Annotated in this window: 52 protein-coding genes and 3 pseudogenes (2 of these 55 running past the window's edge); 39 read left to right on the plus strand and 16 right to left on the minus strand. The window is 72.6% G+C overall.

Annotated features, from left to right (window positions below; all coding sequences use genetic code 11):
• The 3 genes from ACGH7X_RS11005 to ACGH7X_RS11015 all read right to left on the minus strand — a co-directional run.
• Positions 1 to 686, minus strand: partial view of a sensor histidine kinase gene (locus ACGH7X_RS11005; protein ID WP_399884150.1) — the 5' portion only. The gene continues 544 nt to the left of window position 1, outside the view; 686 of the gene's 1230 nt are visible here — the first part of the coding sequence; the start codon lies at positions 684 to 686; its stop codon lies off the left edge, out of view.
• 127 nt (positions 687 to 813) lie between these two features.
• Entirely contained in the window at positions 814 to 1098 is a 285-nt protein-coding gene (locus tag ACGH7X_RS11010; RefSeq protein WP_399884152.1) for a hypothetical protein, read from the minus strand.
• Between the two features lie 21 nt (positions 1099 to 1119).
• Positions 1120 to 1917, minus strand: a complete 798-nt coding sequence (locus tag ACGH7X_RS11015; RefSeq protein WP_399884154.1) for a PspA/IM30 family protein — start codon at positions 1915 to 1917, stop codon at positions 1120 to 1122.
• A 271-nt stretch (positions 1918 to 2188) separates the two neighbouring features.
• Here ACGH7X_RS11015 and ACGH7X_RS11020 point away from each other — a divergent pair, with 271 nt between their 5' ends.
• The 3 genes from ACGH7X_RS11020 to ACGH7X_RS11030 all read left to right on the plus strand — a co-directional run bounded on the left by ACGH7X_RS11020 (position 2189) and on the right by ACGH7X_RS11030 (position 4765).
• Positions 2189 to 2827 (plus strand): DUF3043 domain-containing protein, encoded by a 639-nt coding sequence (locus ACGH7X_RS11020; protein ID WP_399896930.1) that lies wholly within the window; start codon positions 2189 to 2191, stop codon positions 2825 to 2827.
• An 83-nt stretch (positions 2828 to 2910) separates the two neighbouring features.
• On the plus strand, positions 2911 to 3612 hold the full coding sequence (locus ACGH7X_RS11025) for a class I SAM-dependent methyltransferase (protein ID WP_399884156.1): 702 nt from the start codon (positions 2911 to 2913) through the stop codon (positions 3610 to 3612).
• Positions 3613 to 3682: 70 nt separating this feature from the next.
• Positions 3683 to 4765 (plus strand): S1C family serine protease, encoded by a 1083-nt coding sequence (locus ACGH7X_RS11030; RefSeq protein WP_399884158.1) that lies wholly within the window; start codon positions 3683 to 3685, stop codon positions 4763 to 4765.
• Between the two features lie 43 nt (positions 4766 to 4808).
• Here the strand turns inward: ACGH7X_RS11030 and ACGH7X_RS11035 are convergent, their stop codons facing one another.
• Entirely contained in the window at positions 4809 to 5045 is a 237-nt protein-coding gene (locus ACGH7X_RS11035) for a hypothetical protein (protein WP_399884160.1), read from the minus strand.
• A 185-nt stretch (positions 5046 to 5230) separates the two neighbouring features.
• Between ACGH7X_RS11035 and ACGH7X_RS11040 the strand changes: the two genes are divergently transcribed.
• On the plus strand, positions 5231 to 6430 hold the full coding sequence (locus ACGH7X_RS11040) for a bifunctional adenosylcobinamide kinase/adenosylcobinamide-phosphate guanylyltransferase (RefSeq protein WP_399884162.1): 1200 nt from the start codon (positions 5231 to 5233) through the stop codon (positions 6428 to 6430).
• Here ACGH7X_RS11040 and ACGH7X_RS11045 read toward each other — a convergent pair.
• The gene (locus tag ACGH7X_RS11045) at positions 6419 to 7153 is read right to left on the minus strand and encodes a class I SAM-dependent methyltransferase (protein ID WP_399884164.1); all 735 of its coding nucleotides are present in this window, start codon (positions 7151 to 7153) and stop codon (positions 6419 to 6421) included. The genes ACGH7X_RS11040 and ACGH7X_RS11045 overlap by 12 nt on opposite strands.
• Before the next feature lie 172 nt (positions 7154 to 7325).
• Between ACGH7X_RS11045 and cobT the strand changes: the two genes are divergently transcribed.
• Entirely contained in the window at positions 7326 to 8399 is a 1074-nt protein-coding gene (cobT, locus tag ACGH7X_RS11050; protein ID WP_399884166.1) for a nicotinate-nucleotide--dimethylbenzimidazole phosphoribosyltransferase, read from the plus strand.
• 298 nt (positions 8400 to 8697) lie between these two features.
• Here cobT and ACGH7X_RS11055 read toward each other — a convergent pair whose 3' ends face one another.
• A complete protein-coding gene (locus ACGH7X_RS11055; RefSeq protein ID WP_399884168.1) occupies positions 8698 to 9450 on the minus strand; it encodes a hypothetical protein in 753 nt (250 codons plus the stop codon).
• A gap of 140 nt (positions 9451 to 9590) precedes the next feature.
• Here ACGH7X_RS11055 and ACGH7X_RS11060 point away from each other — a divergent pair, with 140 nt between their 5' ends.
• On the plus strand, positions 9591 to 10373 hold the full coding sequence (locus ACGH7X_RS11060) for an adenosylcobinamide-GDP ribazoletransferase (RefSeq protein WP_399884170.1): 783 nt from the start codon (positions 9591 to 9593) through the stop codon (positions 10371 to 10373).
• 20 nt (positions 10374 to 10393) lie between these two features.
• Here ACGH7X_RS11060 and ACGH7X_RS11065 read toward each other — a convergent pair whose 3' ends face one another.
• Positions 10394 to 11182, minus strand: a complete 789-nt coding sequence (locus ACGH7X_RS11065; RefSeq protein ID WP_399884172.1) for an endo alpha-1,4 polygalactosaminidase — start codon at positions 11180 to 11182, stop codon at positions 10394 to 10396.
• Positions 11183 to 11432: 250 nt separating this feature from the next.
• Between ACGH7X_RS11065 and ACGH7X_RS11070 the strand changes: the two genes are divergently transcribed.
• From ACGH7X_RS11070 to ACGH7X_RS11100, 7 genes are all read left to right on the plus strand, one after another.
• Positions 11433 to 12980 carry a leucyl aminopeptidase gene (locus ACGH7X_RS11070; RefSeq protein ID WP_399884174.1) on the plus strand — a complete coding sequence of 516 codons (1548 nt, stop codon included), beginning with the start codon at positions 11433 to 11435 and terminating at the stop codon, positions 12978 to 12980.
• 368 nt (positions 12981 to 13348) lie between these two features.
• Positions 13349 to 14737 carry a dihydrolipoyl dehydrogenase gene (gene lpdA, locus ACGH7X_RS11075; protein WP_399884176.1) on the plus strand — a complete coding sequence of 463 codons (1389 nt, stop codon included), beginning with the start codon at positions 13349 to 13351 and terminating at the stop codon, positions 14735 to 14737.
• Positions 14738 to 14800: 63 nt separating this feature from the next.
• Positions 14801 to 16582, plus strand: a complete 1782-nt coding sequence (gene sucB / locus ACGH7X_RS11080) for a 2-oxoglutarate dehydrogenase, E2 component, dihydrolipoamide succinyltransferase (protein WP_399884178.1) — start codon at positions 14801 to 14803, stop codon at positions 16580 to 16582.
• A gap of 210 nt (positions 16583 to 16792) precedes the next feature.
• Positions 16793 to 17416 (plus strand): GntR family transcriptional regulator, encoded by a 624-nt coding sequence (locus tag ACGH7X_RS11085; protein ID WP_399884180.1) that lies wholly within the window; start codon positions 16793 to 16795, stop codon positions 17414 to 17416.
• Between the two features lie 378 nt (positions 17417 to 17794).
• Complete coding sequence (gene aceE, locus ACGH7X_RS11090; protein ID WP_399884182.1) at positions 17795 to 20497, plus strand: pyruvate dehydrogenase (acetyl-transferring), homodimeric type; 2703 nt, start codon at positions 17795 to 17797, stop codon at positions 20495 to 20497.
• Between the two features lie 76 nt (positions 20498 to 20573).
• Positions 20574 to 21575: a helix-turn-helix transcriptional regulator gene (locus tag ACGH7X_RS11095; RefSeq protein WP_399884184.1), complete on the plus strand. Its 1002-nt coding sequence runs from the start codon at positions 20574 to 20576 to the stop codon at positions 21573 to 21575.
• A 70-nt stretch (positions 21576 to 21645) separates the two neighbouring features.
• A complete protein-coding gene (locus tag ACGH7X_RS11100) occupies positions 21646 to 22167 on the plus strand; it encodes a DUF4240 domain-containing protein (protein WP_399884186.1) in 522 nt (173 codons plus the stop codon).
• A 34-nt stretch (positions 22168 to 22201) separates the two neighbouring features.
• Here ACGH7X_RS11100 and ACGH7X_RS11105 read toward each other — a convergent pair whose 3' ends face one another.
• Positions 22202 to 22951 (minus strand): peptidoglycan recognition protein, encoded by a 750-nt coding sequence (locus tag ACGH7X_RS11105; protein WP_399896933.1) that lies wholly within the window; start codon positions 22949 to 22951, stop codon positions 22202 to 22204.
• 281 nt (positions 22952 to 23232) lie between these two features.
• On the opposite strand from ACGH7X_RS11105, the gene ACGH7X_RS11110 reads away from it, so the two are divergent.
• Positions 23233 to 24417 (plus strand): MarP family serine protease, encoded by a 1185-nt coding sequence (locus tag ACGH7X_RS11110; RefSeq protein ID WP_399884188.1) that lies wholly within the window; start codon positions 23233 to 23235, stop codon positions 24415 to 24417.
• A 16-nt stretch (positions 24418 to 24433) separates the two neighbouring features.
• On the opposite strand, the gene ACGH7X_RS11115 is transcribed toward ACGH7X_RS11110, so the two are convergent.
• Positions 24434 to 24922, minus strand: a complete 489-nt coding sequence (locus ACGH7X_RS11115; protein ID WP_399884190.1) for a GNAT family N-acetyltransferase — start codon at positions 24920 to 24922, stop codon at positions 24434 to 24436.
• A gap of 72 nt (positions 24923 to 24994) precedes the next feature.
• On the opposite strand from ACGH7X_RS11115, the gene ACGH7X_RS11120 reads away from it, so the two are divergent.
• On the plus strand, positions 24995 to 25897 hold the full coding sequence (locus ACGH7X_RS11120; RefSeq protein WP_399884192.1) for a TIGR01777 family oxidoreductase: 903 nt from the start codon (positions 24995 to 24997) through the stop codon (positions 25895 to 25897).
• A 302-nt stretch (positions 25898 to 26199) separates the two neighbouring features.
• Positions 26200 to 27603 carry an NAD(P)/FAD-dependent oxidoreductase gene (locus tag ACGH7X_RS11125; protein ID WP_399884194.1) on the plus strand — a complete coding sequence of 468 codons (1404 nt, stop codon included), beginning with the start codon at positions 26200 to 26202 and terminating at the stop codon, positions 27601 to 27603.
• 18 nt (positions 27604 to 27621) lie between these two features.
• Here the strand turns inward: ACGH7X_RS11125 and ACGH7X_RS11130 are convergent, their stop codons facing one another.
• Positions 27622 to 29091 carry a regulator gene (locus ACGH7X_RS11130; RefSeq protein ID WP_399884196.1) on the minus strand — a complete coding sequence of 490 codons (1470 nt, stop codon included), beginning with the start codon at positions 29089 to 29091 and terminating at the stop codon, positions 27622 to 27624.
• A gap of 236 nt (positions 29092 to 29327) precedes the next feature.
• Between ACGH7X_RS11130 and lipB the strand changes: the two genes are divergently transcribed.
• The 4 genes from lipB to ACGH7X_RS11150 all read left to right on the plus strand — a co-directional run bounded on the left by lipB (position 29328) and on the right by ACGH7X_RS11150 (position 32498).
• On the plus strand, positions 29328 to 30125 hold the full coding sequence (gene lipB / locus ACGH7X_RS11135; protein WP_399884198.1) for a lipoyl(octanoyl) transferase LipB: 798 nt from the start codon (positions 29328 to 29330) through the stop codon (positions 30123 to 30125).
• A gap of 175 nt (positions 30126 to 30300) precedes the next feature.
• Positions 30301 to 31254: a lipoyl synthase gene (gene lipA, locus ACGH7X_RS11140; RefSeq protein ID WP_399884200.1), complete on the plus strand. Its 954-nt coding sequence runs from the start codon at positions 30301 to 30303 to the stop codon at positions 31252 to 31254.
• A gap of 232 nt (positions 31255 to 31486) precedes the next feature.
• Positions 31487 to 31702, plus strand: coding sequence for a hypothetical protein (locus ACGH7X_RS11145; protein ID WP_399884202.1), 216 nt, complete (start codon positions 31487 to 31489; stop codon positions 31700 to 31702).
• A 91-nt stretch (positions 31703 to 31793) separates the two neighbouring features.
• Complete coding sequence (locus ACGH7X_RS11150; protein WP_399884204.1) at positions 31794 to 32498, plus strand: DUF4191 domain-containing protein; 705 nt, start codon at positions 31794 to 31796, stop codon at positions 32496 to 32498.
• Between the two features lie 98 nt (positions 32499 to 32596).
• On the opposite strand, the gene ACGH7X_RS11155 is transcribed toward ACGH7X_RS11150, so the two are convergent.
• Complete coding sequence (locus tag ACGH7X_RS11155; protein ID WP_399884206.1) at positions 32597 to 33064, minus strand: RDD family protein; 468 nt, start codon at positions 33062 to 33064, stop codon at positions 32597 to 32599.
• Between the two features lie 220 nt (positions 33065 to 33284).
• On the opposite strand from ACGH7X_RS11155, the gene glnA reads away from it, so the two are divergent.
• From glnA to ACGH7X_RS11175, 4 genes are all read left to right on the plus strand, one after another.
• Positions 33285 to 34694: a type I glutamate--ammonia ligase gene (gene glnA / locus ACGH7X_RS11160; RefSeq protein WP_399884208.1), complete on the plus strand. Its 1410-nt coding sequence runs from the start codon at positions 33285 to 33287 to the stop codon at positions 34692 to 34694.
• 154 nt (positions 34695 to 34848) lie between these two features.
• Complete coding sequence (locus tag ACGH7X_RS11165; RefSeq protein ID WP_399884210.1) at positions 34849 to 35109, plus strand: hypothetical protein; 261 nt, start codon at positions 34849 to 34851, stop codon at positions 35107 to 35109.
• A gap of 59 nt (positions 35110 to 35168) precedes the next feature.
• The gene (htpX, locus tag ACGH7X_RS11170; RefSeq protein ID WP_399896936.1) at positions 35169 to 36080 is read left to right on the plus strand and encodes a zinc metalloprotease HtpX; all 912 of its coding nucleotides are present in this window, start codon (positions 35169 to 35171) and stop codon (positions 36078 to 36080) included.
• Between the two features lie 17 nt (positions 36081 to 36097).
• The gene (locus tag ACGH7X_RS11175; RefSeq protein ID WP_399884212.1) at positions 36098 to 36676 is read left to right on the plus strand and encodes a hypothetical protein; all 579 of its coding nucleotides are present in this window, start codon (positions 36098 to 36100) and stop codon (positions 36674 to 36676) included.
• A gap of 77 nt (positions 36677 to 36753) precedes the next feature.
• On the opposite strand, the gene ACGH7X_RS11180 is transcribed toward ACGH7X_RS11175, so the two are convergent.
• Positions 36754 to 37068: a hypothetical protein gene (locus ACGH7X_RS11180; RefSeq protein ID WP_003976610.1), complete on the minus strand. Its 315-nt coding sequence runs from the start codon at positions 37066 to 37068 to the stop codon at positions 36754 to 36756.
• A 175-nt stretch (positions 37069 to 37243) separates the two neighbouring features.
• Between ACGH7X_RS11180 and ACGH7X_RS11185 the strand changes: the two genes are divergently transcribed.
• Together ACGH7X_RS11185 and ACGH7X_RS11190 are read left to right on the plus strand one after the other, a co-directional pair.
• The gene (locus ACGH7X_RS11185) at positions 37244 to 37603 is read left to right on the plus strand and encodes an arsenate reductase family protein (protein ID WP_399884214.1); all 360 of its coding nucleotides are present in this window, start codon (positions 37244 to 37246) and stop codon (positions 37601 to 37603) included.
• A gap of 137 nt (positions 37604 to 37740) precedes the next feature.
• Positions 37741 to 38424 carry a hypothetical protein gene (locus tag ACGH7X_RS11190; RefSeq protein WP_399884216.1) on the plus strand — a complete coding sequence of 228 codons (684 nt, stop codon included), beginning with the start codon at positions 37741 to 37743 and terminating at the stop codon, positions 38422 to 38424.
• A 3-nt stretch (positions 38425 to 38427) separates the two neighbouring features.
• On the opposite strand, the pseudogene ACGH7X_RS11195 reads toward ACGH7X_RS11190, so the two are convergent.
• Positions 38428 to 39264, minus strand: a pseudogene (locus tag ACGH7X_RS11195) (alpha/beta fold hydrolase).
• Positions 39265 to 39380: 116 nt separating this feature from the next.
• On the opposite strand from ACGH7X_RS11195, the pseudogene ACGH7X_RS11200 reads away from it, so the two are divergent.
• The 9 genes and pseudogenes from ACGH7X_RS11200 (at position 39381) to ACGH7X_RS11240 (ending at position 49086) form a co-directional block, all read left to right on the plus strand.
• Positions 39381 to 39780 (plus strand): annotated as a pseudogene (locus tag ACGH7X_RS11200) (MarR family winged helix-turn-helix transcriptional regulator).
• A 135-nt stretch (positions 39781 to 39915) separates the two neighbouring features.
• Positions 39916 to 40947: a glutamine synthetase gene (gene glnII, locus ACGH7X_RS11205; RefSeq protein ID WP_399884218.1), complete on the plus strand. Its 1032-nt coding sequence runs from the start codon at positions 39916 to 39918 to the stop codon at positions 40945 to 40947.
• Between the two features lie 128 nt (positions 40948 to 41075).
• Positions 41076 to 42005 carry a DUF6891 domain-containing protein gene (locus tag ACGH7X_RS11210; protein WP_399884220.1) on the plus strand — a complete coding sequence of 310 codons (930 nt, stop codon included), beginning with the start codon at positions 41076 to 41078 and terminating at the stop codon, positions 42003 to 42005.
• Positions 42006 to 42338: 333 nt separating this feature from the next.
• Positions 42339 to 42950, plus strand: coding sequence for a winged helix-turn-helix domain-containing protein (locus tag ACGH7X_RS11215; RefSeq protein ID WP_399884222.1), 612 nt, complete (start codon positions 42339 to 42341; stop codon positions 42948 to 42950).
• 70 nt (positions 42951 to 43020) lie between these two features.
• Positions 43021 to 44037: an SDR family oxidoreductase gene (locus ACGH7X_RS11220; protein ID WP_399884224.1), complete on the plus strand. Its 1017-nt coding sequence runs from the start codon at positions 43021 to 43023 to the stop codon at positions 44035 to 44037.
• Positions 44038 to 44265: 228 nt separating this feature from the next.
• Positions 44266 to 45220: pseudogene (locus ACGH7X_RS11225) on the plus strand (IS200/IS605 family accessory protein TnpB-related protein); the annotation flags it as partial.
• A gap of 97 nt (positions 45221 to 45317) precedes the next feature.
• Complete coding sequence (locus ACGH7X_RS11230) at positions 45318 to 46595, plus strand: sensor histidine kinase (RefSeq protein WP_399884226.1); 1278 nt, start codon at positions 45318 to 45320, stop codon at positions 46593 to 46595.
• Complete coding sequence (locus ACGH7X_RS11235) at positions 46580 to 47233, plus strand: LuxR C-terminal-related transcriptional regulator (RefSeq protein WP_399884228.1); 654 nt, start codon at positions 46580 to 46582, stop codon at positions 47231 to 47233. The genes ACGH7X_RS11230 and ACGH7X_RS11235 overlap by 16 nt, the downstream gene beginning before the upstream one ends.
• Before the next feature lie 293 nt (positions 47234 to 47526).
• Entirely contained in the window at positions 47527 to 49086 is a 1560-nt protein-coding gene (locus tag ACGH7X_RS11240; protein ID WP_399884230.1) for a DUF1996 domain-containing protein, read from the plus strand.
• Positions 49087 to 49172: 86 nt separating this feature from the next.
• Here the strand turns inward: ACGH7X_RS11240 and ACGH7X_RS11245 are convergent, their stop codons facing one another.
• Positions 49173 to 49637 (minus strand): hypothetical protein, encoded by a 465-nt coding sequence (locus ACGH7X_RS11245; protein ID WP_399884232.1) that lies wholly within the window; start codon positions 49635 to 49637, stop codon positions 49173 to 49175.
• 135 nt (positions 49638 to 49772) lie between these two features.
• Between ACGH7X_RS11245 and ACGH7X_RS11250 the strand changes: the two genes are divergently transcribed.
• From ACGH7X_RS11250 to ACGH7X_RS11265, 4 genes are all read left to right on the plus strand, one after another.
• Positions 49773 to 50282, plus strand: a complete 510-nt coding sequence (locus tag ACGH7X_RS11250) for a tetratricopeptide repeat protein (protein ID WP_399884234.1) — start codon at positions 49773 to 49775, stop codon at positions 50280 to 50282.
• Positions 50283 to 50396: 114 nt separating this feature from the next.
• Positions 50397 to 52325, plus strand: a complete 1929-nt coding sequence (locus tag ACGH7X_RS11255) for a hypothetical protein (RefSeq protein ID WP_399884237.1) — start codon at positions 50397 to 50399, stop codon at positions 52323 to 52325.
• A 122-nt stretch (positions 52326 to 52447) separates the two neighbouring features.
• A complete protein-coding gene (locus tag ACGH7X_RS11260; protein WP_399884239.1) occupies positions 52448 to 53140 on the plus strand; it encodes a TetR/AcrR family transcriptional regulator in 693 nt (230 codons plus the stop codon).
• The gene (locus ACGH7X_RS11265) at positions 53137 to 53553 is read left to right on the plus strand and encodes a hypothetical protein (RefSeq protein WP_399884241.1); all 417 of its coding nucleotides are present in this window, start codon (positions 53137 to 53139) and stop codon (positions 53551 to 53553) included. Before ACGH7X_RS11260 ends, ACGH7X_RS11265 begins: the two co-directional genes overlap by 4 nt.
• A gap of 3 nt (positions 53554 to 53556) precedes the next feature.
• Here the strand turns inward: ACGH7X_RS11265 and ACGH7X_RS11270 are convergent, their stop codons facing one another.
• The gene (locus ACGH7X_RS11270; protein WP_399884243.1) at positions 53557 to 53916 is read right to left on the minus strand and encodes a 5-carboxymethyl-2-hydroxymuconate Delta-isomerase; all 360 of its coding nucleotides are present in this window, start codon (positions 53914 to 53916) and stop codon (positions 53557 to 53559) included.
• A 55-nt stretch (positions 53917 to 53971) separates the two neighbouring features.
• Positions 53972 to 55538, minus strand: partial view of a pullulanase-type alpha-1,6-glucosidase gene (pulA, locus tag ACGH7X_RS11275; RefSeq protein WP_399884245.1) — the end only. It continues 3851 nt past the right edge of the window; only the last 1567 of its 5418 coding nucleotides appear in the window; its start codon lies off the right edge, out of view — the gene reads right to left on this strand; the stop codon is at positions 53972 to 53974.

Raw genomic sequence — 55538 nt, forward strand, 5'->3', positions numbered from 1 at the left:
TCGGGCCGCTTGTCCATGACGTGTGAGGCGACCCCGGCCTGGACGTTGACCAGGGCGATGTGGTGGGCGACCACGTCGTGCAGGTCCCGGGCGATGCGCAGCCGCTCCTCGGCGACCCGGCGGCGGGCCTCCTCCTCCCGGGTGCGCTCGGCCTTCTCGGCCCGGTCGCGGATGGCCTGCACGAAGGCGCGGCGGCTGCGGACGGCGTCCCCGGCGGTGGCGCCGATGCCGGTCCAGGCGAAGACGGCGAGGTTCTCCTGCGCGTACCAGGGCAGCGGGCCGGCCAGCATGGCGGCGCCGGTGAGCAGGGTCATGGTGAGCAGGCCGACCCGCCAGGTGGTGGGGCGGTCGGTGGTGGCGGCGACGGTGAAGAGGGCGATGACCGCGGACATCACGACGGGGGCGCGGGGCTCGCCGGTGATGCTCTCGACGACGGAGACGCAGCCGGTGACCCCGAGGACCACCAGGGGGGCGCGGCGGCGGAAGGCGAGCGCGGCGGCGCCCACGGTCATGAGGGCCAGGCTGAGCGCGTCGGGGGTGCGCAGGCCCCAGCTGACGCCCTCCGGACCGTGCGGGTCCACGAAGGAGCCGGCGACCATGCACACGAGGACGGCGGCGGCGAGGGCCGTGTCCAGGGCGGAGGGGTGGGCGCCGAGGGTGCAGCGGGCGCGGGCGAGGGTGCTCACGGCTGTTTACGGTAGCTGGAGTGGGCGTGTCTTATGACTGGGCCCGCATTCAGTGGGCGTTGGCTGGGGGCACCCCCGGACGGGCTGAAGGATTCACTCACCGTTCGGGAGTGGAAGACACCGGGACTCACGCACTCCCCGGGATGAGGCCGTCGTCGCTCAGCAGCTCCTGGACCTCCTCCAGGGTGGCGTCCGGGGAGGGGAGGATGAGGTCGGAGGGCTCCAGGGTGTCGTCCGGGAGGGGTTCGCCCAGTTCTCGGACCTTGGCCAGGAGGGCCTGGAGGGTCGCGCGGAAGCCGGGGCCGTCGCCGTTCTCCATCTCGGCCAGGAGTTCGTCGTCCAGCTTGTTCAGCTCCGTGAGCCGGCCGTCGGCCAGCGTCAGCTGTCCCTCCCCCATGATCCGTACGATCATGTCGGCCCTCCTAGGCGTGGGCTACTGCTTGTCGAAGCGCGGGGTGTCCTGCGGCTGCTGCTGGGACTGCGGCTGGCCCTGACCCTGATCCTGGCCGCCCTCGATGGCCTGGCGGTCGGAGGTGCTGCCTCCGGCCAGCTCGGCCTTCATGCGCTGCAGTTCCAGCTCTACATCCGTACCACCGGAGAGCCGGTCCAGCTCGGCCTGGATGTCGTCCTTGTGCATGCCGGACTGGTCGTCGAGGGCGCCCGAGGCGAGCAGCTCGTCGATGGCACCGGCCCGGGCCTGGAGCTGGGCGGTCTTGTCCTCGGCCCGCTGGATGGCCAGGCCGACGTCGCCCATCTCCTCGGAGATGCCGGAGAACGCCTCGCCGATGCGGGTCTGCGCCTGGGCCGCCGTGTAGGTGGCCTTGATGGTCTCCTTCTTCGTGCGGAAGGCGTCCACCTTGGCCTGGAGGCGCTGGGCCGCAAGGGTGAGTTTCTCCTCCTCGCCCTGGAGCGTGGCGTGCTGCGTCTCCAGGTCGGTGACCTGTTGCTGGAGCGCGGCGCGCCGGGAGAGCGCCTCGCGGGCCAGGTCCTCGCGGCCCAGCGCCAGCGCCTTGCGGCCCTGGTCCTCCAGCTTGCCCGACTGGGACTGGAGCTGGTTGAGCTGAAGCTCGAGGCGCTTGCGGCTGGTCGCCACGTCGGCGACGCCGCGGCGCACTTTCTGCAAGAGCTCCAACTGTTTCTGATACGAGTAATCGAGGGTCTCGCGCGGGTCCTCGGCCCGGTCAAGGGCCTTATTGGCCTTCGCGCGGAAGATCATCCCCATACGCTTCATGACACCGCTCATGGGCTTCGCGCGCCCCCTTCTGACCGACTCCAGCTCCAGCGACTGCAACAGAACCCACAGTACGGGCCCTGCATCCATTACCGCACTGTTCGGGGACGGATGCGCTCATCCCCAAGGACGACTGCGTACGTTCCCGGTCCGGCGCAGGGAGTAGGTGCTCCCCGGGGTTGTCCGAAAAGTCCCGGTGTCCGGGGCTGTACGCAACATCACCTCTGTCCACTTACAGACGACCGGCGTTGCCGGATCGTTCCCCACCGGGCTGGGGTCCACACCCCCGCACCCCGTACCCTTGGGTTTTGTGTTCCGTAGCCGTGCCAAGGATGAGAAGGCCCAGAGCGCCGTCAGAGCGCCGGTGACCGACTCCAAGCAGCCCCGTGACCCGCAGGCCCCCAAGGGAAGGCCGACGCCCAAGCGCAGTGCGGCCCAGTCCCAGCGCCGCAGCGTCGCCAATACGCCCGTGACGCGCAAGGACGCCGCCAAGCGCCAGCGCGAGGAGCGCCGGACCGCGATGGCGCGGCAGCGCGAGGCGCTGGCGAAGGGCGACGAGCGGTACCTGCCGGCCCGTGACAAGGGTCCGGTGCGCAAGTTCGCGCGCGATTTCATCGACTCCCGGTTCAACATCGCGGAGTACTTCCTGCCGATGGCCGTGATCATCCTCGTGCTGAGCATGATCCGGGTGGCCTCGCTGCAGAACGTCGCGCTGCTGCTGTGGCTGGTCGTGATCGTGCTGATCGTGCTGGACTCGGTCGTCACCGGTTTCCGGCTGAAGAAGCGCCTCGCCGAGCGCTTCCCGGACGAGCGCAGGCGTGGCGCGGTCGCCTACGCGCTGATGCGTTCGCTCCAGATGCGCCGGCTCCGGCTGCCCAAGCCGCAGGTCAAGCGCGGGGAGCGGCCCTGAGCACGACGCCGTTCGCCGGGCGCGCGGCCGAGACCTGGCTGGACAAGCTGGGTGGTCTGCGTGACGTCGTACGGCAGGAGATGGTGGCCCGGCAGTTGGACGAGCAGATAGCCGGGCGCTTCCCCGTGGGCAAGCGGCTGCGGGTGCTCGACGTCGGCATGGGCCAGGGCACCCAGGCGCTGCGGCTCGCACGGGCCGGGCACCAGGTGACCGGCGTGGAGCGGGACGCCACGATGATCGCCGCGGCGCGTGCCGCCCTGGCCGGCCACCCCGAGGGCATCCGCGAGCGGATGCGGATCGTCGAGGGCGACGGCCGGGACACCGGCGTGCACTTCCTTCCGGGCAGCTTCGACGTGGTGCTGTGCCACGGCGTGCTCATGTACGTGGAGGAGCCCGATCCGCTGCTCGCGGGACTGGCCCGGATGCTCGCACCGGGCGGGCTGCTCTCGCTCCTGGTGCGCAACGGCGACGCGCTCGCCATGCGCCCCGGCCTGCACGGCGACTGGGCCGGCACCCTGGGTGCCTTCGACACCACCGCCTATCGCAACCGCCTCGGTCTCGACGTCCGCGCGGACCGCCTCGCGACGCTGACGGCGAAGCTCGCGAGCATCGGCGCCCCGCTGCACACCTGGTACGGCGTACGGGTCTTCACGGACACGGCGCCCGACGGCGCCCCCGCCCCGGACGACCTCGAGACCCTGCTGGCCGCCGAGGAGCGCGCGGGCCGGACGGACCCCTACCGCGCGATCGCGGCCCTGCTGCATCTGTGCGGGGTGCGGGGCTAGGACCCGGCTCCGGCGCCCGTTCGGGTGTTCACCGGGGGCCGGGGGCACGGTGCGCGGCGAGACTCGGGGCATGGACGATTCCCGTATCGGTGTGTCCCGGCTGCTCGGTCCGGTGACGGTGCTGGCCTGCTTCCTGCTGCTCGTCACCGGCTGCTCGGGCGCCGGTTCCGACCGGGGCTCCGGGGGCGCGCGGGAGGGCGACACGGCGCAGGCGGCGGCGCCGCGCGCGGCCAACGACCTGCAAGCGGACTACGAGCGGGTGATCAAGGACGTACTGCCGTCGGTCGTGCAGATCCAGGCGGGCGACTCGCTGGGGTCCGGGGTCGTGTACGACGACAAGGGGCACGTCGTCACCAACGCGCACGTCGTCGGGGACGACAAGTCCTTCCGGGTGACGACCGCCCGCAACGAGGGCGCCATGGCCGCGAAGCTCGTCTCCTCCTATCCGGAGCAGGACCTGGCCGTCATCAAGCTGGACAAGGTGCCCGACGGCATGAAGGCGGCCCGCTTCGCGGACTCGGCGAAGGTCGAGGTCGGGCAGATCGTGCTGGCGATGGGCTCGCCGCTCGGCCTGTCCTCCAGCGTGACGCAGGGCATCGTGTCGGCGACCGGACGGACCGTCACCGAGGGCAGCGAGGGAGGCGGTACGGGCGCCACCATCGCCAACATGGTGCAGACGTCCGCGGCCATCAACCCCGGCAACAGCGGCGGCGCCCTGGTGAACCTCGACGGGCAGGTCGTCGGCATCCCGACGCTGGCGGCGACCGACCCGGGCCTCGGCGACAGCGCGGCGCCCGGCATCGGCTTCGCGATCCCGGCGTCGATGGTGACGACGGTGGCCGACCAGATCGTCAAGGACGGCCGGGTCACCGACTCGGGCCGGGCGGCGCTGGGCATCACCGCCCGTACGGTCGTCGACGACGGCTACCGGCCCGCCGGCGTGGCCGTCGTCGAGGTGAGTGACGGCGGGGCCGCCGACGACGCGGGGCTGCGGTCCGGGGACGTCATCGTGAAGCTGGGCGGCACGGACATCACCACCATCACCTCACTGGCCGAGGCGCTGGCGCCGATGCGGCCGGGCGGCCGGACGAAGGTGACGTACACCCGGGGCGGCGACGAGCACACCGCCGAGGTGACGCTGGGCGAGCAGTGACGGGGGCGCAGCCGCCCCCGCCCGCCCCTCGGGCCGTGGCCCCTCAGGCCTCGGCCTCGGCCTCGGTCTCGGTGTCCTCGGCGTGCAGGCTCATCGGGCCGTAGATCTCGGTGGAGTCCTCGAAGAGCCGCACCTGGTCGGTGCCGCCCTCCTTGAGGTCCTTCCAGTACTCCCCGACCCAGGACTCGGCGTCCCCTTGCGTGGTGAACTCCTCGGGCTGCACCGCGGGCTGGACCTCCGTCCCGTCGGCCGTCTCGAACCGCCACGTCCATGCCGCCATGTACGCCTCCAAGATGTGAGCACCTGCAGAGCGGAAGCCGGATCTTGGTCCGGCCTCCGACCGCAGCCTATGCGCTGGGCCGGGTGCGCCGTAGAAGGCCGGGTCGACCGGGTGCGGGGGGCCGTCCGCGCACCGAGGGGGGACTCGGGCGCGCATGTCGCCGGGCGACCGGCGAAAATCGGTGCGTGGACGTGACTCTGCTCGGCACCGGTGCCCCCGCGGGACTCCCCCGCCCCGACTGTTCCTGCGCGGCCTGTGCCGCGGCGCAGGGCGCTCAGGCGCGCGCGGCGACCGCGCTGCTGGTGGACGGGGCGCTGCTGCTCGACCTGACGCCCGGCGCCGCGTTCGCCGCGGCCCGGGCCGGGCGCTCCCTGACCGGTGTGCGGCAGGTGCTGCTCTCCCACCCGCACGACGGCCCGGCCGTGGAGGTGCCGGCCGGGCTGCCGCAGCCGGGGCGGGTGCCGGACGGGCGGGAGCTGGCGCTGCTGACCGGGCACCGGGTGCGGGCGGTGGCGCTGGACGCGCCGGGCACCGGGTACGCCGTGACGGGACCGGACGGCCGGCGGCTGCTGTACGTGCCGCCGGGCGGCGCCCCGGCCGGTCTCGAGGAGCCCGCGGAGCCGTACGACCTGGTCCTCGCGGACGTCGTGGGGCGGCCGGACGGGCTGGCGAAGCTGCGTGCGGTGGGCGCGGCGGGCTCGACGACGGACGTCGTCGCCGTCCACCTGGACCACGACGCGCCGCCGGGCCCGGAACTGGCGCGGCGGCTCGCGGCCGCCGGGGCCCGGGCGGTGCCGGACGGCACGACGCTGACGGTGGGCGCCTACGAGGACGTACCCGACGTACCGCGGCGCACCCTCGTGCTGGGCGGTGCCCGGTCGGGGAAGTCGGTGGAGGCCGAGCGCCGCCTGGAGTCCTTCCCGGACGTGCTCTACGTGGCCACCGGCGGCTCGCGGGGCGGCGACACGGAGTGGGCGGCCCGGGTCTGCGCGCACCGGGAGCGGCGCCCGGGGTCGTGGCGCACCACCGAGACCTGCGACCTGGTGCCGCTGTTGAAGGACGACGGCCCGCCGCTGCTCGTCGACTGCCTGTCGCTGTGGCTGACGGACGTGATGGACGCGGTCGGCGCGTGGGACGACGCGGAGTGGGCCGACGGCGGCGAACGGGCGCTCAGGGACCGGGTGCGGGAGCTGACGGAGGCGGTCCGCGCCACCCGGCGCACGGTCGTGGCGGTGTCGAACGAGGTCGGCTCGGGCATCGTCCCGGCCACCGCGTCCGGCCGCCGCTACCGGGACGAACTCGGGCGGCTGAACGCGGCGTTCGCGAACGAGTGCGAGCAGGTGCTGCTCGTGGTGGCGGGCCAGGCGCTGGTGCTACGGGGCTGACGCCTCCTTGCGCGCGATGACGCGGTGGCCGCGGGCGCCGGTGAGGACGGTGCAGCCCTGGGCCACCAGTTCGGCGCTCAGCCCCACGGGGTGCACGGGCAGCAGGCGGCGCGGGTCGGCCACGTCGACGAGCAGGTGACCGCCGGGCCGCAGCACCCCCAGCGCGGCCCGCAGTTCGGCCCGGGGGTCCGCGACGCGCTCCAGGTACTGGAAGAGGCTGACGACGTCGTAGCGGGCCCGCAGCCGGGCGGCGATGTGCGGGTCCGTCAGGCGGCCGACGTACGCCTCCTCGACGCGCTCGACCGCGCGGGCGCGCAGCACGCGGTGGGTGGGGTCCAGGCCGTCGAACGAGGTGTACGGGAAGTGCGTACGGGCGGTGCGCGGGAAGTCGGCGTCGCCGGTGCCGACGTCCAGCCAGCTCTCGGGCTCGGGACAGCGGCGGAGCATCGCGCGGGCGGCCAGTCCGTGTCTCAGCCGGACGCCGGCGCGGACCACGGGGTGTGCGGGGCCGGGTGTGAGCGGCGGGTTCCGGAAGACGTGGCGGCAGTCCGCACACCGTTCGAGGGCGGACCGGTGGGGTGCGCCCTGCCGCGGCCCGTCACCGCGCGGGCGGGTGCGCAGCCGCCGGGAGCCGCACCAGGGGCAGTCCTCGCGGTACGGCCCGTACGGGGGGACGGGAGGCACCGGAGGGACGGAGGCGGGAGGTGCGGAGGGTGCGGACATGGGCGGCTCCCGACGCGAGGCGAGGACGTACGAGGGACGTACGAGGGGGACGTACGACAATCCAGGCAAAACGTTACGTAGGTGATCACGATCCGGGGCGCAACGACGCCGCCCGGGCGCGCTGCCCACGGGCCCTCCTTCGTGTTCGACCGGGGCCGGTACTGTTCGGCGAATGAGCTCGCTGAATCTCGACGACTTCACCGACCTGATCGAGCGCCCCGACGGCGGGGTACGCCGCGACGCGGAGGCGCGCCGGGAGCGTCAGGTCGTCCCGCCCGGGTCGCTGGGCCGCCTGGACGACCTGGGCGAGTGGCTGGCGGCGGCCCAGTCCGCCGTACCGGTGCGGCCGGTCGAGCGGCCCCGGGTGGTGCTCTTCGCCGGTGACCACAAGGTCGCCGAGCTGGGTGTCTCGGCGCGGCCCGCGGGCGGTGCCGGTGAGCTGGTGCGCGAGGTGCTGGAGGGCGGCCGGCCGGTGTCGGTGCTCGCCAGGCGGCTGGACGTGCCCGTGCGCGTCGTCGACCTGGCCCTGGACTGCGACCCGGAGACCTTGCCGGCCGAGGTCGCGGGGCACCGGGTGCGACGGGCGGGCGGACGCATCGACGTCGAGGACGCGCTGACCCTCGAGGAGGCGGAGGCCGCCTTCCGGGCCGGGATGGCGGTGGCCGACGAGGAGGCCGACTCGGGCACGGATCTGGTGGTGCTCGGCGATGTGAGCGTGGGCGGGACGACGGCGGCGGGCGTCCTGGTCGCGGCGCTGTGCGGGACGGACGCGTCGGTCGTCACCGGGCGGGGCGGGCTGCCGATCGACGACCTGGCCTGGATGCGCAAGTGCGCGGCGATCCGTGACGCGCTGCGGCGTGCGCGGCCGGTGCTCGGCGACCAGTTGCAGCTCCTCGCCACGGTCGGCGGGGCGGACCTCACCGCGATGACGGGCTTTTTGCTGCAGAGCGCGGTGCGGAAGATGCCGGTGATCCTGGACGGCGTCGTGACGGCGGCGTGTGCGCTGGTGGGGCAGCGGGTCGCCTTCCGGGCGCCGGACTGGTGGCTGGCCGCGCACGACAGCGGGGAGCCGGGCCAGGCCAAGGCGCTGGACCGGATGGCCCTGGAGCCGCTGCTGTCCCAGGGCGTGACGGTGGGTGAGGGTGCGGGGGGTCTGCTGGCGCTGCCCCTGGTACAGGCGGCGGCGACGCTGGCAGCGGAGCTGCCGGAGGTCTCCGATGGTGAGGCCGTGCCCGACGCGCAGTGAACCGGCGCCGCCGGCTCGGTCGGCGCGGGTGCCGTCGGTGGTCCGGGGCTTCCCCGGCGCCCCGCGTGGGTGTCGGCGTGGGGGTGGGGACGCGGGACCGGCGCTGGCCGGGTGCCGCCTGCGCCCACCCGTGCCGCCCCAGCGGCACGACTGCCCGCAGCTACGGGAGGGGGAGCGGCCACTGCCCGCAGCTACGGGAGGGAGAGCGGCCACCGCCCGCAGCTATGGGAGGGGGAGCGGCGGCTGCCCGCAGCTAATGGAGGGGGAGCGGCGGCTGCCGGCAGCTGCGCAGGCGGCGTCAGTGTTTGTTTGGGGTGGGGTCTGGGGGGCCTGCGATCCAGTTCTGGACTGTGCGGCGGGGGCCGGACCAGCGGCGGTCGTGGTGGTAGGCGCGCAGGCGGGACCTGGCGCGGGCGCGCGGGCGGCGGGCGTAGAAGCGTCGCGCCCAGGGTGAGCCGGGGCGGGCCAGCCGGATCGCGCCGATCAGCGCGACGAGCGGGACGATCACGCCGAAGATCGCGAGCCGCGCCTTCCCCTTGGCGAGGGCGAGCAGGGAGAACAGGAAGTTCCCCGCGACTGTCGCGATGACGTTCGCGCGGTCCTGCAACTCGTCCTGGGACACGCCGTCGACACCGAAGGGCGTGAACCCGGCGAGGACCAGCCCGACCAGGGCCGCGGTGAGCACCACGACCTCCACGCTCTTGCGCCCCGCCTCGGTCCAGTAGACGTCGTCGAGGTGCAGGATCAGCGCGAACTCGTCCAGGACGAGCCCCGCCCCGATACCGAAGACCACCGCCGCGAACGCGGAACCGAACCCGTGCCGGCCGCCCGCGACCGCGCCGAAGCCGCCGATGACGGTGAGGACGACCCCGGGGACCACGTGGTGGATGTGGACCCCGCCCGCCTTGACGTTTCCGAAGGGGCCCTTGCCCGCCCGGATGAGGCGGGTGATGACCCGGGTGATCACGAACGTCAGCACGAACGCCGTCAGCGCGAGGAGCAGCGGCAGCTTGCCCGGTTCCATGATGTTCCGCTGCCACCAATCTCCCATATGCGCACGTTACGGCGATACGCCGGGCACAGCCTTGCTCGCTTGCGCTGTTCCGGCCGGGGCCCCGAGGTTGTCCCCCGGATGACGCAGCATCCCCGCCCCTCGCCGGCGCCCTCCCGGCCGCCGGGTAGTCTGCGCCGGTGCTCAGGACCCCCTCCCCCGACGGCCTCCGGTTCGCCTTCGGCACCCTCACCGTGTTCCCGGTCGAGGTGACCCGCTGGGACCGGGACGCGGCGCGCGGCGGCATGCTGTGCGCGCCGCTGGCCGGGCTGGCCGTCGGCGTCGCCGCCGCGGGCGTCGGGCTCCTGCTGCTGGTGCTGGGCGCGGGAAGCCTGCTCGCCGCGGTCGCCACCGCCGCCGTACCCGCCGTACTCACCCGTGGACTGCACCTGGACGGGCTGGCGGACACCGCCGACGGCCTGGGCAGCGGCAAGCCCGCCGACGACGCCCTGCGGATCATGAAGCAGTCGGACATCGGCCCGTTCGGCGTACTCGCCCTCGTGTTCACGCTCCTCGCACAGGTGGCCGCCCTGACGCAGGCCTACGACGGCTCCTGGGCGCGGGGCGCGATCGCGGCCGTCGTCTCGGCGACCGCGGCCCGGCTGGCGCTCACTCTCGCCGCCCGCGCCGGGGTGCCCGCCGCCCGCCCGGAGGGGCTGGGCGCGGCGGTCGCCGGGGTCGTTCCGGCGGGCCGTGCGACGGCCGTGGCCACGGCGGTCACGCTGGCCGGCGCGGCGGCGGGCGCGTACCTGGGGCCGTACGACGCACTCCGCACGGCGCTCGCCGTCGTGTGCGCCGTCGCGGTCGCCGAACTGCTGCTGCGGCACTGCGTCCGCCGCTTCGGCGGCGTCACGGGCGACGTCTTCGGCGGGGTCGCGGAGACGGCGGCCACCACGGCTCTCGTGGTGCTCGTCCTCGGCTGAGACCTGAGCGCGGGGTGCGCTCAGCAGGCCTCGCGCCACACCCCCAGTTCGTACTTCTTCAGCATCGAACTCAGCCGCAGCTCACGGGAGTCGGCGCAGAAGCGCTCGGTCGGCAGCTCGTACTCGACGTGGAAGACGGCCTTGTCCGCGTCGATGAACGGCTGGTTGTCGGCGCACTCGCCGTACTGGGCGCACTGCTCGTTGACGGCGAAGTCGAAGTCGTCGACCAGTTCCGGGATCTGGTCCAGGTCGTTCTTCAGACCGACGGCCATGCCGCGGTCGTGGGCGAGGTCCGCGATCAGGCGGTTGTAGCGGAGCTGGTCGTCTGCGGTGAGCGGGAAGCCGGTCTCGTTCTTGTAGCCGTCCATGTTGTCCGGCTCGACCGCGTCGAAGCCCTTGTCCCGGCACATGTCGACGCGCTCGGCCATCAGCGGCTCCAGGACGTCGGTCGCGCGGATGTCGAGCCAGCGCTCGCCCTCCCAGCCGTTGCCCTTCCCCAGCACCGACTCCGGGAACTCCTCCGCGTCGGGGCGGAAGTCCTCCCAGGCGCCGGTGGAGACGTAGCAGATGACCTTGCGGCCGTCCTCGTGCAGAGAGGCGACCGTGGACCCGGGGTGGTCGAAGCCGTCGATGTCGTAGACCGGCACGTCGACGGAGGTGTCCAGTTCGCCGCTGAGCTGCCACTGCCAGGCGGTGCCGGGCCGCGGCCGCCAGTGGTCACGGTCCCCCGACGCCCCTTCGTCGGGGGACGACGTGCAGCCCGCCAGCAGCGGCAGGAGGAGGGCTATGGACAGGACCGGGCGTCTCACGGGGGTGCTCCAGGGTGGGGGCGGCGCGGTGGCGTACCCCAGGAATGATCTCCCATCCCGGCTCACCGGCGGGAAACCGCGGCCCCGCGGGAGGGAGCGGAGGCGGGCGCGAGCGTAGGCTCGTGCCGGGTGTTTGCCTGCCCAGGTAAAGACCGCATCGCAGGAGGGATCTAGGGTCGGTTGTCGGGCCCGGTCGACCCACCCGCATTCGGCCACTCAGGACTTCATACGGAAGCGAGATTTCACCACCGTGACTGCTCTCACTCTCAGCACCGCCGCGGCGCCCGGCCTGCGGGCCGACGCGATCGTGATCGGTGTCGCCAAGGGCGCGGCATCCAGGTCCGGGAACCTGGTCGTCGCACCGGGCGCCGAGGCCGTGGACAAGGCGTACGACGGCCGGCTCGCCGCCGTCCTGGAGACTCTCGGTGCCTCCGGCGCCGAGGGCGAGGTGACGAAGCTCCCCGCTCCGTCCGGCTTCAAGGCACCCGTCGTGGTGGCGGTGGGCCTCGGTGCCGAGCCCGAGAAGGACGCCGGGTTCGACGCCGAGGTGCTCCGCCGGGCCGCGGGCGTGGCCGCCCGCGCCCTGGCCGGCGCCAAGAAGGCCGCCTTCGCCCTCCCGCTCACCGAGGCCGCCGACGCGGGCGTCGTCGGTGAGGGCGTGCTGCTCGGCGCGTACTCCTTCGACGCCTACAAGGAGGCGGGCCAGGCGCAGGGCTCCGCCAAGGCCAAGAACGGCAAGGCCCCGCTGGCCGAGGCCGCGCTGCTCGGCGGCAAGCCCCGCGACAAGGCGTACAAGGCGGCGATCGAGCGTGCCGCGGCCGTCTCCGAGGAGCTGAACCGCGCCCGCGACCTGGTCAACACCCCGCCGAACGACCTCAACCCCGAGGCGTTCGCGGCCGTCGCGCAGGCGGCCGCGAAGGAGCACGGCATCAAGGTGCAGGTGCTGGACGAGAAGGCGCTCACCAAGGGCGGCTACGGCGGCATCCTCGGCGTCGGCGCCGGTTCGGCGGCCGGCCCGCGCCTGGTGAAGCTGTCCTACACCTCGTCCAAGGCGACGAAGTCCCTCGCCTTCGTCGGCAAGGGCATCACCTACGACTCGGGCGGCATCTCGCTGAAGCCGGCCGGGCACAACGAGACGATGAAGTGCGACATGGCCGGTGCCGCCGCCGTGTTCGCCGCCGTCGTGTCCGCCGCGCGCCTGGGCCTCGAGGTCAACGTGACCGGCTGGCTGGCGCTGGCCGAGAACATGCCCTCGGGCTCCGCGACGCGTCCGGGTGACGTGCTGCGCATGTACAGCGGCAAGACGGTGGAGGTGCTCAACACCGACGCCGAGGGCCGGCTCGTGCTCGCCGACGCGCTGTGGGCGGCCTCGCAGGAGAAGCCGGACGCGATCATCGACGTGGCGACGCTGACCGGCGCGATGATGCTGGCGCTGGGCAGCCGCACGTACGGGATCATGGCGAACGACGACGCGTTCCGCTCCGCGGTGCACGAGGCGGCGGAGGAGGCCGGCGAGCCGGCCTGGCCGATGCCGCTGCCGGAGCACCTGCGCAAGGGCATGGACTCGGCGACCGCTGACATCGCCAACATGGGTGAGCGGATGGGCGGCGGTCTGGTGGCCGGTCTCTTCCTGCGCGAGTTCGTCGGCGAGGACATCGCCTGGGCGCACCTGGACATCGCGGGCCCCGCCTTCAACGAGAGCGCCCCGTTCGGGTACACGCCGAAGGGCGGCACGGGTACGGCGGTGCGGACGCTGGTGCGGGTCGCCGAGCTGGCGGCTGCGGGGGATCTGGGCTAGGCCGCCCGGTGGGTCGGGGGTGCGGGTGATCGGCGGCTGCGGGTCCGTTGTGGCTTGTCGCGCCCACGCTGCACAGCCGCTGATCAAACGCAGCCCCGCCCCCCTTGGGTGGGTGTCCTGCCCTCCGCCGAAGGAACCGGGGAAGCCCGTCACAGTTCGGGCGGGGACCCGGTCATAGTGGGAGGGCGGGCTCGAACGTGGGGCGTCTCACACCCCGGCCCCACGTCTCGTTCGCCTCTCACAAGTGCGAAGATGGAGCTCGGCAGGACAGGGCCCACCCAAGGGCCGAGAACAATGAGCGGCCGGACACCCCGCCGCCCGACCGGTCACTGGAGACCGGCGTGGCGCACATGCATGGAGGACGTGACGTGGCGAACGACGCCAGCACCGTTTTCGACCTAGTGATCCTCGGCGGTGGCAGCGGTGGTTACGCCGCGGCCCTGCGCGGGGCGCAGCTGGGCCTGGACGTCGCCCTGATCGAGAAGAACAAGCTCGGCGGCACCTGCCTGCACAACGGCTGCATTCCCACCAAGGCCCTGCTCCACGCGGGCGAGATCGCCGACCAGGCCCGCGAGAGCGAGCAGTTCGGCATCAAGACGTCCTTCGAGGGCGTCGACATGGCGGGCGTGCACAAGTACAAGGACGACGTGATCGCCGGCCTGTACAAGGGCCTGCAGGGTCTGGTCGCCTCCCGCAAGGTGACCTACATCGAGGGTGAGGGCCGACTGTCCTCGCCCACCTCCGTCGACGTGGGCGGCCAGCGCGTCCAGGGCCGCCACGTGCTGCTCGCGACCGGCTCCGTGCCGAAGACGCTGCCGGGCCTGGAGATCGACGGCGACCGGATCATCTCCTCGGACCACGCCCTCAAGCTGGACCGCGTGCCGAAGTCCGCGATCGTGCTGGGCGGCGGCGTCATCGGCGTCGAGTTCGCCTCCGCGTGGAAGTCCTTCGGCACCGACGTCACGGTCATCGAGGGCCTCAAGCACCTCGTCCCGGTCGAGGACGAGAACAGCTCCAAGCTCCTGGAGCGCGCCTTCCGCAAGCGGGGCATCAAGTTCAACCTCGGCACCTTCTTCCAGAAGGCCGAGTACACCCAGGACGGCGTCAAGGTCACCCTCGCCGACGGCAAGGAGTTCGAGGCCGAGGTCCTGCTCGTCGCCATCGGCCGCGGCCCCGTCTCGCAGGGTCTGGGTTACGAGGAGGCCGGGGTCGCCATGGACCGCGGTTTCGTCCTCGTCGACGAGTACATGCGGACCAACGTCCCGACCATCTCCGCCGTCGGTGACCTCGTTCCCACCCTCCAGCTCGCGCACGTCGGCTTCGCCGAGGGCATCCTGGTGGCGGAGCGGCTCGCCGGCCTGAAGACCGTCCCGGTCGACTACGACGGCGTGCCGCGGGTGACGTACTGCCACCCGGAGGTCGCCTCCGTCGGCATCACCGAGGCCAGGGCCAAGGAGATCTACGGCGCGGACAAGGTCGTCGCCCTGAAGTACAACCTCGCGGGCAACGGCAAGAGCAAGATCCTCAAGACCGCGGGCGAGATCAAGCTCGTCCAGGTCAAGGACGGTGCCGTGGTCGGCGTCCACATGGTCGGCGACCGTATGGGCGAGCAGGTCGGCGAGGCGCAGTTGATCTACAACTGGGAGGCGCTGCCCGCCGAGGTCGCGCAGCTCATCCACGCGCACCCGACGCAGAACGAGGCGATGGGCGAGGCCCACCTCGCGCTGGCCGGCAAGCCGCTGCACTCCCACGACTGACCTGCCCCGGTCACTGGGCGCGACGACACAGACTTCCGCAATTCGTAAGGAGCAACCGAAACCATGGCGGTTTCCGTAACCCTTCCGGCGCTCGGCGAGAGCGTCACCGAGGGCACCGTCACCCGTTGGCTGAAGGCCGAGGGTGAGCGCGTCGAGGCCGACGAGCCGTTGCTCGAGGTCTCGACCGACAAGGTCGACACCGAGATCCCGGCCCCGGCCTCCGGCGTGCTGTCCTCCATCAAGGTCGCCGAGGACGAGACCGTCGAGGTCGGCGCCGAGCTGGCGCTGATCGACGACGGCTCCGGCGCCCCGGCCGCCGAGGCCGCCCCGCAGGCCGAGCAGGTCGCCGAGCCGGCCCCCGAGCCCGCCGCGGCCGCCCCGTCCACCGAGCAGGCCGCCCCGGCGCCCGCTCCGAGCGCCGAGCAGTCCACCGGCGGCGGCTCCGCCGAGGGCACGGACGTCGTCCTGCCCGCGCTCGGCGAGTCCGTCACCGAGGGCACCGTCACCCGCTGGCTGAAGTCGGTCGGTGACAGCGTCGAGGAGGACGAGCCGCTGCTCGAGGTGTCGACGGACAAGGTCGACACCGAGATCCCGGCGCCCACCTCCGGCACCCTGCTGGAGATCGTGGTCGGCGAGGACGAGACGGCCGAGGTCGGCGCCAAGCTCGCCGTCATCGGCGCCGCCGGTGCCGCGCCGGCCGCCGCTCCGGCTGCCCCCGCCGCCCCGGCCCAGCCCGAGCCCACCCCGGCCCCGGCCGCTCCGGCGCCCGCACCGGCCGCCCCGGCTCCGGCTCCGGCCGCCGCGGCGCCCGCACCGCAGGCACCGCCGGCTCCCGCCCCGCAGCCCACCGCTCCGGCGCCCGCGCCGGCCCCGGCCGCCGCTCCGGCTGCCCCGGCCGCCGCCCAGCCGGTGGACGACGGTGCCTACGTCACCCCGCTGGTGCGCAAGCTCGCCGCCGAGAACGGTGTCGACCTGTCCACCGTCAAGGGCACCGGCGTCGGTGGCCGTATCCGCAAGCAGGACGTCATCGCCGCCGCCGAGGCCGCGAAGGCCGCCGCCCCGGCTCCGGCCGCCGCCGCTCCTGCCGCCGCCGCGAAGAAGGCCCCCGTCCTGGAGGCCTCCCCGCTGCGCGGTCAGACCGTGAAGATGCCGCGGATCCGCAAGGTCATCGGCGACAACATGGTCAAGGCGCTGCACGAGCAGGCGCAGCTGTCGTCGGTCGTCGAGGTCGACGTCACCCGCCTGATGAAGCTGCGCGGCCGGGCCAAGGAGTCGTTCGCGGCCCGTGAGGGCGTCAAGCTCTCCCCGATGCCGTTCTTCGTGAAGGCCGCGGCCCAGGCGCTGAAGGCCCACCCGGCCGTCAACGCCAAGATCAACGAGGCCGAGGGGACCATCACCTACTTCGACACCGAGCACATCGGTATCGCGGTGGACTCCGAAAAGGGCCTGATGACCCCGGTCATCAAGAACGCCGGTGACCTCAACATCGCCGGTATCGCCAAGGCCACGGCCGAGCTGGCGGGCAAGGTCCGCGCCAACAAGATCACTCCGGACGAGCTGTCCGGCGGGACCTTCACCATCAGCAACACCGGTTCGCGCGGCGCGCTGTTCGACACGATCATCGTGCCGCCGGGCCAGGTCGCCATCCTCGGCATCGGTGCCACGGTCAAGCGTCCGGCCGTCATCGAGACGGAGGAGGGCACGGTCATCGGCGTCCGCGACATGACGTACCTGACCCTGTCCTACGACCACCGTCTGGTGGACGGCGCCGACGCCGCCCGTTACCTGACGGCGGTCAAGGCGATCCTGGAGGCGGGCGAGTTCGAGGTCGAGCTCGGCCTGTAGTCCCTGCGCACAGTGGGCCTGTACGGTGCCCCCGCCCGGAGTCGTCCGGACGGGGGCACCGTCACGTTGTGACGAGGGTATGCCGTGTAAGTCTCGTCTCACCTGCGTCAAAGCGCCCCCGTGCGCCCTTCCCGCCCGCCGTGACGGCCGTATTGTCTAAACGTCAATCGCCCCAGAGGGCCGAAGGGGCCCTCTCCCGAAGGAGCTCTCATGACCGCGCCCGTCGTCCACTCGCTGCGCGAACAGATCCGCGAGCACATCCTGGAAGGGATCATCAGCGGACGCTGGCAGCCGGGCGAGCGGATCGTGGAGCGCAGGATCGCCACCGAGCTCGAGGTCAGCCAGACGCCGGTGCGGGAGGCGCTGCGGGAGCTCGAATCGCTGCGGCTGATCGAGTCGGCGCCGAACAAGGGCGTGCGGGTGCGCAATCTGACCGCCGCCGACCTGGAGGAGAGCTACCCGGTCCGGGCCGGTCTGGAGGCCATCGCGGCCGAGCTGGCGGCGGAGCGGCTCGCCGTGGACTGCTCGGCCCTCGAACCGCATGTCGCCGCGCTGTACGAGGCTGACCGGGTGTCGGACGGGACGGGCCAGGTCCGGCACACGGTGGGCTTCCACCGGGAGCTGGTGCGGGCGGCGGGCAACTCGGTGCTGCTGCACACGTGGGAGGGGCTGGGGATCGAGGTGTTCACGGCGCTGTCGATACGGTGGCTGGGAACGGTGCAGCAGTCCTACGCGGAGGAGCACGAGGAACTGGTCGCGGCCTTCCGCCGCCGTGACCCGCGCATCCCGGAGATCGTCAAGTCCCACGTCCTGGGCTGCGCCCCCCGGGCGTAGACCCCCGTTCCGCTACGAACGGCGCAGCCGTTCAGGGGCAGGGCGCGGGGAACTGCGCGACCAGCCCACTGCGCGACCAGCCCCGACGCACCCGCGGACGCCACACCGCCGAACCCCAGAGCTCATCCGCGCCCACCCTCTCTCACCTGCACAAACCCCCAACGGAACCGTCACTCCGTGCCATCGCCGAAGGCACCCCGTGCCGACTTTCTCGTGATCAAGAGGTTTTGCCCCTCAACCCTTTGATCGATCATCGATCAGGGAGTTAGAGTCACCTTTGGACTCTCACCGGAGCCCAGCCCTGTCCTGCCAAAGACTTAGGGCACCCCCGAACCCTTGCCGATGAGGGAACCCCCTTCGACTGAGGAAGGCGGCGACATGACCGACCCCAAAGCCATCCAGCCGAGCGAGCTCGACCAGCTCCCGGACCGCGACCCCGAGGAGACCGCCGAATGGCAGGCCTCCCTGGACGCCGTCACCCAGGCGGCCGGGCCGCACCGTGCCGCGTATCTGATGCGCCGCACGCTGGAGCGCGCCGAGGGCGCGGGCCTCGCGCTGCCGAAGCTGCTGGAGACCGACTACGTCAACTCCATCCCGACCGCCGCCGAGCCCACCGTGGACGGCGACGAGGCGATGGAGCAGCGGATCACCGCCTGGAACCGCTGGAACGCGGCGGCGATGGTGACCCGCGGCAGCAAGTACGGCGTCGGCGGCCACATCGCCACCTTCGCCTCCGCGGCCTGGCTGTACGAGACCGGCTTCAACCACTTCTTCAAGGGCAAGGAGGGTGACGGCTCCGGCGACCAGCTCTACATCCAGGGCCACGCCTCCCCCGGCATCTACGCCCGCGCCTTCCTCGACGGCCGGCTGAGCGAGGAGCAGCTCGACAACTTCCGCCGCGAGGCCGGGGGCAACGGACTGCCGTCCTACCCGCACCCGCGCCGCCTGCCCTGGCTGTGGGAGTTCCCCACCGTCTCCATGGGTCTCGGCCCGATCTCCGCGATCTACCAGGCGCGGTTCAACCGCTACCTGACCAGCCGCGGCATCAAGGACCTGACGAACTCCCACGTGTGGGCGTTCCTCGGTGACGGCGAGATGGACGAGCCGGAGTCCACCACCGCGCTCACCCTCGCCTCCCGTGAGGGCCTGGACAACCTGACCTTCGTCATCAACTGCAACCTGCAGCGCCTCGACGGTCCGGTCCGCGCCAACTTCAAGATCGTGCAGGAGCTGGAGGCCCAGTTCCGCGGCGCCGGCTGGAACGTGATCAAGTCGCTGTGGGGCACGGCGTGGGACGAGCTGTTCCAGCTCGACACCACCGGCGCTCTCGTACGCCGGCTGCGCGAGGTACCCGACGCGCAGGTGCAGACGTACCAGACGCGCGACGCCGCCTACATCCGCGAGGACTTCTTCAACAAGGACCCGCAGCTCGCCGAGATGGCGAAGCTCCTGTCCGACGACAAGATCCTCGAGTGCTTCCACTTCTCGCGCGGCGGTCACGAGTCCCGCAAGGTGTACGCCGCCTACCGGGCCGCGCTCGCGCACGAGGGCGCGCCGACCGTGATCCTGGCCCAGACGGTCAAGGGCCACACCCTCGGCTCGGGCTTCGCGTCCAAGAACGCCAACCACCAGATGAAGAAGCTCTCGGTGGACGAGTTCAAGGACATGCGCGACCTGCTCGGCCTGCCGATCGCGGACAGCGCCTTCGTCGACGGCGTGGTCCCCTACGGCCACCCGGGCGCCGACTCCCCCGAGGTGCGCTACCTCCAGGAGCGCCGTGCCGCCCTCGGCGGTCCGGCCCCGGCCCGCCGTGTCCACCCGCCGGCGCCGCTGCCCCCGGCCGCCGACAAGGCGTTCGCGTCCTTCGACAAGGGCTCCGGCTCGCAGAACGTGGCCACCACCATGGCCTTCGTCCGCCTGGTCAAGGACCTGGTCCGCGACAAGGAGACCGGCAGGCGCTGGGTGCCGATCGTCCCCGACGAGGCGCGCACCTTCGGCATGGAGAGCCTCTTCCCGTCCCTCGGGATCTACTCCCCCAAGGGCCAGACGTACGAGCCGGTCGACCGCGACCAGCTGATGTACTACAAGGAGGCCAAGAACGGCCAGATCCTCAACGAGGGGATCACCGAGGCCGGTTCGATGGCCGACTTCATCGCCGCTTCGACGTCGTACGCGACGCACGGCGAGGCGATGATCCCGTTCTACATCTTCTACTCGATGTTCGGCTGGCAGCGCACCGCCGACCAGATGTGGCAGCTCGGCGACCAGCTCGGCCGCGGCTTCCTGGTGGGCGCCACCGCCGGCCGCACGACGCTGACCGGTGAGGGCCTGCAGCACGCGGACGGCCACTCCCCGGCCATCGCGGCGACCAACCCGGCCGCGCTGTCGTACGACCCGGCGTTCGCGTACGAGATCGCGACGATCGTCAAGGACGGCCTGCGCCGCATGTACGGCGAGGCGGCCCCGGGCGAGGACCCGAACGTCTTCTACTACCTGACGGTCTACAACGAGCCGATGCCGCAGCCGGCCAAGCCGTCCGGCGCCGGTGTCGACGAGGGCATCGTCAAGGGCCTGTACCGCTTCAACACGGCGGAGTCCGCGGGTCTGACCCCGGTCGCGAACGCCCCGCGCATCCAGCTCCTCGGCTCCGGTACGGCGATCCACTGGACGCTCAAGGCGCAGCGGCTGCTCGCCGAGGAGTGGGGCGTGGCCGCCGACGTGTGGTCCGCGACCTCCTGGACGGAGCTGCGCCGGGACGCGATGGACGCCGACGCTGCGCTGCTGCTCGGCGAGGAGCGGACGCCGTACGTCCGCCAGGCGCTCCAGGGTGCCGAGGGCCCGGTGCTCGCGGTCTCCGACTACATGCGCCAGGTCCCGGACCAGATCGCGCAGTGGGTCGAGCAGGACTACTCGTCGCTCGGCGCCGACGGCTTCGGTCTGTCGGACACCCGCGACGCCGCCCGCCGCCACTTCGGCGTGGACGCGGAGTCCATCGTGGTCGCGGCCCTGGCCCAGCTCGCCCGGCGCGGCGAGGTCAAGGCGACGGCCGTGAAGGAGGCGCGCGAGCGCTACGGCCTGTAGGCGCCTGGGCCGGTAGAGGCCAGGCAGCTGTCCGGGAGGCCCTCGCTTCGGCGGGGGCCTCCTGCATGATGTGGACATGCGCGCTGCCCGCCTCATCAAGATGGTGCTGCTCCTCCAGTCCCGCCCGAGCATGACCGCCGCCGAGCTGGCCCGGGAGCTGGAGGTGTCGGAGCGGACCGTGACGCGGGACGCGCAGGCGCTGTCGGAGGCGGGCGTGCCGGTGTACGCGGAGCGCGGGCGCGCCGGGGGCTACCGGCTGATCGGCGGGTACCGCACCCGGCTCACGGGGCTGGCCAGGGGCGAGGCGGAGGCGCTCTTCCTGTCCGGGGTCCCCGGCGCGCTGCGCGAGATGGGCCTGGAGGACGCGGCCTCGGCGGCCCGTCTGAAGGTGTCGGCGGCCCTGCTGCCCTCCCTGCGGGACGCCTCCCGTACGGCGGCCCAGCGCTTCCACCTGGACGCGCCGAACTGGTTCCGCGAGCCCAGGACGCCCGAGCTGCTGCCGGCGGTGGCCGACGCGGTCTGGGACGACCGGCTGGTCGCGGCGCGCTACCGGCGCGGGCGGGACGAGGTGGTCCGGGAGCTGGAGCCGTACGGGCTCGTGCTGAAGGCGGGGGTCTGGTACCTGTGCGCACGGGTCGCGGGGGCGGCGGACGGCGGGCCGTACCGGGTGTACCGGATCGACCGGTTCACTGCGGTGGAGGCGGGCGAGGAGCGTTTCGCGCGGGACGAGGAGTTCGATCTGCCCGCGTTCTGGGCGGAGCGGGCCGAGCAGTTCGCGCGGTCGATCCTGCGGTCCGAGGTGGTGGTGCGGCTGTCCGCGGAGGGCGTGCGCGCCCTGTCGTACGCCGTGGACGCGCTGTCCGCCCGGGAGGCGCTGTCGGCCGCGGGGGCGCCGGACGCGGACGGGTGGGTGACGGTGACGCTGCCCGTGGAGTCCGAGGAGGTCGCGCACACCCAGTTGACGGGGCTGGGTCCCGAGGTGGAGGTGCTGGCGCCCGGGAGCCTGCGGGAGCGGTTCGCGCGGGACGCCCGGCGGCTGGCGGGGCTGTACGCCGGCGCGGACCCCGCCGGCGGCTGACGATCGCCGCATAACGATCCGCCGCACTCCACGTGCGTCCCACCCCTCCAGGACCGATGCTGGACCAGTGATGGACGAGACGGAGTTCTGGGAGTTGATCGACGCCGCCCGGCAGGGCGCCGACGGCGATCCCGAGGACCAGGCCGACCTGCTCGTGGAGCGGCTGCTCGGGATGGACCCGGACCTGGTGCTCGACTTCGCCCGCCATTTCGAGGCCCGTTACAACCGCGCCTGCACCTGGGACCTGTGGGGCGCCGCCTGGGTGCTGCTCGGCGGGGCGAGCGACGACGCCTTCGACTTCTTCCGGTGCTGGCTCATCGGCCAGGGCCGTGAGGTGTACGAGGGCGCGGTGCACGAGCCCGACTCGCTCGCGGAGCTGCTGGACGACTTCGACGAGGAGCTGGACGGCGACGGCGAGGAGCTGGGCTACGCGGCCGACGAGGCCTACGAGCAGCTCACCGGTACCGTCGCCCCTGACCTGGGCATCGCGCCCGCGCCCGCGGAGCCGCTGGGCACGCCGGTCGACCTGGAGAACGACCGGGCACTCGCCGAGCGGCTGCCCCGGCTGACGGAGCGGTTCGGGCCGGAGTGACCGCAGTCACCTCAGTGAGGCTCCCGGGCGGGGGTCATCCGGAGCGGCCCTGGAGGCGGGCGGCCGTGTCCCTGATGTCCGGGAGGCGGGCGGTGAGGGCCGCGCCCGGGCAGCTGGTCTGGTAGCCGTCGTCGTGGCCCGCGACGGCGGGCAGGGTCGCGGTGGCGCCCGCGGCGTACCGGCTGAGGCCGTTGCTGGAGATCAGGGCGACCTTCGCGCGCGGGTCGGTGCCGCTCTCGCCGAGTTTCCAGGCGGCCACGGCGGCGATCGCGTCGGTCAGCTCGTCGGGCACGGGCACCCCTTCGGTGAAGGTGCCGAGGGCGGCGATCCCGGTGGTGCGGTGGTTGAAGCCCTGGGTGTGGGCGCCGGTGACGGGCCGCTCGATGCCGCCGGCCCGGCCCTCGTAGACGGTGCCGCAGCGGTCGACGACGAAGTTGTAGCCGATGTCGTCCCAGTCCCGGCCGCCGGTCTGGCCGAGGTACACGCCGCGCAGGATGTCCGGCACGTCGGCGCAGTCGTAGCCGTTCGGCGTGTCCGTGTGGTGGACGAAGACGGCGAGGACCCGGTCGTCGTAGCGCGGGGCGGGCTGCGTGCGGGCGGCGTCGCCCAGCCATCGCGACCGGGGCACGATGGGCGGCCGGGGCGCGGCGTACCGGTCGGCGACGGCGGCCGGGCCGGCCTGCGCATCGGCCGCCCGCTCCACACCGTTCGCACACAGCGCCAGCGCGGCGACGGCGGCCAGCCCGGGCAGGGCGCCGAGCAGCGCCCGTACCGCCACCGGCATCCGGTGGGCGCCGGGTATGCGGCCGGCACGTCGCTCCCGGGCCCCACGCAGTCCTCGGAAGACTCGCATGGTCCCACTGTCCGGCGGATCCGGTCTGTCCGCGATGTGTGCTGTGCCACCCGGTGGAACCATCGTCCTGGTCCACGGCGTTTCAGGGGTGACCGCACACACACTCGCTCGCACGGGTGGCCGTTTTTTGGACAGTCGTGCGCCCAAGGCTGATCACCGGGCCGGTACGGCACGTACTGAGGGTCCCGGGGTCCGGTAGAAAGGCGGTTCGCGTGGACCTGCTCGACATCGTGCTGGTGCTGGTGGTGCTGGTCTACGCGGCCTCCGGCTACCGGCGCGGACTGGTGGCCGGCTGTGTCTCGCTGGCCGGCTTCGTGGGCGGCGCGGTGCTCGGCGTGTGGATCCTGCCGTGGGTGATGGACCTGGTGGCGGCGGGCTCGACGGCGGCGACGGTGACCGCGGTGGTCACGGTGCTGCTGCCGGCGATGGTGGGCCACGAGCTGGCGGGGCGTCTCGCACTGCGCCTGCGCCGGGAACTGGACGCCGGACCGCTCCGGGTGGCCGACGGCGTCGGCGGGGCGGTGGCGAACTCGGCGGCCGCGCTGATCGTGGCGTGGGTGGCGGCGAGCGTCCTGGCGGCCTCCTCGTCCCCGCTGCTCACCTCGGCGATCCGGGACTCGACGCTGCTGGGCGCCGTGCAGCGGGTGATGCCGGACACCACCCCGGCGTGGTTCTCGGGGGCGACGTCCGCGCTGGCCGACGCGGGCTTCCCGCAGGTCTTCAACCCGTTCGAGAACGAGTCGGCCGCCGAGGTCGCCGAGCCCTCGGGAGACAGTGTCACGGCGGCGGCCACCAGGGCGGCCAAGCTCAGCACGGTGAAGGTGGAGGGCGTCGCCGGCACCCAGGGCCGGGAGGGCAGCGGCTTCGTGTACGCGCCGGAGCACGTGATGACCAACGCCCACGTGGTGGCCGGCATCGACGACCCGGGGGTGCGGATCGGCGGGGTGGGTCCCGAGTACCGGGCGCGGGTGGTGCTCTTCGATCCGGACAAGGACGTGGCCGTGCTGTACGTCCCGGACCTGACCGCGCCGGTGCTGCGCTTCGACCAGGACGCCTCGCGCGGCGACGCGGCGGTGGTCGCGGGCTATCCGCAGGACGGCGACCTGGATCTGCGGGCGGCGACGGTGGCGAACCGGATCCGCGCCACCGGCCAGAACATCTACAACGACGAGAACGTCACGCGGGAGATCTACTCGATCCGTTCCACGGTCCGTCCCGGCAACTCGGGCGGACCGCTGCTGACCACCGACGGCCGGGTGTACGGCGTGGTGTTCGCCCGTTCCACCTCCGACGCCGAGACCGGCTACGTGCTGACGGCGGCCGAGGTGGCCGGCGAGGCACGGAGCGCGGCGGACGCGACGGAGGCGGTGGACACGGGCGATCCGGTCACGTCGTGACCGCGAGCGCGGCCGGTCACGTCAGCGAGCGGCCCATCAGCACGTCGTCGACGTACGCGCCGTCGAGGTGGAACTCCTCCGGCTGCACGCCCTCGACGACGAAGCCCTCGGACTCGTAGAGCTTGCGCGCGGTGGTGTTGTGGCCGAGGACGCGCAGGGTGATGCGCCGGGCGCCCAGGCGCCGTGCCTCCTCGACGGCGGCGCGGACCAGGGCGCGCCCGGCGCCGTGCCCGCGGGCCGCGTCGGCGACGGCGAGGCCTCGGATCTGGCGTACGTGGGCGTTGGAGGCCAGTTCGGTGGGGAAGCCGAGGCGGACGTAGCCGACGAGCGTGCCGTCGAGTTCGGCGACGAGGTGGTCGCCGGGGCCCGAATGCTCGCGGAAGAAGGGGGCGTCCGGCCCGGGCGGGGAGTCGACGGCGTGCAGGGGGGACCAGGTGTCACGGTCGAGCCGGCGCAGTGCTTCCTCGTCATCGGACCTGGCAGGGCGTATGTGCGGGGCTGGCATGACGATCACTGTACGACGCGGTGGCGGGGGCCGGTCCGGGGTTTTCCCGTGGCCACCCGGCAGGATGGGCGCATGGACTTGGAACGTTCCCGCATCGCGGTGGCCGGCGCCTCCGGTCTCATCGGCAGCGCACTGGTGCGGTCCCTGACCGCGGACGGGCACGAGGTGGTGCGCCTGGTGCGGCACGAGCCCCGGGGCACGGACGAGGTCCGGTGGGACCCGGAGAACGGTCGGGTGGACACGGCCGGACTCGCCGGCTGCGACGCCGTGGTGAACCTGGCCGGGGCCGGGGTGGGCGACCGCCGCTGGACCGACGCGTACAAGACACGCATCCGCAGCAGCCGGGTGCACGGGACGACGGCGCTCGCGGAGGCCGTCGCCTCGCTGGAGCGGCCGCCGCGGGTCTTCGTGAACGGCAGCGCGATGGGCTTCTATGGGGAGACCGGCGACCGGGCCGTGGACGAGAGCGCGCCCGCGGGCGAGGGCTTCCTGCCCTCCGTGTGCGTGGAGTGGGAGGCCGCGGCGGCACCCGCCCGGGAGGCGGGCGTACGGACGGTGTTCACGCGGACCGGGCTGGTCGTCGCGCGCGGGGGCGGGGCCTGGGGGCGGCTCTTCCCGCTCTTCCGGGCGGGGCTCGGCGGACGGCTGGGCGACGGGTCGCAGTACTGGTCCTTCGTGGCGCTGCACGACGAGGTGGCGGCGATCCGGCACCTGATGGACCGCGAGGACCTGTCCGGCCCGTTCAACCTGACCGCCCCGCGCCCGCTGACGAACCGTGAGATCACCGTGGCGATGGGGCGGGTGCTGCACCGGCCGACGCCCTTCGCGGTGCCCGCGCCGGTGCTGCGCGCCGCGCTCGGCGAGATGGCGGGCGACGTCCTCGGCAGTGCCCGGGTCCTCCCCACCCGCCTCCTGGAGTCGGGCTTCCGCTTCGCCTTCCCGGAGATCGACGGGGCGATCCGGGCGGCGCTGTGAGGTGAGGGCGGCGTGGGGACGTGGGGACGTGGGGGCGGCGAAGGGGCGTAGGGGTGTGCCGGGAGCGATGCCTTCGATTGCCTCCCGACCGCCTCCCGACCGCGTCCCGACCGCATTTCGACGCCCTCCGACCACATGACGGCCCTACCGCGTCCATATGCGACCGTCGTGCGACCGTGCCCTGTCTCCGTGCGACTCCCGTTGACCGTTCCGGGTCCTAACCTCGTCTTGAACTCGGGTATTCCTCAAGCCGGTTGGGGGCATGACGTCTCCAGCGGCCGCGCAACCTCGAGGAGGGGCACGTGCTTGAGCCCGCGTACCAGGCGGACGTCGTCGTCGTGGGAGCCGGGATCGCCGGACTCGCCGCGGCGCATCGGCTGACCGGCGCAGGAGTGACGACGACGGTCCTTGAGGCCGCCCATACGGTCGGCGGCAGGATGGCGACCGAGAAGGTCGACGGTTTCCGGCTCGACAGAATCGCACAGCTGCTGTCCACGGCGTACCCCGAACTGCGCCGCACCCCCGGGCTCGACGGCCTCGCGCTGCTGCCCTTCGCCCCCGGGGTCCTGCTGCACAGCGAGGGCCGTCACCACCGCGCGGGCGCCCCGGCGGGCGGACGGAGCGCAAGGGGCGCACTCCACGCGGTGCGCGCCCTCGCGAGCGCCCCTCGGTCGATGCCCACGCCCCGGCGTGCGATCCACGCGCCCGGCGCGTCCGGGAGGACCGCCACCCTGCCCCGTACCCGGGCGGGCGCCCCGCTCGGCACCGCGGTCGACCAGGCCCGGCTCGGCGCCGCGCTGACCCGGCTCGCGAGCACCCCGGCGGAACGGCTGCTGGCCCGCCCGGAGTTGCCCGCGGCCCGGGCACTGGCGGCCCGCGGGCTGCCGGCCCGCACGATCGACGGCTTCCTGCGTCCGCTGCTCGCCGCCCTGCTGTGCGACCCGGACCTGACGACCTCCAGCCGGTGCGCGGACCTCGCGCTGCGCGCCTTCGCCGGTGGGCGGCTCGCCCTGCCCGAGGGCGGCGCCGAGGCCCTGCCGGAGCAGCTCGCGCGGACGCTGCCGCCGGGCACCGTACACACCGGCGTCCGCGTCACCTCGGTCGCGACCAACGCCGTGACCACCGCGGAGCACGGGGTCATCCGGTGCCGGGCGGTCCTGGTGGCGACCGACGCCCGCGCGGCGGCCGAGCTGCTGCCGGGGCTGCGGGTGCCGGACTTCCACCCGGTGACGGTGGTGCACCACACGACCGACGAACCGCCGACGACCGGCGCGTCCCTGCTGCTCGACGCGGACCGCGGCGGCCCGGTCGCCCACACGGCGGTGGTCAGCCGGGTGGACCCGTCCCGTGCGCCGACCGGGCGCACCCTCGTCTCCTCGACGGTCCTCGGTCCTCCCCCGTCCGACGTCGACACCGCCGTACGCATCCACCTCTCGCGCCTGTACGGCACCCCCACCACCCGCTGGGAGACCCTCGCCGTGCACCACACGCCCGAGGCGGTGCCCGCGATGCGCCCGCCGCACGACCCGCGCAGGCCGGTACGGCTGCTGGCCGGCCTGTACGTGTGCGGCGACCACCGCGACACCAGTACCGCCCAGGGCGCGCTGCACTCGGGCCACCGGGCCTCGGCGGCGATCCTGACGGACCTGGGGGCGGGCCGGCCGATGCACACGGCGGAGCAGGCGGCGACGGCCCGCGCGGCCTAGTCCCGTCGCGGCCTGCCGCTACCCCAGGGCCGCCACCTTGTCCCGGTACCCCCGCACCGGAGGCGCGTCCCGGTAGGGCTCCAGGCGTCGTTCGAAGTCGCGGACGTACTCCGTGGCCCGTACCGAGCGCATCTCGGCCGCCTGCCCGGCCGCCTCGGCGGCCAGCTGGCAGGCCTGGTCGAGCTCGCCCAGGCCGAGGCGGGCGGTGGCGAGGACCACCCGGCAGAACAGCCGGCTGCGGGCGTAGACGGGGGCGCGCAGTTGCAGCGAGCGCTCCGCGTGCTGGGCGGCGGCGCGGAACTGTTGCAGGTCGCGGTGGCAGTGCCCGAACTCGTCGGCGAGTTGCGCCTCGTCGAAGAACCGCGCCCAGTGCGGCACTTCGTCGCCCGGCCGGGCGGTCTCCAGCGCGCGCTCGGCCCGCACCAGGGCCGCGGTGCAGGCCCGCACCTCGCCGAGCAGGCCGTGCGCCCGCGCCTCGGCGGCGTGCAGCAGGGTCTGCACAACCGGCGGCGCGGAGGTCCCCACCCCCTGCTGCGCCACCCGCGCGAGCTGCACGGCCTCGCGTCCGTGCCCCAGATAGACGGCCTGGCGGCTCATGGTCACCAGCACGTACGAGCCGTACGCCCGGTCCCCCGCGGCCTGCGCCAGCCGCAACGCCTGCACGAAGTAGCGCTGGGCGAGGCCGTGCGCGGCGATGTCGTACGACGTCCAGCCGGCGAGCCGGGTCAGGTCGGCCGCGGCGGCGAACAGCCGGCGTCCGGTCTGCTCGCCGTAGGTGCCGCGCAGCATCGGCTCCAGCTCGTGCTCCAGGTAGCGCACGAGGGCCTGGCGGGCGTGGCCGCCGCCGTAGCGGTCGTCGAGGCTGCGGAACAGCTCGCCGACCGAGCGCAGCGCGGCGAGGTCGCCGCCGCTGACCTTCTGGCCGGGGCCGCGCTCGGCCGGTGCCCGGCGCCGGGACGGGTCGAGCGGCACGGCGAGCCGGGGGGTCAGGGGTCGGCCCTGCGCGGGGATGCGGACGGGCACGGCCACTTCGGTGCGGGCCACCTTCTCGTCGGCGCGGCCGATCAGCCAGTCGCGGCTGGGCACGACGAGCCCGGCCGGGGTGAAGGCGATCTTCCGCAGTTCGGCGTGGCTGCCGGAGTCCTTGCGCCACAGGCCGCCGACGATGTCGACCGCCTCCTCCGGGCTCCCGGCGAACTCCAGCCCCGCGTAGACGGGCGCGCAGGCGTCCAGGCCGAGGTCCTGGGCGGTCAGGCGGCGGCCCAGACGCCGGGTGAAGACCTCGGCGATCAGGGCCGGGGTGGTGCCGCGGGGCTGCTGGCCGCGCAGCCACCGGGTGACGGACGTCTTGTCGTATCTCAGGTCCAGGCCGTGTTCGAGTCCGAGCTGGTCGACGCGACGCGCGAGACCCGCGTTGGAGAACCCCGCTTCGGCGATGAGCGCGGCGAGCTGGCGGTTTGGGGTGCGCTGCGCGGGTCGTTCCGTCATGGTGCGGTGCGGTCTCCTGCCTTCCGGGCCGTTCGATGTGCCCGGAGCGCCTGTGAGCAGCCCTTATGGCCTCGTGAACGGCGTGAATGTAGCGGAGAGTAAGCACCCGATCGCACAGTTCGCCCAGCATTCATCCGATCGTGTGAGGATTGCCCGCCCGGCTGACGACGAGCGGGCGGTCGTACAGTGGCGTGGGCACGGTTCGTGCCTTACGACCTTCCAGGGAGGCACTTGCCGTGAGTGAGCTGCGGTTCGTCCGAATGGGGTTCGGTGCCGATCGCGTCGAGTACCAGGAGGCGTGGGACGAGCAGCGCCGGGTGCACGCCGCGCGGTTCGCCGACGAGGTTCCCGACACCGTGCTGCTCCTCGAACACCCGCCGGTCTACACCGCCGGCCGGCGCACCGAGGACAGCGAGCGTCCGCTGGACGGCACTCCGGTCGTCGACGTGGACCGCGGCGGCAAGATCACCTGGCACGGCCCCGGCCAGCTGGTGGGCTACCCCATCCAGAAGCTGCCCCGCCCGGTGGACGTGGTGGCCCACGTACGGCGGCTGGAGGAGGCCCTGATCCGCACCTGCGCGGAGTTCGGCCTCGCGACCACCCGGGTCGAGGGCCGCAGCGGGGTCTGGGTCCTCGGCGACCCGGTCGAACGGCGTCCGGTGCTCGGCGGCCTCTCGCTGGACTTCGACCCCCGCCTGACGGACGACGAGTTCGACCCCCGCATGAACGGGCCCGAGTACGCCCCGTCCAACGCGGGCCAGCGCCGCGAGGACCGCAAGATCGCCGCGATCGGCATCCGGGTCGCCAAGGGCGTCACCATGCACGGCTTCGCGCTGAACGTGAACCCCGACAACAAGTGGTTCGACAAGATCATCCCCTGCGGCATCCGCGACGCGGGCGTCGCCTCCCTGGCGAACGAACTCGGCCGCGACGTCACCATCGACGAGGTACTCCCGGTGGCGGAACGCCACCTGCGCGACGTCCTGGAGAACGCGGACCTGAAGCCACGTGTGATCGAGAAGACCCCGGCCTGATGTCGGCGACGGGGCATAAATCCAGCCCGTCCGGCGTTTGACCGCAAGGCCGGTTCCGGGCCGAAGCGGGGGCCTGGGGGCGGCAGCCCCCGGCAAGGCCAGCACCGACGCCGACCAACAAATCAACGGGCGTACCCTGAAGAACGCCGAAGAATCAAACGCTAGGGAGCCGGTCGTGTCCGCAGTCGCACCCGACGGACGCAAGATGCTGCGCCTCGAGGTCCGCAACAGCCAGACCCCCATCGAGCGCAAGCCCGAGTGGATCAAGACCCGGGCGAAAATGGGCCCCGAGTACACCAAGATGCAGAACCTCGTGAAGAGCGAGGGCCTGCACACGGTCTGCCAGGAAGCCGGCTGTCCCAACATCTACGAGTGCTGGGAGGACCGCGAGGCGACCTTCCTCATCGGCGGCGACCAGTGCACCCGGCGTTGCGACTTCTGCCAGATCGACACCGGCAAGCCCGAGGCGCTCGACCGCGACGAGCCGCGCCGCGTCGGCGAGTCCGTGGTCACCATGGACCTGAACTACGCCACCATCACCGGCGTCGCCCGTGACGACCTCCCGGACGGCGGTGCCTGGCTGTACGCGGAGACGGTACGCCAGATCCACGAGCAGACGGCGGGCCGCGAGACCGGCCGCACCAAGGTCGAGCTGCTCGCCCCGGACTTCAACGCGGTGCCGGAGCTTCTCCAGGAGGTCTTCGCCTCCCGCCCCGAGGTCTTCGCGCACAACGTCGAGACCGTCCCGCGGATCTTCAAGCGCATCCGCCCCGGCTTCCGCTACGACCGCTCGCTGAAGGTCATCACCGACGCCCGCGACTACGGCCTGGTCACCAAGTCGAACCTGATCCTCGGCATGGGCGAGACCCGCGAGGAGATCAGCGAGGCCCTGAAGCAGCTGCACGAGGCCGGCTGCGAGCTGATCACCATCACGCAGTACCTGCGCCCGTCCGTGCGCCACCACCCCGTGGAGCGCTGGGTCAAGCCGCAGGAGTTCGTGGAGCTGAAGGAGGAGGCCGAGCAGATCGGTTTCTCCGGCGTGATGTCGGGTCCGCTGGTGCGGTCCTCGTACCGCGCCGGACGGCTCTACGGGATGGCCATGGACCAGCGCCGCTCCGCCACCGTGTGAATTCACGCACAAGACGCTACTCACCAGTAGTGGCCGATACTCCGCGGCCCCGACCGTCCTCGCAGATGAGGGCACCGGTCGGGGCCGCGAGCCCGTTGTGGACCCTGGCATCGCGGCTTCATGTCCGTTTGACCGGCGGGTCACGCCCTGGTAACACCAGTCAGTGACCCTGGTATCACGCCACGTACACCCGTCTCCGTACCCGGAGCCGTACCGAGGGGGGACCTCCACGATGCAGGCCGCGCCCGTCCGCGCCACCGCCGTCCGCGCCACCGCCATCCCGTCGTTCACCACCGCGCTGCGGGCCGTCGAGTCGCTGCTGATGAGCAGCGGCCAGCGCACCGCCCGGCGCAACGCCTGGACCTCCGTGCTGGAGGACCGCCGCCGTGCCAAGGACCGGATCGAGACGGAGCGCGCGCTGCGGCAGTCCGTCGCCGGCCGCCCCTGACCCGACTCCTCCCTTCTTCCCGCCTCCCTCCCGCCTCCCACGCCGGACACTGCCGTCGTCGGCGCTTTCGGGGGCACGTAGACTTCGTGCCATGGCGAGGAAGGAACCTGCAGCGGACGCTGCGAATCCCGGGCGACTGAAGCAGATCGCTCAGACCTACAAGATGACCCGCAAGGCCGACAAGAAGATCGGTCTTGTGCTCGCGGGTGTCGGCATCGTCGTCTTCGGTGTCCTCCTCGCGATCGGTTTCTTGATCGGTCACCCCATCTATCTCGGCATCCTGGGCCTGCTGCTCGCCTTCCTCGCGACGGCGATCGTGTTCGGGCGCCGGGCCGAGCGGGCGGCCTTCGGTCAGATGGAGGGACAGCCGGGCGCCGCGGCGGCCGTGCTGGACAACATCGGCCGGGGCTGGACGACGACACCCGCGGTGGCGATGAACCGCAACCAGGACGTGGTGCACCGCGCGGTCGGCAAGGCCGGCATCGTGCTGGTCGCGGAGGGCAACCCGAACCGGGTCAAGTCCCTGCTCGCGGCCGAGAAGAAGAAGATGAACCGCATCGTGTCCGACGTGCCCGTGCACGATCTGCTGGTGGGCACCGGCGAGGGCCAGGTCGAGCTGAAGAAGCTGCGCACGACCATGCTCAAGCTCCCCCGCGTCCTGTCCGGCCCGCAGGTCACCGTGACCAACGACCGGCTGCGCGCGCTGGGCGACCTGATGAGCAACATGCCGCTGCCCAAGGGCCCGATGCCCAAGGGCATGCGCATGCCCCGGGGCGGCAACCCCAGGCAGCGCTGACCCCGTAGGACTCCCGGACGCCGGTACGGCGAGGGGGGCGGCCCGATCACTCGGGCCGCCCCCCTCGCCGTACCGGCGTCGTCACACGCCGAGGCGGGTCAGATCCGGACTTCCACGGTGCGGGCCAGCCGGTCGTGCAGACCCCGGCCGTCGCGGTCCCAGATCAGCGCCGGCAGGGCGAGGCACAGCAGGACCGAGCGCAGCAGGGCGCGCAGCGGGCTCGGGCGGCCCGTGGCGAGGTCCACGACCCGCAGGCCGAAGAGGCGCTTGCCCGGGGTGAAGCCGACCGTGCCGACGGTCAGCACGCTCAGCACGAAGAAGAGCAGCAGGGCCCAGTTGCTCGCCGTCTGCCCGTAGCTGCCCGTGATCAGGCTGTATGCGATCAGGGTGCACAGGGCCCAGTCGACGGCCAGCGCGCCGAGCCGCCTGCCCGGGCGGGCGATCGAACCCGGTCCCTCCTCGGGCAGGCCCAGCTGCTCGCCGCGGTGTCCGAGGTCGGCACCGGCCTCTTCGACGGCCGCGCGGGGGCCGGAGAGCCACGATCCGATTGCTTGCCTGTTGTCCACCCGACCACGGTACTGCGCCCGTATACGTACCGAGAACGGCGGGGTGTGGGGGCACCTGATCCAGCCTAGGCTGGGGAAGGAGCCGGTTAACTTGTGCGAAACAAATGGGTCACGCCAGAGAAATCACCCGTCCCTAGGGTCGTCGAAGCGTGTGCCACCCGCACTGGTCGCACAAACGATCTACCACCCCGGCGGGACGGTCGGGAGTAGGAGGAGCTGGATGTTCCAGAACGCCGACGACGTCAAGAAGTTCATCGCGGACGAGGACGTCAAGTTCGTCGACGTCCGGTTCTGCGACCTGCCGGGCGTCATGCAGCACTTCACGTTGCCCGCCACGGCGTTCGACCCCGACGCGGAGCAGGCCTTCGACGGATCCTCGATCCGCGGCTTCCAGGCCATCCACGAGTCGGACATGGCGCTGCGCCCCGACCTGTCCACCGCGCGCATCGACCCGTTCCGCCGGGACAAGACCCTCAACATCAACTTCTTCATCCACGACCCGATCACGGGCGAGCAGTACTCCCGCGACCCGCGGAACGTGGCGAAGAAGGCCGAGGCGTACCTGGCCTCCACGGGCATCGCCGACACGGCGTTCTTCGGTCCTGAGGCGGAGTTCTACGTCTTCGACTCCGTCCGCTTCGCCACCCGCGAGAACGAGTCCTTCTACCACATCGACTCCGAGGCCGGCGCCTGGAACACCGGCGCCATCGAGGACAACCGCGGTTACAAGGTCCGCTACAAGGGCGGCTACTTCCCCGTCCCGCCGGTCGACCACTTCGCCGACCTGCGCGCCGAGATCTCCCTGGAGCTGGAGCGGTCCGGCCTCCAGGTCGAGCGCCAGCACCACGAGGTGGGCACCGCCGGCCAGGCCGAGATCAACTACAAGTTCAACACGCTGCTCGCGGCCGCCGACGACCTCCAGCTCTTCAAGTACATCGTGAAGAACGTGGCGTGGAAGAACGGCAAGACGGCGACCTTCATGCCGAAGCCGATCTTCGGTGACAACGGCTCGGGCATGCACGTCCACCAGTCGCTGTGGACGGGCGGCGAGCCGCTCTTCTACGACGAGCAGGGCTACGCCGGCCTGTCCGACACCGCCCGCTACTACATCGGCGGCATCCTCCGGCACGCCCCCTCGCTGCTGGCCTTCACCAACCCGACGGTGAACTCCTACCACCGCCTGGTGCCGGGCTTCGAGGCGCCGGTGAACCTGGTGTACTCGCAGCGCAACCGCTCGGCCGCGATGCGTATCCCGATCACGGGCTCGAACCCGAAGGCCAAGCGCGTCGAGTTCCGCGCCCCGGACGCCTCCGGCAACCCGTACCTGGCGTTCTCGGCCCTGCTCCTTGCGGGCCTGGACGGCATCAAGAACAAGATCGAGCCGGCCGAGCCGATCGACAAGGACCTCTACGAGCTGGCTCCCGAGGAGCACGCGAACGTGGCGCAGGTCCCGACCTCCCTCGGCGCGGTCCTGGACCGCCTGGAGGCCGACCACGAGTTCCTCCTCCAGGGCGACGTCTTCACGCCGGACCTGATCGAGACGTGGATCGACTTCAAGCGCGCCAACGAGATCGCCCCGCTGCAGCTGCGTCCGCACCCGCACGAGTTCGAGATGTACTTCGACGTGTGATCGACGCCTGAGCCGTCCGGCGCCCCCGTCCCCCCTCCCCGGGGGCGGGGGCGCCGTCGTGCGTGGCCGAAAACACTTCACAGGACGAACATGCGCCGGGATCATGTCCACTGACACGGTTGTTCGAGTCAGGGGGACGGGGAGAGTGCCGGAGATGCCGGAACGGGACGACGAGGAGCGCGAGTACGACCTGAGGTGGGCGGACGGCGCCGAGCACAAGGAGCCCTCCGCACGTGCCCGGATGCTCGCCGCGCGCTGGAAGGAGAACCCTCCCGGGCCGGTCCCCTTCCGCGCCGACCCCGAGCACGTGGGCTCCGGGCACCGGTCGTCGTGGGTGTCCACCGTCGTGGTGCTCGGCTGCGTCGCCGCGGTGATCGTGCTGCTGGGGTACATCGACTTCCGGGCGCCCTACTAAGGCCTGCGCCGGGTGCACACTGGACATCGGGACGAGTGCCCGACTGTGAGGTGATGCAGATGCAGAGCCGCTTCCGGAGTGACCGGCGGTTGACCGTGCGCATGGGGATCACGCTGTTCCTGCTCGGCCTGTTGTACGTGGGGTTCGTCGCCGCGCTGATCGTGGTGCTGAAGTCCTGGGTGCTGGTCGTGGTGATCGTGGCGGCGGTGCTCGGGGTGCAGTACTGGTTCTCCGACCGGATCGCGCTGTTCGCGATGCGCGGCCGGGTCGTGGAGCGGGACGAGTATCCGGAGCTGCACGGGGTGGTGGACCGGCTGGCGGCGATGGCCGACATGCCGAAGCCGGTGGTGGCCGTGTCGGAGATGGAGATGCCGAACGCGTTCGCGACCGGCCGGAATCCGGACAACGCGGTGGTCTGCGTCACCACCGGGCTGCTGCGGCGGCTGGAGCCCGCGGAGCTGGAGGGCGTGCTCGCGCACGAGCTGTCGCACGTGGCACACAAGGACGTCGCGGTGATCACGATCGCCTCGTTCCTCGGTGTGATCGCGGGGCTGATCGTGCGGTTCGCCTTCTACTCCCAGCTCTTCGGCCGGCGGGACCAGAACACCATGGCCGTCCTCGCGGTCGTGATGGGCGTCTCCGCGGCCGTGTACGCGCTCAGCTTCCTGCTGATCCGGGCCCTGTCCCGGTACCGGGAGCTGGCGGCCGACCGGGCCGCGGCGCTGCTCACCGGGCGTCCCTCGGCCCTGGCGTCGGCCCTCACCAAGGTCACCGGCGACATCGCCCGCATCCCGACCAAGGACCTGCGCACGGCCCAGGCCTTCAACGCCTTCTACTTCACCCCCGCCTTCGGCGCCGAGCCGGGCCTCGGACGGTTCTTCGCCACCCACCCCAGCCTGGAGCAGCGGCTCGACCAGCTGGGGCGGATCTCCGCCGAGCTGGGTGAGGCGACCGCCCCCGGGAAGGCCTGAGGGGCGGGAGGGCCGACATGGGGCTGCTGGACATCCTGCTCGGCCGGACCAGGGCCGTCGCGCCCGACCTCGACCGGCTCTTCGCGCTGCCCTCGGCGGCGGTGAGCCTGGAGGCCGCGGCCGGTTTCACGCCGACCGGGCAGGGGGCGGTGTGCTTCGCGACGGTCGAGGGCGCCGCCTTCGAGCGCACGCACCGCGAGGTCCGCGAGCTGCTGGACGCGGACGCCGGCCGCACCCCGGTGGAGCTGACCCACGACTCCTACGGCTACTCCTGGCTGGTCTCGCACCGCTCTCCGGGCGAGCTGCCGGTGCTGGTGAACGACCTGCACGCGGTGAACAGCACCTTGGAGACGGGCGGTTTCGGCCCGCGGCTGCTCTGCTCCCTCGCCGGTTTCGTCGACGACGACGGACGCCGGCTGGCACTGGTCTACCTCTACAAGCGTGGCACGTTCTATCCCTTCGCCCCGCTGCCCGGAGACCGGCAGCAGCGGGACAACGCCCTGGAGCTGCGGACGCGGGCGGTACTCGCCGACGAACTGCCGGTGGAGGGCGACCTGGGCCGCTGGTTCCCCGTGTGGGGCGCCCCCGGCCTGTGACCGTCGCCGGTCGGCATTCCCGGCTACGGCGACACGAGCGCAGGGCACCGCGAAACGAACGGCACCCTGCGCTCCGCTCACCGCGAGTACCGCATCAACGCCCGCACCATGTGGCACGTGGTGTCCGACGGCGGGTGAACGCCGATCGTCAGAGCAGCGCTCCGTATCCTCTCGTTGCGCGCCTGGTTGGGCAGGTAGACGCCGGAGTCGAGCAGGGCGATGGCAAGCCGCATCGCCTTGAGCCGGCGGTTGTGCGTGACGTACCACTCGCGGGGGCGGCCCGCCGGCAGCGGACGCTTCTCCACGGGTTCGTACGGCAGGTCGAGCAGGACGGGCCGCTTGGCGGTGGACTGGGTGGGCAACGGCTTCGGCTTCAGTGCGGCAGCGGGCACGGGCATCCTCCTGTCGCGGTCAGGGCGCCGTCCGGACCTCCCGGCGACACCCTCGAACACTGCTTCTATTTTACCGCCCCCCACTGACAAAAGCCCCTGGCCACAAGGGCTTTCGGGGTGGTTGTGACGCATGGGGAGAACGGGTTTTCACAACCCTCGGGCTACCGTGTGCGCCATGGAGATCTGGATCAATCCGGCCTGTTCGAAGTGCCGCAGCGCGATCGGTCTGCTCGATGCCGAGGGCGCCGACTACACCGTCCGCCGCTATCTGGAGGACGTGCCGGGCGCGGACGAGATCCGCGAGGTGCTGACCCGTCTCGGACTCGAACCGTGGGACATCACCCGCACCCAGGAGGCGGCCGCCAAGGAGCTGGGCCTGAAGGACTGGCCTCGTGACGAGGCGTCACGCGAGCGCTGGGTCGCCGCGCTCGCCGAACACCCCGGGCTGATCCAGCGCCCGATCATCACGGCGGACGACGGAACGGCCGTCGTGGGCCGCACCGACGAGGCGGTCCGGGACGCCCTGTCGCGGTAGGACGTGACGCGCCGGAGGCAAGGAAGGGGCGCGGTGTGACGCAGGTTACGTGCGCGCGTCGAGGCGACCGCTGAGTAACTCCGTTCGGTATCTCGTACATAGCGGCGTACGCTCCCCTACCTCTTCAGGAGGCGCGCATGTCGCGCAGGAGAAGTCTCGGCACGAAGAAGAAGATCGCGCTGCTGGTCGGCGCCGCGACGGTGGCGGGCGGTGGCGCCTTCGTCATGGCGAACGCCTCGAACGCCGCGCAGACCACCCAGAACGCGCAGACGAAGGCAGCCCAGGACTCCAACGTCTGCCAGGGCCTGGCCACCGCGCTCGGCAACAACCTGCGGTTCATCGAGGGCCAGCGAGCCAATCCCGACGCGCAGTCCGAGGCCCGGATCGCGAACCGCGAGGCCGTCGTCGCGGAGATCGAGCGCAAGCAGGAGGCATCCGGGTGCACGGCTGGGGAGTCGGCTCAGGACTCCCAGGCCTCGCAGCCCCCGGGGAACGGCCAGGAGGCGGGCCAGGAAGCCGGACAAGGGGCCAGGGATCAGGCCGGTGACCAGGCCGGGGGTGCCGCGCAGGCCGGCGAGCAGGTCTGCGACGGCTCCACCGTCACCCTCTCCGGCGAGGGCGGCGCGCCCGCCGCCTCCAGCAACCAGTTCCCGGTGGGGACGAAGCTCAAGGTGACCAACCTCGACAACAACAAGTCCACGACCGTCGAGGTGAACTCGGTCTCGGGCAGCTGCGCGCTGCTGAACAACGCGGCGTTCGAACAGGTCCGTGAGGAGGGCAAGTTCCTGATCCGGCGGGCGCTGATCGAGAAGGTCGGGTGAGGCTCAGTCACCCGGCCCGGCGAGGAACTCGCCGAGGCGGCGGCCCAGTTCGGGCGGCGCGGACTGCGGCAGCGCGATGGGGCCCCCGCTCGAGCGAAGCCGAGAGTGGGGGAGGGACACGTCCGGCAGGACGGCCGTCTCCACGTGCGGCAGCAGCGCCTTCGCCCGGGCCGCCACCTCCGCGGGCCGGGAAGCCGACGGCGGCCTCCTGGAGGGTGAGCCAGTCGGCGCCGAGAGGGGCCGGGCCCGTCTCCCAGTCCAGGAAGACGCGGACCCGGCGGGGCGTGGGCCGCAGCGGCATCGGCAGCGCGCGCAGCAGGTAGGCCGCCTTGAACCCGGCGAAGCACCGGGTCGGGTCCAGGAGGAACAGGCGGCGTACCCGGCCGGGTGCGTGCAGGGCGTGGTGCAGGGCGATCCAGGCGCCGTAGGAGTGCCCGCCGAGGTCCGTCGCCTCGATGCCGAGTCCGTTCAGGTGGGGGCACCTCCCACGCCCTTAAGGCAGTGGGGGAGCGTCGAGCCAGCCGGTGAGGTCGGCGACCGTACGGGGGTGGCGGTCGTCGGCCGGCGTGCTGCGGCCGGGGGCGCCGATCAGGTCGACGGCGTGGACGCGGCGGGTGCGGGACAGCTCGGCGGCCTGCGCGTACCAGGAGGCGGAGGTCGCCGCGCCGCCGCCCGGCAGGAGGACGAGCGGCGGGGCGTCGGCCGGGCCGGTCACGTTGACGTGGGTCTCGCCGAAGGGGGTGGGCACGGTCAGCGCCTCGCACCGCGCCGGCCACTTGGCCATGACCTTGTCGTAGGCGTCGTGGAACGGCCGGCGTCGTACGGACCGCGAGCGCTCATGAACGGTGCCCCCTGTTTCGCTCGGTTCTCCTGCTTCCCGCGCTCTGCTTCTCCGGTATTACCTCGCCGAACGAGATACTTGTCGAGCGAGACGAAGACCGGAAGGGGCGCCCCGCATGCCCGACCAGGGACCGGAGATGGAGATCGTCCATCTGCTGCGCGCGGTCACCGTCGAACTGGGCGCGCACACCGCCCGGTTCGCGCAGCGCAACGGCATGCACCCCACCGACGTCCGCGCGTTGATCGCGCTGATGGACGCCTCGCGGGCCGGAGAGGAGATGAACCGCCGGGCGGCTGGGCACCGCGCTCGGACTGAACTCCGCGGGGACGACCGCGCTGGTCGACCGGCTGGAGCGGGCCGGCCATGTGCGCCGGGTGCGCGACGAGCGGGAACTGGCGGCGGTCAGGGGCTTGCTGACCGGGGTGCGGGAGGCGGCCGAGGAGGACGGCTCGGGACACCCGGGGCACGGGGACCCCGCGCTCCCGGGTGAGCCGCACCACACCGACCCCGGGTAACACGGGGTTCACATACGGGCAACGGACGGGAAATCGCCTGTTGGCACGCTGCACGGCGTAGACGCGGCGCTCCAGCCGCCCGGCGCCGCAGCACCCGCAAGTGCGCCCAGACCCACCCCGAAGGATGTGGCCCCCGTGACCTTCAAGGCCGAGTACATCTGGATCGACGGCACCGAGCCGACGGCCAAGCTCCGTTCCAAGACGAAGATCATCACGGCCGCCCCCGCCGGTCTGGACGCCCTGCCGATCTGGGGCTTCGACGGCTCCTCCACCAACCAGGCCGAGGGCAGCGCCTCGGACTGCGTACTCAAGCCGGTCTTCTCCTGCCCCGACCCGATCCGCGGCGGCGACGACATCCTGGTGCTGTGCGAGGTCCTGGACACGGACATGACGCCGCACCCGACCAACACCCGCGCCGCGCTGGCCGAGCTGTCCGAGCGGTTCACCGCGCAGGAGCCGATCTTCGGCATCGAGCAGGAGTACACCTTCTTCAGGGGCGCCCGCCCGCTCGGCTTCCCCGAGGGGGGCTTCCCGGCCGCGCAGGGCGGCTACTACTGCGGTGTCGGCTCGGACGAGATCTTCGGCCGCGACGTCGTCGAGGCCCACCTGGAGAACTGCCTCAAGGCCGGTCTCGGCATCTCCGGCATCAACGCCGAGGTCATGCCCGGCCAGTGGGAGTTCCAGGTCGGCCCGCTGGCCCCGCTGGAGGTCTCCGACCAGCTGTGGGTGGCCCGCTGGCTGCTCTACCGCACCGCCGAGGACTTCGACGTCTCCGCCACCCTCGACCCCAAGCCGGTCAAGGGCGACTGGAACGGCGCGGGCGCGCACACCAACTTCTCCACCAAGGCGATGCGCGAGGGTTACGACGCGATCGTCACCGCCTGCGAGTCGCTCGGCGAGGGCTCCAAGCCGATGGACCACGTCAAGCACTACGGCGCCGGCATCGACGACCGCCTCACCGGCCTGCACGAGACCGCCCCGTGGAACGAGTACTCCTACGGCGTCTCCGACCGCGGCGCCTCGGTGCGCATCCCGTGGCAGGTCGAGAAGGACGGTAAGGGCTACATCGAGGACCGCCGCCCCAACGCCAACGTCGACCCGTACGTGGTGACCCGCCTGCTCGTCGACACCTGCTGCACGGCGCTGGAGAAGGCCGGCCAGGTCTGATCCGGCCCCACCCGCTCCGAAGGGGCGTCCACCGTCGCGGCGGACGCCCTTCGCGCTGCCGGCGCTGCCCGCGGTGACCGGGCCGCCGCCCCGGCCGCGTTGTCAGTGGCGCGTGCCATGGTGGGGGCATGGAGATCGACGGGGACCTCGCCATCAAGGTCGAGACGGAGAACTGGCAGACGCACGCACGGATTCCGGCCGCCCGGCTGCGTGAGCTGGTGGCGCGGATCGGCGGCCCCCGCGACCGCTTCCTGGTCGTCCAGCGGATACCGGACATCCCCGACGTGTTCGCCCAGGTCTGGCACGAGGAGGGCGGGGACTACCGGCTGGAGCACCGGGCCGCCGAGGACCTGTTCTTCGGGACGCGGCTCGACGCGTGCGACCGCGTGGCAGACCTCCTGGCCGGCTGGGCACGCCAGGAGACCGGCTGGGACACCGGCGTCGACTGGGAGCCCGTCGACGTCGGACCCCGCAAGGACGTTCCCGACCTTCCGGACGAGGTGCGCGGGGACGTCGAGCAACGGGTGCGGGAGCGGCTGCGCTGCGGCTACGACAGCCGCAAGGTCCTGGCCGAGATCGCCGAGGAGTACCGGGTCACGGACGCCGACGACGAGCGGCCGGTGTCGAAGGACCAGGCCCGGCAGTTGGTGGACCGGCTGTGGCTGGACCGGCTGGCCGAGCAGGAGGCGTGGGGCGAGGAGACCACCGACCCCGACCGGCTCACCCGGGTCTTCCAGGCCCTGGACGCGGCCGGCGTCACCGCCCGGGAGAACTTCGCCTGCTGCCGGAGTTGCGGCACCGCGGAGATGGGCGCGGAGCGCGAGGGGGCCCGCGGCTTCGTCTTCTTCCACCAGCAGAGCACCGAGGCCGCCGCCGAGGGGCACGGCCTGATGCTGTACTACGGCGGTTTCGACGGCTCCGAGAAGACCACCACGGCCGTCGGACACGAGGTCGTGGCCGCGTTCGCGGGATCCGGGCTGTCCACGCAGTGGGACGGCGACCCGGGCAGAGCGATCACCGTCGCCCCGCTGAACTGGCGCAAACGCCTGGAGGGGTGACCGGGCCAACACCCAGTTCACGCCAGTCGGCGTCCACGCAGTGAGAGGAGTCTCCTGTCCCGCGCCGCCGTCTGCTTCAATGGGCCCATGGCCAGCTTCCGGAAGTACGCAGCGACGGGTCGCCATGACCTCGAGCCCTTCTGGCCTTCCCGTCAGCACGACGACTTCGACCGGGTGTGTTGCCGCGCGACGACCGCGCCGGCCCGCTAGAAAGCCGTACACCCCAGGCCTTCGGCCGGTGCGCACGACGTACGTCCCCGCGACGCGCCCGACCACGAACTCGCGCCCGTCGCCCCTCCCGACGAACCTCTCGCGCGAAAGAGCTGACGTCTCATGGCGACCACCCGTTCCCTGTCCCCCGTCCCCCTCGACTCCCCCACCCCCGCCACCGCCCTCCCCGGCTCCGGCGGCCCCCGGCACCGGCTGCGCGCCGTGGACCGGGACGAGGTGGTGGACGTCGCGGACCTGCTGCCGCCGGGCGCCACCTGGCTGCCCGCGCCCCAGCACACCCTGCCCGCGCTCCCGGGCCGCCCGCCGATGGTCGGCTACCTGGTACTCGTCCCGGCCGACCAGCAGTCGCCGTTCCGCCCGGTGGGCGTGGCCGGCCCGTCGCACAAGGACAGCGCCGACGGGGCCCGGGACCAGGGGGGCGACCCGCTCGTCCGGATCGACTCCGCGCGGCGCACCGCCGCCGTGGAGGGACGCGAACTCGACCTGACCTACCTGGAGTTCGAACTGCTCGCCCACCTCGTCACCCATCCGCACCGGGTGCACACCCGCGACCAGCTGGTCACCACGGTGTGGGGGTACGGACACGTGGGCGACGGCCGCACCGTCGACGTGCACGTGGCCCGGCTGCGCCGCAAGCTCGGCGCGGAGCACCGGCAGACGATCCAGACCGTGCGGCGCGTCGGCTACAAGTACACGCCGCCCACGGGACGCTGAGCCCGCACGCCGGTCTGCTGACGGCAGAGGGACGTTCCCTTCGGCCGCCGCACCCCGCACAGTGACCGGCATGAGACTACTGGTGCTGGGCGGTACGGAGTTCGTGGGGCGGGCCGTGGTCGAGGCGGCGCTCGGCCGGGGCTGGGAGGTGACCGTCCTGCACCGCGGACGGCACGCCCCGCCCCCCGGAGTGCGGGCGCTGCACGGCGACCGCACCGCGCCCGACGGGCTCACCGCCCTGGCCGAGGACACGTGGGACGCCGTCGTCGACACCTGGTCGGCGGCGCCCCACGTAGTACGGGACGCGGCGCGGCTGCTGCGGGGCCGCGCCGGCCGGTACGTGTACGTGTCGAGCTGCTCGGTGTACGCCTGGGCCCCGCCCGCCGGGTACACCGAGGACGCCACGCTCGTCGAGGGCGCCTCGGCGGACGCCCAGCAGAGCGACTACGCCCGGGACAAGCGGGGCGCCGAGCTCGCCGTTCTGGACGCCTTCGGAGCGGACCGCTCGGTGCTCGTGCGGGCCGGGCTGATCCTCGGCCCGTACGAGAACATCGGCCGGCTGCCGTGGTGGCTGAACCGCGTCGCCCGCGGCGGCCCGGTCCTCGCGCCGGGCCCGCGCGACCTGCCCCTGCAGTACATCGACGTCCGCGACCTCGCCGACTGGGTACTCGGCGCGGTGGAGCGGGAGCTGAGCGGACCGTACAACCTGGCCTCCCCGCCCGGGCACACCACCATGGGCGGCCTGCTCGACGCCTGCGCCAGGGCCACGGGCGGCGCGGCCGAGCTGCGCTGGACCGACCCCGGGACCGTCCTCGCCGCCGGCATCGAGCCGTGGGGGCAACTGCCGGTGTGGACGCCCCCGGGCAGCGACCTGCACGACGCCCTGCAGAGCGCCGACGTCTCCCGGGCCGTGGCGACGGGCCTCACCTGCCGGCCGGTCGAGGACACCGTGGCCGACACCTGGACCTGGCTGCGCGCCATCGGCGGCACCGCGCCCCGGCGGCCGGACCGCCCACCGGTCGGCCTGGACCCGGAGACGGAGGCGAAGGTCCTCGCCACCGACGGGAGCGGACCCGGCGGGAGCTGACCCGGCGGCAACGCGCCCCGCGGGGACCGCCCCGACGGGGGTTGGGAACTGCTGGCCGATGACTCTGCATGAGTGTGATCCGGCGTGAATGAGTGAGTGCGGGGTGGGGTCGGAGGGTTTGGTGTCTGGGGTGGGAACGGGAGTCTGTCTGTCGAATGCGTGGCCTTGGGCGGGGCTGTTCGTTGGGTGGGGTGTACGGGGGTTGTCACGGCTGGGCGGGGGTGTGGGGTGGGTGGTCTGCGGGGGGTTGCGGCGCCGTTCGTCGCGCTGGGCCCGTCGGGAGTGGCGGTCCGTACCCGGCTCAAGCAGCTCACCGACGTGGACATGGAAGTCCTGCGGCAGGTGGGCGCCCACCTGGGCGCACTTGCCTCCCGTGACCTGAAGGCGCGTTGCCGTGACGGGCTGGGGCATGACGCCGGGGCGTGGGCGGTGCGTAAGCGGGCGCTGACACCCGAGTCGTCGGCCCGGTGGGCGGGGGCGATCACCAAGGCGTCGCATGAGCAGTGGGCGCTGGCCCGCCGTGGTGCCCGCGCGCATCTCCAGTCGTTGGAGGCGGGGTGCGGGCCCTGCGGCACCGGTTGTCGCTGCCCGTCGGCGAGAAGGGGACGAAGCGCGCGCCGGGTGGGTATCGCAGTCGGCGGGAGTGGCACGCCAAGGCCCGGCGTCTGCACGTGCTGGAGGACCGGCTGGCACGGGCCCGCGCGGACTGGACGGCCGGGCGGGTGCGTGTGGTGCGGGGTGGGAGGCGGCACGGTGGTCTGTGCAGGCGGACGGGGAGTCCGGGAAGCGGTTCGGGAACGAGACGATCCGCATCAGCCCGGACGGTGAGGTGTCCGTCCGGCTGCCCGCCCCGCTCGCCCACCTGGCCAACGCTCCGCACGGCCGGTACGTCCTGACCGGCCGGATCGGGTTCGCGCACCGGGGACAGGAATGGGCCGACCGCATCGAAGCGAACCGGGCCGTCGCCTACCGCATCCACCACGACGTCAGCCGTGGGCGCTGGTAGGTGACCGCGTCCTGGCAGAAACCCGCCACCCGCACCCTCCCCCTGACCGCGGCGCTGACCGAGGGGGTGATCGGGGTCGACATGAACGCCGACCATCTCGCCGCCTGGCGCCTGGACACCCACGGCAACCCGGTCGGGGACCCACGCCGCTTCTTCTACGACCTCACCGGACCCGCCGCCTGCTCACTGAATGGGAACGGTGTATCTGACACCACCCCCTGACCGGGGTGCCCGGCCCAGTGCCCCGCCCCGCTCCGTCCGGGAGACTGATGTCATGAGCATCGACACGAAGAGCGGCACGGGGCAGACACGGACAGGGGCGCGGACACGGGGCCTGGCCCTGTCGGCCGTACGGGGACTGGCACTGACGTTGATCTCCCTGCCCGGCGCGGTGGTGTGCTTCGTCCTGACCCTCGTGTCGATCGCCCTCATCCCGATCGGGGTCGGCATCGTCACCACGCCGTGGGTGCTGACGGGAGTACGGGCGTTCGCGGACGGGCGGCGACTGCTCGCCGCCGAGTGGAGCGGGGTGCGGATCCCGCGGGCGTACCGGCCGCTGCCCGAGGACGCCAACCCGTGGGCCCGGACCTTCGGCATGCTCCGCGACCCGGCCACCTGGCGGGACTTGTGCTGGCTGCCGGTCGACATGACGGCGGGCTTCGTCACCGCGCTGCTGGCCTTCGCGCTTGTGCTCTACCCCCTGGAGGGCTTCACCATCGCGGCCGGGCTGTGGCGGGTCCTGCCCGACGGGTACTGGTACGGCTTCGTCCACGTCACCGGCCAGATCTCCGCCCTCTACGCCGCCGGCCTGGCCGTCGTGCTCCTCTTCGCCGCCCTCTGGCTCACCCCGCTCCTGCTGCACGCCCACTTCCGGCTCACCGGCGCGGTCCTCGGCACCGGCCAGGGCGAACTCGCCGAGCGGGTACGTGTACTGACCGAGACCCGGCGCGACGCCGTCGACACCTCCGCCGCCGAACTGCGCCGCATCGAGCGCGACCTGCACGACGGTGCGCAGGCCCGGCTGGTCGCCATGGGCATGGACCTGGGCACCATCGAGGCGCTCCTCGAGAAGAACCCGGCGAAGGCCCGGGAACTGCTCGCCCAGGCCCGCCAGTCCTCCGCCGACGCCCTGACCGAGCTGCGTGAACTCGTCCGCGGCATCCACCCTCCGGTACTCGCCGAACGCGGGCTGGGCGACGCGGTGCGCGCCCTGGCGCTGCGGCTGCCCGTCGCCACCGAGGTCGACGTGGACCTGCCCGGGCGTGCGGACGCGCCGGTGGAGGCCGCCGGGTACTTCGCGGTCAGCGAGATCCTCACCAACGCCGTGAAGCACTCGGGCGCCGACCGGATCTGGATCGACATGCACCACGAGGAGGGCCGGCTGCGCGTCTCCGTCACCGACGACGGCAAGGGCGGTGCGGCGATCGGAGCGGGCTCGGGCCTGGCCGGGGTGGAGCGGCGACTGGGTACATTCGACGGTGTCCTGGCCGTCAGCTCGCCCGCGGGCGGCCCCACCATGGTCACCATGGAGATCCCTTGCGCGTTGTCCTAGCCGAAGACCTGTTCCTGCTGCGCGACGGACTGGTCCGGCTGCTCGAGGCCCACGACTTCGAGATCGCCGCGGCCGTCGAGACCGGCCCCGAGCTGTCCCGCGCCCTGGCCGAACTCGAACCGGACGTCGCCGTGGTCGACGTACGCCTGCCGCCCACCCTCACCGACGAGGGCCTGCAGTGCGCGCTCGATGCCCGCCGCAACCGGCCGGGGCTGCCGGTCCTGGTCCTCTCGCAGCACGTGGAGCAGCTGTACGCGCGTGAGCTGCTGGCCGACGGGAGCGGCGGGGTCGGGTACCTGCTCAAGGACCGGGTGTTCGACGCGGAGCAGTTCGTGGACGCCGTACGGCGGGTGGCGGCGGGCGGTACGGCGATGGACCCGCAGGTCATCCAGCAGCTGCTCAGCCGGCGTGCGGCGGAGGACCGGCCGCTGGAGCGGCTGACGCCCCGGGAGCTGGAGGTGCTGGAGCTGATGGCACAGGGCCGGACCAACGCGGCGATCGCCGGCAAGCTCGTCGTCACGGAGCGGGCGATCGCGAAACACACGGCGAATATCTTCGCGAAGTTGAGCCTGGAGGTCTCGGACGACGACAACCGCCGTGTACTGGCGGTTCTGGCGTATCTGGACGGCGGCCCCTGACCCCGTCACCGGTCTCGTGCGTCCCACGGGCCCCAGCAATTTCCGGGACGGGTGAACATCCTTGGAGCGGCTCTCGTAATCAAGGGAGCCGCTCCACTCAGGTTGGGCGCCTCGGCGCCCGGTGCTCCTCAACGAAGTCAGAGGAGTTCCGTGACTCCGCCTCCGCCGACGCGGTGGCTTCCAGCCCGAAGGCCGCGGTACTGCCCGAACCGGCCCCTCACGGGACAAAGGACAAATACCAGAGCACAGGGAAGCCCCTCGGCCCCGGCCGAGCGCCCTTCGCTAGGAGACTGATGGGACGCAACACAAGAAAACGCCGTACGCCACTGGCCACCAAGGTCGTAGCCGGGGCGGCGGCCCTGGCGGTCGGCGGGGGCGGGCTGATCTGGGCCAACTTCTACGCTTCGGCGCACGAGGAGCATTCGGGCCACAACCGGACCAGGTCGGCCGCCGCGCAGGTCGCGACGATCGACTGTCCCGACATCGGCCAGAAGATCTCCGGTGTGCCGGACCGGGCGCGGGGGGAGGTCGACGGCGAACTGGCCACGATGGACAGCCAGATCACCAACGCCTACAAGCGCCTGGCCACCACGCGGCGGGCGCAGGCGGGTGACTCGCAGTACGTCCAGAACACCATCCTCGGTCCGCTCAAGGACCGGCGGAAGGCGATCATCGACCGGATCCAGCTGGAGATCAACCGGGCCGGCGGCAGGGCCGACGACAACCTGGACGAGCTGGCCGGATGCCAGGGACGCCCCGCGGACCAGCCGCAGAACGGCGGCGGTCAGAACGGGGACGGCCAGGACGGCCAGAACGGTGATGGTCAGAACGGTGACGGCCAGAACGGAGACGGCCAAAACGGCGATGGTCAGAACGGCGACGGTCAGAACGGCGACGGTCAGAACCAGGACGACAACGGCAACGGTGTCGCGGGTCCGGTCGCCGAGGACTTCATCGACATCAACGACGTCCAGCCGAACACCCGCAACAGCCAGAACGGTCTGGCCGCGAACGGCGACGGCGGTTCCACCGGCACCTTCACCACCGACTGCGGTGTCAACGAGAACAACCTGTTCAACAGCGACAACCTGATCGCCGCCCCCGGTGTCGACAACGGCGCGCACCACGTGCACGACTACGTCGGCAACCAGGACAACGACGCCTTCTCCAGCGACCAGGACCTGGCGGCCGCCGACACCTCGTGCCAGAACCAGGGCGACAAGTCCACGTACTACTGGCCGGTGCTGCGGCTCCAGGACGGTACCGAGGAGTTCGACGCGAACGACCAGGGCGGTGGCGCCGAGGGCAACATCGGCAAGATCCTCAAGCCTGCCCAGGCCGAGCTGAAGTTCGTCGGCAGCCAGCAGGGCGACGTGGTCGCGATGCCGAAGTTCCTGCGCATCATCACCGGTGACGCCAAGTCGTTCACCAACGGCGACGCGAACGCCAACACCTCGTGGAGCTGCTCCGGCTTCGAGGACCGGCAGGTGACGGACAAGTACCCGCTGTGCCCCGACGGCAGCCAGGTGCTGCGGACGGTCAACTTCCAGAGCTGCTGGGACGGCCAGAACATCGACAGCGCCAACCACCGGGACCACATGGCGTTCGTCCAGCAGGACGGCAGCTGCCCGGAGGGCTTCCAGGCCATCCCGCAGCTTCAGATCCGTCTCGCGTACGACATCCCCACCCCGACCGTCGAGAACGGCTCGGTGCAGAACCCGTACGCCGTGGACAGCTTCCCGGAGCAGTTGCACAAGCCGATCACCGACCACAACGACTTCATCAACGTCATGGACGAGGACCTGATGAACGAGGTGGTCGACTGCATCAACCGCGGTGAGGACTGCCAGTAGTCCCACCGAGGGCAGACACACCGGCAGACCGGGAGGGCCGGTGGCGGAGTTCCCGCCACCGGCCCTCTTCGTGGTCTCCCGGGGGCTCAGCCGTCGTGGCCGGCGTGTTCACCGTGGCCGGACGAGTGCTCGCCGCCCGAGTGCTCGCCGCCACCGTGCTGCGCGCCCTGTTCCAGGGTTCCGCCGAGCCGGCCGCGCAGGTCCGCCACGACGTCCTCGTGGCCCACGGCGACCCATTTGCGGCCGACGAGGTAGTACCCGCCGTAGTCCTTGGCGGTGTTGATCCACTCGCGCTGGCCGCGGTCGGTGGAGAAGGTGGCGAGGATGTACTTCTCCTCGCCCTTCTCGCAGATGGCCTGTCGGATGGTGTCGGCGTCGGTCTGCATGTTCGGGGCGCACTTCGCCTCGGCGGCCAGGTGTTCCAGGCTGCCGGTCGCCGTCTCGGGCACGGCGGCCCCGCCGTCCCCGCCGTCCCCGTCGGATCCGCAGCCCGCCAGCACCAGTGCCGCCGCGGCGGCGCTCAGCGCGAGCATCGGTCGGGTCAGCCTCATGTGTTCCTCCGGTCCGCTGTGGCGACATGCCGCACGGAGCCCCGGCGAGGGGCTCTCGTCATCGATACGGGCGCGGGGCGCGAAGTACTCAGGAACCCGGGTGCCCTTCTGCGGCCACCGTGCGAGAGTGGCGCCGTGGACCAGGACTGGGAAGACCGCGTGACAGCCGCCTGGGCGGCATTCGACGACTACGCCGAGGAGGATGCCGCCGGCTTCCGCGCGGTGGTCGGCGCCCTCGCCGACGAGTTGCCCGCGGACAGTCCCCTCGGTCTGTTCGAGCGGGCCTGCGCCTGGGACTCCACGGGCCACTCCGACCGGGCCGTGCCCCTGTACCGCGAGGCGCTGGAGCGCGGTCTCGGCGAGGCCAGCGCGTACAAGGGCCGCCGGGCGAAGATCCAGCTCTCCAGCTCCCTGCGGAACACCGGGCACCCGGAGGAGGGCGTGAAGCTCCTGTCGCCCGAACTGCTGGCTCCGTCCGACGAGTTGGACGACGCCGTGCGCGCCGCGCTCGCGCTGTGCCTGTCGAGCATGGGCCGCGACCGTGAGGGCCTGTCCCTGGTGCTCGGCGCGCTCGCGGCCCATCTGCCGCGCTACCAGAGGTCGATGGCCAACTACGCGCGGCTGCTGGTGGAGCAGCCGGAGTAACCGGGGCAGCCGGGTGGCCGGGTCCGGCGGCGCGGTTCGCGTCGGGCGACGGGCGACGGGCGACGGGCGACGGGCGCACGGTGACCATCACCGCGTTCGCTCGTTCTGCTGAACGTGCAGCCACAGGATGTCGCCCCGCGCCCCGCACCGTCCTCCGCCTCCTCGGCCGACCCTGTCGTCGACGTCGAGCAGGCCGAGGCCGCGCTCGTCGAGCACTATCCGCGCCTGGCCCGGCTGGCCTATCTGGTGCTGCCGCCGAATCTCGGCCGGGGCCGGCGCGTCCTGACCGCGCACGCCCTCACCCAGCGCGCGCTGCCCCGCAACCGGACGACGACCGCGGTGATCCCGGCCCAGTCCACCGGCCGCGAGGTCGATCCCGGTTACGCGCTGGTCCGGCTGCGGGTGGTGCGTACGGCGCTGGAGGCGGGGCTCCCGCTGCGGCGGGCGTGGCCCAGGCGGTCCCAGCTGCCGCCGCTGCTGCCGCACGTGCGGGGCCTCAAGCTCTTCCCACGCTCCGGTGGCGCCGACGAACTCGCCCTGGACCAGCGGCTGTCCGCGCTCTCCGGGCCGGGCCGGGCGGCCTACGTGCTGCGCGGTCTGGAGCGGCTCCCCGACGACGGCGTACGGGAGTTGCTCGGCGCCGCCGGGGTCGCCGAGGTGGACGCCGCGCTGCGGGAGGCCGACGGGGTGCCGGGCCAGTTCGCGCTGCTCGGCTCCCCCGAGTTCGACCCCTGCTCCCTCCAGGCCCGGCCGACCGATCTGCTGCGCCGGCGGCAGCACGCGCGGGCGGCGCTGGTCGCCGGGGCGGCGCTGGTGGTGTGCGGGGCGCTGCTCGGCCTGCCCGGCGACGGCTGGGGCCCCGACGGCGCCGCCGCCCCGCCGTACGCGCAGAACCCGGCGGCCGAGGCGGCCCTCGACCCCGGCAGGCTCACGAAGGTCCCGCCCACCGCGTGGGAGACGTCGGCGCGCACGGACTTCTCGGTGTGGCCGGCGCGCGGTGACCTCACCGGCGACGAGGAGCTGCTGCGCCGCGCCCTGGCCGTCTGGGCCCGGCCCGGCGAGAGCGTGGGGGTGTCAGCGACGCCGGGCACCGCGACCGGCGGACCGGCCGGCCCGCCGCAGCTGCTGTACGCCGGGGACGTCGACAACGCGCGGGTGGTGATCCTGCACGACGGTCTGCGCGTCGTGCGGTACGCCGAGCCGAAGGACGGTTCGGCCGGTGCCGCCCTGGACTTCGCGCGGACCGACGGTGCCGGGCGGGCCGGGGCGAGTGCGGTGGTCCTGGGCCGGGCCGACGGGAACGTCCGCTATCTGACGGCGCCCTGGGTGACGAAGGCGGCCGGGCGCGATCTCGTCGAGCCGGACTCCGGCGCCCGGGAGCTGACGCTCACCGACGGTGTGACGGCGCCGCTGGCCGGCCCGGCGCAGCGGCAGTCCGGCGGGTGTACGTCGTGGAACGTGCTGGAGCTGACCGACGGTTCGGACACCCGTGTGGTGACCGACCTCGGCGAGCTGGTGCCGGCCCGCCTCACCACCGGGCGCCCCGGCGCGGTGAAGGACGCCTCGGGCACGAAGGCGCTGGGGACCTGGGCGCCGTACGCCTGCTCGCTGGGCGCGGTGCTCGGGCAGGGAGTGCGGTCGGTGAACGCCTGGGAGTTCGCGTCCCAGCCGCTGCCCGACGCGACGGGGTCGGGCGCGTGGGTGTGCACCCGGGCCGAGACCTGGCGCGGCGAGGGGGCCCGGGTGCTGGCGCAGTTCCGGACGCCGGGCGGGGCGCAGGGCGCGGTGGCGGCGAAGGCGCAGGACGTGCCGGCGTGCGGCGAGCGCGACCCGCACGTGCTGGCCGGGGTGCTGTGGAAGTCGGAGGGCGGGCACTGGTATCTGCTGGCCGCCGGGAGCCGCGGCACCGAGTCGGTCGAGGCGACGGGCGGCATCAGCGGCGCCGCCGACGGGAACCTGCTGACGGCGAAGGCCGAGCAGGGCGCGCAGGCCGAGCTGAAGGGCACGCTGGAGAGCGGGCGGACGATCGGCGGCCTGCGCTAGGGCGCCAGTCGCCGGTCGCCGGTCGCCGGTCGCCGACGCTTGCGTCATCAAGTCCCGCACAGTGAACACCGATGCCAGGTCCGGTTCGTTCGAGGGCCGGATTCGATCGGTAAGGTGTTCGTATGACTACCGGGGTACGCCGCAGAATGGGCGTCGAGGAGCGGCGGCAGCAGTTGATCGGCGTCGCGCTCGATCTGTTCAGCCGCCGCTCGCCCGACGAGGTCTCCATTGACGAGATAGCCTCGGCGGCGGGCATCTCGCGCCCGCTGGTCTACCACTACTTCCCCGGCAAACTCAGCCTGTACGAGGCCGCGTTGAGGCGTGCCTCGGACGATCTGGCGGCCCGGTTCGTGGAGCCGCGCACGGGCCCGCTGGGCGCGCGGCTGCTGCGGGTCATGGGCCGCTACTTCGACTTCGTCGACGAGCACGGCCCGGGTTTCTCGGCCCTGATGCGCGGCGGCCCGGCCGTCGGCTCCTCCACGACCAACGCGCTCGTGGACTCCGTGCGGCAGGCAGCGTATGTCCAGATCCTTTCGCACCTGGACGTCACGGATCCGCCCGCCCGGCTGGAACTGGTCGTGCGCTCCTGGATCTCGCTCGCCGAGTCGACGGCGCTGATCTGGCTGGACGGGCGCCGTATCCCGCGCGCCGAGCTGGAGGCCCAGCTGGTGCACGACTTCGCCGCGCTGGCGGCGGTGAGCGCCGCCTACGACGAGGAGATGGGCGCCCTGCTGCGCCGCGTCATCGCCGACGAGCCCGCCGACGGCCCCTTCGCGGACCTGGTCGGCAGGCTCCTCACGCTGACGGCCCGGTGAGCGCCGCGCCGACGTGGGGCCTGGTCGTGGAGACGACCGTGGGCACCGGGGAGCGCAAGCACACGGAGGCCCAGGTGGTGGGGCACGTCGCCGGGTCCCGCCAGGAGGCGCTCGAGGAGCTGGAACGGCGGGCGCGGAGTTACTCCCCCACCCATCCCCTCAGTCCCAGGCGCCGTCGGCTCCTGCGGGTCGGCGACGGGTTCCTGCTCGTCGTGGACGGCGCCTGGCAGTCGTTCGTCACCCGGTTCACGGTGGCGGAACTGCTTGAGGACTCCGCCGCGCCGAAGGCCCCCGAGCCCGTGGTCGCGGCGCCCCCGCCCGCTCCTTCTCCCCCGGTGGAGCGGGAGCCCGAGCTGGACGCGGACGGGGTGCCGGTGCGGCCGGCCTGGCTGGGCCGCCGCGACCTCTCCTGAGACCTACTCGCTCTCGAACTTCCGGTACGACGGGTCAAGGTCGCGGACCTCGGCCGAGGCGTGCAGGGCGAGGTCGTCGCCCGGCTTGGCGTACTGCCGGAGCAGTTCCAGTACGGCCTCGGTGAGGCGTGCCTTGGTCTCCTCCGTGCGGCCGGCGAGCAGCCCGAGGGTGACGTGCACGACGGCGTGCCCCTCGGTGTCCGGGCCGACCACGGTGTCCTCGGACCGGCGGAACTGCGTCTTGCACGCCGGCGGCCTGGCCGCCGCGATCTCGACGACGGCCTCGTGCAGGGCCCGCGCGAAGGCGGGCCGGTCGAAGTCGTCCGCCAGCTCGGCGGAGTACTCCACGGTGATCTGCGGCATGAGCCCTCCCGTTGCTTGAACAGCAGGGCTCACCCTAACCGCAGGCCCGCGCCCGTCAGCCGGCCCGCTGGAACACGGCGACCGTGCGGTCCGGCACGGTGAACGTGCCGGTGTCCGCCGCGTACGCGGACTCCTTCACCACCGAGTCGGCGCCCGCCGCCTGCACCGGGTGCAGTCGGTAGCCGGTGCCTGCCGCGGCCTCGATCCGCTGCTCCTGCCGCTGGGGCGTGGCGTTGAAGACGACCACGAGGTCACCGAGCTCCATGGTGATCACGCCAGGTGTCTCGTCCCTGCCGGAGAGCGGGAAGGAGAGCCGGGACTGCACCTGGCCCGCCGTGGCGAGGGAGAAGTCGTCCTCGCCCGTGCGGATCTTCAGCAGGTCCCGGTACGCCGCCGAGGCGCCGGTGATCTGCGGGCAGCCGACCTTCACGGTGTCCAGCAGCGGCTTGGCGTAGGGCCACTTGTCCTGGTTGTCGGCGGCCGGGGGCAGCCCCCGGCCGAAGCCGTTGCCGTCGGCGCAGTTCCAGTGGAGGGCGTTGAACCAGTCGCCGCTGTCGTAGGAGTTGCGGTCCAGCGACTTGGAGCGCAGCAGGTCGCTGCCGGCCTGGGAGAGCGCCGGGCCCTGCGAGAGGGCGGCGGTCGCCATGGCGAGGACCTGCATGCGGGCCCGGTCGGCGGCGGAGGTGTCCTTGGGCAGCTTGAAGGCGAGCGTGTCGAACAGGGACTCGTTGTCGTGCGCGTCGGCGTAGGCGAGGGCGTCGCCGGGTGCCGCCGCGTATCCGGCGGGGGCGCCGTTGTAGTCGACCTCGGCGCCCTTGACCTCCTTGCCGTCGGTGTCGGTGAAGGCGTAGTCGGCGAGGCTGCCGGTCAGCCCGACCTTGATCAGGTCCTGGTAGTGCAGCAGGCGGGCCTTCTGCTCGGCCTCGGTGCCGTTGTTCTCCGAGCCGTTGGGGTCGGTGTAGAGGCCGGAGGCGAAGCCCTGGACGCCGGGGTCCTCGTCGAAGGGGCCGCCGCCGCGTACGGCGTCGCGGGCCCGGTCGGAGAAGGTCGCGACGCCGGTTCCGGCCATGTTCTTCTGGGTGGCCTGGACGAAGCGGGCGTCGTCGGCGACCTCGCCGAAGTTCCAGCCCTCGCCGTACAGGATGATCTTCTTGCCGTCGACGCCGTCCTTCTTGAGGGTCAGCGCGTCGAGGGCCTTGCGGACGGCGAGGATGTTGGCCTTCGGGTGGTGGCCCATGAGGTCGAAGCGGAAGCCGTCGACCTTGTACTCCTTGGCCCAGGTGACGATCGAGTCGACGACCAGCTTGCCCATCATGGCGTTCTCGGTGGCGGTGTTCGCGCAGCAGGTGCTGTTCGCGACCGAGCCGTCGGCGAGGAGCCGCTGGTAGTAGCCGGGCACGATCCGGTCGAGGACGCTCGTCCCGGCCTGGCCGCTCGCGGCCGTGTGGTTGTAGACGACGTCCATGACGACGCGCAGCCCGTCGTCGTTGAGGGCCTTGACCATCTCGCGGAACTCGACGGTGCGCTCGGTGCCGTCCGGGTCGGACGCGTAGGAGCCCTCGGGGACCGTGTAGTGGTACGGGTCGTAGCCCCAGTTGAAGGCGTCCTTGGCGGCGGCCTTC

The organism is Streptomyces sp. BBFR51 (assembly GCF_044591655.1).
Taxonomy (GTDB): Bacteria; Actinomycetota; Actinomycetes; order Streptomycetales; family Streptomycetaceae; genus Streptomyces.

What these genes read in the sequence shown, in the direction of transcription:
- ACGH7X_RS11010 (WP_399884152.1), bottom strand. Translation starts at nt 1,098, where the DNA reads ATGATCGTACGGATCATGGGGGAGGGACAGCTGACGCTGGCCGACGGC.
- ACGH7X_RS11015 (WP_399884154.1), bottom strand. Translation starts at nt 1,917, where the DNA reads ATGAAGCGTATGGGGATGATCTTCCGCGCGAAGGCCAATAAGGCCCTT.
- ACGH7X_RS11030 (WP_399884158.1), top strand. Translation starts at nt 3,683, where the DNA reads ATGGACGATTCCCGTATCGGTGTGTCCCGGCTGCTCGGTCCGGTGACG.
- ACGH7X_RS11035 (WP_399884160.1), bottom strand. Translation starts at nt 5,045, where the DNA reads ATGGCGGCATGGACGTGGCGGTTCGAGACGGCCGACGGGACGGAGGTC.
- ACGH7X_RS11045 (WP_399884164.1), bottom strand. Translation starts at nt 7,153, where the DNA reads ATGTCCGCACCCTCCGCACCTCCCGCCTCCGTCCCTCCGGTGCCTCCC.
- cobT (WP_399884166.1), top strand. Translation starts at nt 7,326, where the DNA reads ATGAGCTCGCTGAATCTCGACGACTTCACCGACCTGATCGAGCGCCCC.
- ACGH7X_RS11055 (WP_399884168.1), bottom strand. Translation starts at nt 9,450, where the DNA reads ATGGGAGATTGGTGGCAGCGGAACATCATGGAACCGGGCAAGCTGCCG.
- sucB (WP_399884178.1), top strand. Translation starts at nt 14,801, where the DNA reads ATGGCGGTTTCCGTAACCCTTCCGGCGCTCGGCGAGAGCGTCACCGAG.
- ACGH7X_RS11085 (WP_399884180.1), top strand. Translation starts at nt 16,793, where the DNA reads ATGACCGCGCCCGTCGTCCACTCGCTGCGCGAACAGATCCGCGAGCAC.
- aceE (WP_399884182.1), top strand. Translation starts at nt 17,795, where the DNA reads ATGACCGACCCCAAAGCCATCCAGCCGAGCGAGCTCGACCAGCTCCCG.
- ACGH7X_RS11095 (WP_399884184.1), top strand. Translation starts at nt 20,574, where the DNA reads ATGCGCGCTGCCCGCCTCATCAAGATGGTGCTGCTCCTCCAGTCCCGC.
- ACGH7X_RS11100 (WP_399884186.1), top strand. Translation starts at nt 21,646, where the DNA reads ATGGACGAGACGGAGTTCTGGGAGTTGATCGACGCCGCCCGGCAGGGC.
- ACGH7X_RS11105 (WP_399896933.1), bottom strand. Translation starts at nt 22,951, where the DNA reads ATGCCGGTGGCGGTACGGGCGCTGCTCGGCGCCCTGCCCGGGCTGGCC.
- ACGH7X_RS11115 (WP_399884190.1), bottom strand. Translation starts at nt 24,922, where the DNA reads ATGCCAGCCCCGCACATACGCCCTGCCAGGTCCGATGACGAGGAAGCA.
- ACGH7X_RS11120 (WP_399884192.1), top strand. Translation starts at nt 24,995, where the DNA reads ATGGACTTGGAACGTTCCCGCATCGCGGTGGCCGGCGCCTCCGGTCTC.
- ACGH7X_RS11130 (WP_399884196.1), bottom strand. Translation starts at nt 29,091, where the DNA reads ATGACGGAACGACCCGCGCAGCGCACCCCAAACCGCCAGCTCGCCGCG.
- ACGH7X_RS11145 (WP_399884202.1), top strand. Translation starts at nt 31,487, where the DNA reads ATGCAGGCCGCGCCCGTCCGCGCCACCGCCGTCCGCGCCACCGCCATC.
- ACGH7X_RS11150 (WP_399884204.1), top strand. Translation starts at nt 31,794, where the DNA reads ATGGCGAGGAAGGAACCTGCAGCGGACGCTGCGAATCCCGGGCGACTG.
- glnA (WP_399884208.1), top strand. Translation starts at nt 33,285, where the DNA reads ATGTTCCAGAACGCCGACGACGTCAAGAAGTTCATCGCGGACGAGGAC.
- ACGH7X_RS11165 (WP_399884210.1), top strand. Translation starts at nt 34,849, where the DNA reads ATGCCGGAACGGGACGACGAGGAGCGCGAGTACGACCTGAGGTGGGCG.
- htpX (WP_399896936.1), top strand. Translation starts at nt 35,169, where the DNA reads ATGCAGAGCCGCTTCCGGAGTGACCGGCGGTTGACCGTGCGCATGGGG.
- ACGH7X_RS11175 (WP_399884212.1), top strand. Translation starts at nt 36,098, where the DNA reads ATGGGGCTGCTGGACATCCTGCTCGGCCGGACCAGGGCCGTCGCGCCC.
- ACGH7X_RS11185 (WP_399884214.1), top strand. Translation starts at nt 37,244, where the DNA reads ATGGAGATCTGGATCAATCCGGCCTGTTCGAAGTGCCGCAGCGCGATC.
- ACGH7X_RS11190 (WP_399884216.1), top strand. Translation starts at nt 37,741, where the DNA reads ATGTCGCGCAGGAGAAGTCTCGGCACGAAGAAGAAGATCGCGCTGCTG.
- ACGH7X_RS11210 (WP_399884220.1), top strand. Translation starts at nt 41,076, where the DNA reads ATGGAGATCGACGGGGACCTCGCCATCAAGGTCGAGACGGAGAACTGG.
- ACGH7X_RS11215 (WP_399884222.1), top strand. Translation starts at nt 42,339, where the DNA reads ATGGCGACCACCCGTTCCCTGTCCCCCGTCCCCCTCGACTCCCCCACC.
- ACGH7X_RS11220 (WP_399884224.1), top strand. Translation starts at nt 43,021, where the DNA reads ATGAGACTACTGGTGCTGGGCGGTACGGAGTTCGTGGGGCGGGCCGTG.
- ACGH7X_RS11230 (WP_399884226.1), top strand. Translation starts at nt 45,318, where the DNA reads ATGAGCATCGACACGAAGAGCGGCACGGGGCAGACACGGACAGGGGCG.
- ACGH7X_RS11240 (WP_399884230.1), top strand. Translation starts at nt 47,527, where the DNA reads ATGGGACGCAACACAAGAAAACGCCGTACGCCACTGGCCACCAAGGTC.
- ACGH7X_RS11245 (WP_399884232.1), bottom strand. Translation starts at nt 49,637, where the DNA reads ATGAGGCTGACCCGACCGATGCTCGCGCTGAGCGCCGCCGCGGCGGCA.
- ACGH7X_RS11260 (WP_399884239.1), top strand. Translation starts at nt 52,448, where the DNA reads ATGACTACCGGGGTACGCCGCAGAATGGGCGTCGAGGAGCGGCGGCAG.
- ACGH7X_RS11270 (WP_399884243.1), bottom strand. Translation starts at nt 53,916, where the DNA reads ATGCCGCAGATCACCGTGGAGTACTCCGCCGAGCTGGCGGACGACTTC.